General features: G+C 71.6%; 59 protein-coding genes and 1 rRNA gene (1 of these 60 running past the window's edge). 56 read left to right on the top strand and 4 right to left on the bottom strand.

Annotated elements, in window-relative coordinates:
* The 38 genes from aroC to VH914_05295 all read left to right on the top strand — a co-directional run.
* A protein-coding gene (gene aroC, locus VH914_05480; GenBank protein ID HEX4490642.1) for a chorismate synthase crosses the window boundary here: on the top strand, positions 1–884 show its 3' portion. 274 nt of this gene lie to the left of the window's left edge; the window shows 884 of its 1,158 coding nt (coding positions 275–1,158); the start codon falls outside the window, past its left edge; it ends in the stop codon at positions 882–884.
* 7 nt (positions 885–891) lie between these two features.
* The gene (locus tag VH914_05475; protein ID HEX4490641.1) at positions 892–1,431 is read left to right on the top strand and encodes a shikimate kinase; all 540 of its coding nucleotides are present in this window, start codon (positions 892–894) and stop codon (positions 1,429–1,431) included.
* Positions 1,428–2,504 (top strand): 3-dehydroquinate synthase, encoded by a 1,077-nt coding sequence (gene aroB, locus VH914_05470; protein HEX4490640.1) that lies wholly within the window; start codon positions 1,428–1,430, stop codon positions 2,502–2,504. The genes VH914_05475 and aroB overlap by 4 nt, the downstream gene beginning before the upstream one ends.
* Complete coding sequence (aroQ, locus tag VH914_05465) at positions 2,501–2,944, top strand: type II 3-dehydroquinate dehydratase (GenBank protein HEX4490639.1); 444 nt, start codon at positions 2,501–2,503, stop codon at positions 2,942–2,944. Before aroB ends, aroQ begins: the two co-directional genes overlap by 4 nt.
* 2 nt (positions 2,945–2,946) lie before the next feature.
* Positions 2,947–4,050: a Xaa-Pro peptidase family protein gene (locus VH914_05460; GenBank protein ID HEX4490638.1), complete on the top strand. Its 1,104-nt coding sequence runs from the start codon at positions 2,947–2,949 to the stop codon at positions 4,048–4,050.
* 29 nt (positions 4,051–4,079) lie between these two features.
* Positions 4,080–4,607 (top strand): elongation factor P, encoded by a 528-nt coding sequence (gene efp / locus VH914_05455; GenBank protein ID HEX4490637.1) that lies wholly within the window; start codon positions 4,080–4,082, stop codon positions 4,605–4,607.
* 7 nt (positions 4,608–4,614) lie between these two features.
* Positions 4,615–5,007, top strand: a complete 393-nt coding sequence (gene nusB / locus VH914_05450) for a transcription antitermination factor NusB (GenBank protein ID HEX4490636.1) — start codon at positions 4,615–4,617, stop codon at positions 5,005–5,007.
* A 7-nt stretch (positions 5,008–5,014) separates the two neighbouring features.
* Positions 5,015–5,314: an ATP-dependent Clp protease adapter ClpS gene (clpS, locus tag VH914_05445; GenBank protein HEX4490635.1), complete on the top strand. Its 300-nt coding sequence runs from the start codon at positions 5,015–5,017 to the stop codon at positions 5,312–5,314.
* A 6-nt stretch (positions 5,315–5,320) separates the two neighbouring features.
* Positions 5,321–5,830, top strand: a complete 510-nt coding sequence (locus tag VH914_05440) for a DUF2017 family protein (protein ID HEX4490634.1) — start codon at positions 5,321–5,323, stop codon at positions 5,828–5,830.
* A gap of 176 nt (positions 5,831–6,006) precedes the next feature.
* On the top strand, positions 6,007–7,074 hold the full coding sequence (locus tag VH914_05435) for a MoxR family ATPase (protein ID HEX4490633.1): 1,068 nt from the start codon (positions 6,007–6,009) through the stop codon (positions 7,072–7,074).
* Positions 7,071–8,057, top strand: coding sequence for a DUF58 domain-containing protein (locus VH914_05430; protein HEX4490632.1), 987 nt, complete (start codon positions 7,071–7,073; stop codon positions 8,055–8,057). Before VH914_05435 ends, VH914_05430 begins: the two co-directional genes overlap by 4 nt.
* Complete coding sequence (locus VH914_05425; protein ID HEX4490631.1) at positions 8,054–9,904, top strand: DUF3488 and transglutaminase-like domain-containing protein; 1,851 nt, start codon at positions 8,054–8,056, stop codon at positions 9,902–9,904. Before VH914_05430 ends, VH914_05425 begins: the two co-directional genes overlap by 4 nt.
* Before the next feature lie 54 nt (positions 9,905–9,958).
* On the top strand, positions 9,959–10,585 hold the full coding sequence (gene pyrR, locus VH914_05420; GenBank protein HEX4490630.1) for a bifunctional pyr operon transcriptional regulator/uracil phosphoribosyltransferase PyrR: 627 nt from the start codon (positions 9,959–9,961) through the stop codon (positions 10,583–10,585).
* A complete protein-coding gene (locus VH914_05415; protein ID HEX4490629.1) occupies positions 10,582–11,508 on the top strand; it encodes an aspartate carbamoyltransferase catalytic subunit in 927 nt (308 codons plus the stop codon). Before pyrR ends, VH914_05415 begins: the two co-directional genes overlap by 4 nt.
* A 198-nt stretch (positions 11,509–11,706) precedes the next feature.
* Positions 11,707–13,002, top strand: a complete 1,296-nt coding sequence (locus VH914_05410) for a dihydroorotase (GenBank protein ID HEX4490628.1) — start codon at positions 11,707–11,709, stop codon at positions 13,000–13,002.
* A 9-nt stretch (positions 13,003–13,011) separates the two neighbouring features.
* Positions 13,012–14,103, top strand: a complete 1,092-nt coding sequence (gene carA, locus VH914_05405; GenBank protein HEX4490627.1) for a glutamine-hydrolyzing carbamoyl-phosphate synthase small subunit — start codon at positions 13,012–13,014, stop codon at positions 14,101–14,103.
* The gene (gene carB / locus VH914_05400; GenBank protein ID HEX4490626.1) at positions 14,103–17,417 is read left to right on the top strand and encodes a carbamoyl-phosphate synthase large subunit; all 3,315 of its coding nucleotides are present in this window, start codon (positions 14,103–14,105) and stop codon (positions 17,415–17,417) included. Before carA ends, carB begins: the two co-directional genes overlap by 1 nt.
* A 100-nt stretch (positions 17,418–17,517) precedes the next feature.
* Positions 17,518–18,465, top strand: coding sequence for a dihydroorotate dehydrogenase (locus VH914_05395; protein ID HEX4490625.1), 948 nt, complete (start codon positions 17,518–17,520; stop codon positions 18,463–18,465).
* Between the two features lie 147 nt (positions 18,466–18,612).
* The gene (gene pyrF / locus VH914_05390; GenBank protein HEX4490624.1) at positions 18,613–19,314 is read left to right on the top strand and encodes an orotidine-5'-phosphate decarboxylase; all 702 of its coding nucleotides are present in this window, start codon (positions 18,613–18,615) and stop codon (positions 19,312–19,314) included.
* Positions 19,315–19,478: 164 nt separating this feature from the next.
* Complete coding sequence (mihF, locus tag VH914_05385) at positions 19,479–19,811, top strand: integration host factor, actinobacterial type (protein HEX4490623.1); 333 nt, start codon at positions 19,479–19,481, stop codon at positions 19,809–19,811.
* A gap of 54 nt (positions 19,812–19,865) precedes the next feature.
* Positions 19,866–20,420: a guanylate kinase gene (gmk, locus tag VH914_05380; GenBank protein HEX4490622.1), complete on the top strand. Its 555-nt coding sequence runs from the start codon at positions 19,866–19,868 to the stop codon at positions 20,418–20,420.
* A 68-nt stretch (positions 20,421–20,488) separates the two neighbouring features.
* Positions 20,489–20,824, top strand: coding sequence for a DNA-directed RNA polymerase subunit omega (rpoZ, locus tag VH914_05375; protein HEX4490621.1), 336 nt, complete (start codon positions 20,489–20,491; stop codon positions 20,822–20,824).
* Between the two features lie 40 nt (positions 20,825–20,864).
* The gene (gene coaBC / locus VH914_05370) at positions 20,865–22,136 is read left to right on the top strand and encodes a bifunctional phosphopantothenoylcysteine decarboxylase/phosphopantothenate--cysteine ligase CoaBC (protein ID HEX4490620.1); all 1,272 of its coding nucleotides are present in this window, start codon (positions 20,865–20,867) and stop codon (positions 22,134–22,136) included.
* Positions 22,133–23,338, top strand: coding sequence for a methionine adenosyltransferase (gene metK / locus VH914_05365; protein HEX4490619.1), 1,206 nt, complete (start codon positions 22,133–22,135; stop codon positions 23,336–23,338). The genes coaBC and metK overlap by 4 nt, the downstream gene beginning before the upstream one ends.
* A 112-nt stretch (positions 23,339–23,450) precedes the next feature.
* Complete coding sequence (locus VH914_05360; protein ID HEX4490618.1) at positions 23,451–25,289, top strand: hypothetical protein; 1,839 nt, start codon at positions 23,451–23,453, stop codon at positions 25,287–25,289.
* A gap of 18 nt (positions 25,290–25,307) precedes the next feature.
* The gene (locus VH914_05355) at positions 25,308–26,222 is read left to right on the top strand and encodes a CPBP family glutamic-type intramembrane protease (protein ID HEX4490617.1); all 915 of its coding nucleotides are present in this window, start codon (positions 25,308–25,310) and stop codon (positions 26,220–26,222) included.
* Positions 26,223–26,275: 53 nt separating this feature from the next.
* Positions 26,276–26,776 carry a SigE family RNA polymerase sigma factor gene (locus VH914_05350; GenBank protein ID HEX4490616.1) on the top strand — a complete coding sequence of 167 codons (501 nt, stop codon included), beginning with the start codon at positions 26,276–26,278 and terminating at the stop codon, positions 26,774–26,776.
* Entirely contained in the window at positions 26,773–27,390 is a 618-nt protein-coding gene (locus tag VH914_05345) for a hypothetical protein (GenBank protein HEX4490615.1), read from the top strand. Before VH914_05350 ends, VH914_05345 begins: the two co-directional genes overlap by 4 nt.
* A 59-nt stretch (positions 27,391–27,449) precedes the next feature.
* Positions 27,450–27,974 carry a peptide deformylase gene (gene def, locus VH914_05340; protein ID HEX4490614.1) on the top strand — a complete coding sequence of 175 codons (525 nt, stop codon included), beginning with the start codon at positions 27,450–27,452 and terminating at the stop codon, positions 27,972–27,974.
* Positions 27,975–28,083: 109 nt separating this feature from the next.
* Positions 28,084–28,986: a methionyl-tRNA formyltransferase gene (fmt, locus tag VH914_05335; protein ID HEX4490613.1), complete on the top strand. Its 903-nt coding sequence runs from the start codon at positions 28,084–28,086 to the stop codon at positions 28,984–28,986.
* Positions 28,983–30,284 carry a 16S rRNA (cytosine(967)-C(5))-methyltransferase RsmB gene (gene rsmB / locus VH914_05330; protein HEX4490612.1) on the top strand — a complete coding sequence of 434 codons (1,302 nt, stop codon included), beginning with the start codon at positions 28,983–28,985 and terminating at the stop codon, positions 30,282–30,284. Before fmt ends, rsmB begins: the two co-directional genes overlap by 4 nt.
* An 85-nt stretch (positions 30,285–30,369) precedes the next feature.
* On the top strand, positions 30,370–31,026 hold the full coding sequence (rpe, locus tag VH914_05325) for a ribulose-phosphate 3-epimerase (protein ID HEX4490611.1): 657 nt from the start codon (positions 30,370–30,372) through the stop codon (positions 31,024–31,026).
* Positions 31,027–31,036: 10 nt separating this feature from the next.
* Positions 31,037–31,522, top strand: a complete 486-nt coding sequence (locus VH914_05320; protein ID HEX4490610.1) for a MogA/MoaB family molybdenum cofactor biosynthesis protein — start codon at positions 31,037–31,039, stop codon at positions 31,520–31,522.
* The gene (gene ribD / locus VH914_05315) at positions 31,519–32,697 is read left to right on the top strand and encodes a bifunctional diaminohydroxyphosphoribosylaminopyrimidine deaminase/5-amino-6-(5-phosphoribosylamino)uracil reductase RibD (GenBank protein HEX4490609.1); all 1,179 of its coding nucleotides are present in this window, start codon (positions 31,519–31,521) and stop codon (positions 32,695–32,697) included. Before VH914_05320 ends, ribD begins: the two co-directional genes overlap by 4 nt.
* Before the next feature lie 46 nt (positions 32,698–32,743).
* Positions 32,744–33,409 carry a GTP cyclohydrolase II gene (gene ribA / locus VH914_05310; protein ID HEX4490608.1) on the top strand — a complete coding sequence of 222 codons (666 nt, stop codon included), beginning with the start codon at positions 32,744–32,746 and terminating at the stop codon, positions 33,407–33,409.
* Between the two features lie 93 nt (positions 33,410–33,502).
* Entirely contained in the window at positions 33,503–35,095 is a 1,593-nt protein-coding gene (locus tag VH914_05305) for an alpha/beta hydrolase (GenBank protein ID HEX4490607.1), read from the top strand.
* A 62-nt stretch (positions 35,096–35,157) separates the two neighbouring features.
* The gene (gene hisG, locus VH914_05300; GenBank protein HEX4490606.1) at positions 35,158–36,033 is read left to right on the top strand and encodes an ATP phosphoribosyltransferase; all 876 of its coding nucleotides are present in this window, start codon (positions 35,158–35,160) and stop codon (positions 36,031–36,033) included.
* The gene (locus VH914_05295) at positions 36,030–36,251 is read left to right on the top strand and encodes a cold shock domain-containing protein (GenBank protein HEX4490605.1); all 222 of its coding nucleotides are present in this window, start codon (positions 36,030–36,032) and stop codon (positions 36,249–36,251) included. The genes hisG and VH914_05295 overlap by 4 nt, the downstream gene beginning before the upstream one ends.
* 80 nt (positions 36,252–36,331) lie before the next feature.
* Here VH914_05295 and VH914_05290 read toward each other — a convergent pair whose 3' ends face one another.
* A complete protein-coding gene (locus VH914_05290) occupies positions 36,332–36,751 on the bottom strand; it encodes a hypothetical protein (protein HEX4490604.1) in 420 nt (139 codons plus the stop codon).
* 210 nt (positions 36,752–36,961) lie between these two features.
* Here VH914_05290 and infC point away from each other — a divergent pair, with 210 nt between their 5' ends.
* The 7 genes from infC to VH914_05255 all read left to right on the top strand — a co-directional run bounded on the left by infC (position 36,962) and on the right by VH914_05255 (position 42,910).
* Complete coding sequence (gene infC, locus VH914_05285) at positions 36,962–37,531, top strand: translation initiation factor IF-3 (protein HEX4490603.1); 570 nt, start codon at positions 36,962–36,964, stop codon at positions 37,529–37,531.
* Between the two features lie 61 nt (positions 37,532–37,592).
* A complete protein-coding gene (rpmI, locus tag VH914_05280; GenBank protein ID HEX4490602.1) occupies positions 37,593–37,787 on the top strand; it encodes a 50S ribosomal protein L35 in 195 nt (64 codons plus the stop codon).
* Between the two features lie 9 nt (positions 37,788–37,796).
* A complete protein-coding gene (gene rplT / locus VH914_05275) occupies positions 37,797–38,159 on the top strand; it encodes a 50S ribosomal protein L20 (GenBank protein HEX4490601.1) in 363 nt (120 codons plus the stop codon).
* Positions 38,156–38,944, top strand: coding sequence for an RNA methyltransferase (locus tag VH914_05270; GenBank protein ID HEX4490600.1), 789 nt, complete (start codon positions 38,156–38,158; stop codon positions 38,942–38,944). The genes rplT and VH914_05270 overlap by 4 nt, the downstream gene beginning before the upstream one ends.
* Positions 38,945–38,982: 38 nt before the next feature.
* Complete coding sequence (pheS, locus tag VH914_05265) at positions 38,983–39,993, top strand: phenylalanine--tRNA ligase subunit alpha (GenBank protein ID HEX4490599.1); 1,011 nt, start codon at positions 38,983–38,985, stop codon at positions 39,991–39,993.
* Positions 39,994–40,008: 15 nt separating this feature from the next.
* Positions 40,009–42,390: a phenylalanine--tRNA ligase subunit beta gene (gene pheT / locus VH914_05260; protein ID HEX4490598.1), complete on the top strand. Its 2,382-nt coding sequence runs from the start codon at positions 40,009–40,011 to the stop codon at positions 42,388–42,390.
* Between the two features lie 103 nt (positions 42,391–42,493).
* Complete coding sequence (locus tag VH914_05255) at positions 42,494–42,910, top strand: thioesterase family protein (protein HEX4490597.1); 417 nt, start codon at positions 42,494–42,496, stop codon at positions 42,908–42,910.
* Between the two features lie 52 nt (positions 42,911–42,962).
* Here the strand turns inward: VH914_05255 and VH914_05250 are convergent, their stop codons facing one another.
* Positions 42,963–43,310: a MaoC family dehydratase gene (locus VH914_05250; GenBank protein HEX4490596.1), complete on the bottom strand. Its 348-nt coding sequence runs from the start codon at positions 43,308–43,310 to the stop codon at positions 42,963–42,965.
* The gene (locus VH914_05245; GenBank protein ID HEX4490595.1) at positions 43,307–43,717 is read right to left on the bottom strand and encodes a hypothetical protein; all 411 of its coding nucleotides are present in this window, start codon (positions 43,715–43,717) and stop codon (positions 43,307–43,309) included. The genes VH914_05250 and VH914_05245 overlap by 4 nt, the downstream gene beginning before the upstream one ends.
* A gap of 66 nt (positions 43,718–43,783) precedes the next feature.
* On the opposite strand from VH914_05245, the gene argC reads away from it, so the two are divergent.
* From argC to VH914_05200, 9 genes are read left to right on the top strand one after another with little or no spacing between them, the layout of a single operon-like run.
* The gene (argC, locus tag VH914_05240) at positions 43,784–44,821 is read left to right on the top strand and encodes an N-acetyl-gamma-glutamyl-phosphate reductase (protein ID HEX4490594.1); all 1,038 of its coding nucleotides are present in this window, start codon (positions 43,784–43,786) and stop codon (positions 44,819–44,821) included.
* The gene (argJ, locus tag VH914_05235) at positions 44,818–45,999 is read left to right on the top strand and encodes a bifunctional glutamate N-acetyltransferase/amino-acid acetyltransferase ArgJ (GenBank protein ID HEX4490593.1); all 1,182 of its coding nucleotides are present in this window, start codon (positions 44,818–44,820) and stop codon (positions 45,997–45,999) included. The genes argC and argJ overlap by 4 nt, the downstream gene beginning before the upstream one ends.
* Positions 45,996–46,880 (top strand): acetylglutamate kinase, encoded by an 885-nt coding sequence (argB, locus tag VH914_05230; protein HEX4490592.1) that lies wholly within the window; start codon positions 45,996–45,998, stop codon positions 46,878–46,880. Before argJ ends, argB begins: the two co-directional genes overlap by 4 nt.
* On the top strand, positions 46,877–48,079 hold the full coding sequence (locus VH914_05225) for an aspartate aminotransferase family protein (protein HEX4490591.1): 1,203 nt from the start codon (positions 46,877–46,879) through the stop codon (positions 48,077–48,079). Before argB ends, VH914_05225 begins: the two co-directional genes overlap by 4 nt.
* Positions 48,076–48,984, top strand: a complete 909-nt coding sequence (argF, locus tag VH914_05220) for an ornithine carbamoyltransferase (protein ID HEX4490590.1) — start codon at positions 48,076–48,078, stop codon at positions 48,982–48,984. Before VH914_05225 ends, argF begins: the two co-directional genes overlap by 4 nt.
* A 2-nt stretch (positions 48,985–48,986) precedes the next feature.
* Complete coding sequence (argR, locus tag VH914_05215) at positions 48,987–49,460, top strand: arginine repressor (protein ID HEX4490589.1); 474 nt, start codon at positions 48,987–48,989, stop codon at positions 49,458–49,460.
* 12 nt (positions 49,461–49,472) lie between these two features.
* Positions 49,473–50,681: an argininosuccinate synthase gene (locus VH914_05210; protein HEX4490588.1), complete on the top strand. Its 1,209-nt coding sequence runs from the start codon at positions 49,473–49,475 to the stop codon at positions 50,679–50,681.
* Positions 50,681–52,087, top strand: a complete 1,407-nt coding sequence (gene argH / locus VH914_05205; GenBank protein HEX4490587.1) for an argininosuccinate lyase — start codon at positions 50,681–50,683, stop codon at positions 52,085–52,087. The genes VH914_05210 and argH overlap by 1 nt, the downstream gene beginning before the upstream one ends.
* Entirely contained in the window at positions 52,084–52,671 is a 588-nt protein-coding gene (locus tag VH914_05200; protein HEX4490586.1) for a DNA-3-methyladenine glycosylase, read from the top strand. Before argH ends, VH914_05200 begins: the two co-directional genes overlap by 4 nt.
* A 205-nt stretch (positions 52,672–52,876) precedes the next feature.
* On the opposite strand, the gene VH914_05195 is transcribed toward VH914_05200, so the two are convergent.
* A complete protein-coding gene (locus VH914_05195; GenBank protein ID HEX4490585.1) occupies positions 52,877–55,219 on the bottom strand; it encodes a PBP1A family penicillin-binding protein in 2,343 nt (780 codons plus the stop codon).
* A gap of 59 nt (positions 55,220–55,278) precedes the next feature.
* On the opposite strand from VH914_05195, the gene tyrS reads away from it, so the two are divergent.
* Together tyrS and VH914_05185 are read left to right on the top strand one after the other, a co-directional pair.
* Positions 55,279–56,493 carry a tyrosine--tRNA ligase gene (tyrS, locus tag VH914_05190; protein HEX4490584.1) on the top strand — a complete coding sequence of 405 codons (1,215 nt, stop codon included), beginning with the start codon at positions 55,279–55,281 and terminating at the stop codon, positions 56,491–56,493.
* A gap of 368 nt (positions 56,494–56,861) precedes the next feature.
* Positions 56,862–57,671, top strand: a 16S ribosomal RNA gene (locus VH914_05185); the annotation flags it as partial.

Raw genomic sequence — 57,671 nt, 5'->3', positions numbered from 1 at the left:
CGGCCGCGCCCGGCGCGACCGAGAAGCCGTTGACGCAGCCGCGCCCGGGCCACGCCGATCTCGCGGGCATGCAGAAGTACGGCTTCCGCGACGCGCGCGACGTGCTCGAGCGCGCCAGCGCGCGCGAGACCGCGGCGCGCGTCGCGGCGGGTGCGCTCGCGAAGCTTCTGCTCACGCAGATGGGCATCGACGTGCTGTCACACGTCGTCGAGCTCGGTGGTGTGCGTGTCGCGGCCGACGTGCGACCGAAGCCGGGCGATCTCGAACAGGTCGACGCGTCCGAGGTGCGGTGCTTCGATCCCGCGACCGAGGCCGCGATGATCGACGCGATCAAGGCCGCGGCGCGCGACGGCGACTCGCTCGGTGGTGTAGTCGAGGTCGTCGGCTACGGCGTCCCGCCGGGGCTCGGTTCGCACGTGCACTACGACCGCCGCATCGACGGCTTGCTCGCGGGCGCGCTGATGAGCATCCAGGCGATGAAGGCGGTCGAGATCGGCGACGGCTTCGAAGTCGCGCAACGTCGAGGCAGCGAAGCGCACGACGCGATCACGTGGAACGAGGCCGAGGGCTACCAGCGCGAGTCGCATCGCGCGGGCGGGGTCGAGGGCGGCATGACGACCGGCGCGCCGGTGATCGCGCGGGTCGCGATGAAGCCGCTCGCGACGTTGAACCGACCGACGCTGAAGACCGTGGATGTCGAGACGAAGGAAGCGACGGTCTCGTTCAAGGAGCGGACCGACGTCACCGCGGTGCCCGCCGCGGGCGTCGTCGCAGAGACGATGGTCGCGCTCGTGCTCGCGTCCGAGGCGCTGCGCAAGTTCGGTGGCGACTCGGTACCCGAGTTGCTCGCGAACCACGCGCACTACATCGCGAACCTGTCGTGAGTCGGTCGTGAGCGAGGAGCGAGCGCGGCACCTCGTGCTCGTCGGCATGATGGGCGCAGGGAAGTCGACGGTGGGAAAGCGGTGCGCGAACCAACTCGACCGCGCGTTCGTCGACACCGACGAGATCGTGGCCACGGTCGGCGGTGCGTCGGTGGCGCAGATCTTCTCGCGCGACGGCGAGGCCGCATTCCGTGCGTTGGAGCGCACCGCGGTGGCCGACGCGTGCGCATCGCCCGTGCCCGCGGTCATCGCGGTCGGCGGGGGCGCGGTGCTCGACGCCGACAATCGACACCGCTTGCGCGGCGCGGGATTCGTCGTGTGGTTGCACGCGCCCGTCGAGCAGCTCGTGCGCCACGTCGGCGACGGCCGGACCCGCCCGCTGCTCGCGGGAGACAAGCAGGGAACGCTGCGCCGGCTCGACGCGCTGCGCCGGCCCGCCTACGAAGCCGCCGCGCACGCGACCGTCGACACCGGCGGCCTCTCGCTCGCAGAATCAGCCGACGCGGTGCTCGCCGCGTTCGCGGCGACCGTGGAGCGCGCGTCGTGAGGCGCGTGCCGGTCGAGCTCGGCGCGCGCTCGTACGACGTCGTCGTCGGCGAGGGCGCGATCGCCGAGCTGAGCGCCGTGCTCGCAGGTCGCAAGCGCGCGGTGGTCGTCACGCAGGACGCGATCCGCGCCCACGCGGCACGCGTCGAAGCCGCGCTGGATGCGGCGGGCATCGTGCACACCGCGCTCACGATCGGCGACGGCGAGGAGCACAAGACGCTCGCGACGATCGCCGAGCTCGCGAGCGCGTGCGCGGCCTGGGGCCTGCTGCGCGGCGACGCGGTCGTGGCGGTCGGCGGCGGCATCGTCGGCGATGTCGCGGGCTTCCTCGCGGCGTCGTACGCGCGCGGGATCGCAGTCGTGCACGTGCCGACGTCGTTGCTCGCGATGGTCGACGCGTCGATCGGCGGCAAGACCGGCGTCAACCTGCCCGAGGGCAAGAACCTCGTCGGTGCGTTCCATCAGCCCCTCGCGGTGCTCGCGGATCCCACGGTTCTCGCGACGCTCCCCGAGCGTGAGTTCCGCTGCGGCCTCGCGGAGGTCGTCAAATACGCCCTGAGCGACGACGTCGAGCTGCTGTCGGTGCTCGACGGCAGCCGCGCCGAGATTCTGAAACGCGATCCCGATGTGCTCGGAGACGTCGTCGCGCAGTGCGCGACCGACAAGGCGCGCGTCGTCGCTCGCGACGAGCTGGAGCAGACGGGCGAGCGCGCCGTCCTCAACTATGGCCACACGCTCGGCCACGCGCTCGAGACTGCGGGCGGCCATGTGCTGCTGCACGGTGAGGCGGTCGCGATCGGCATGGTGTTCGCGGTGCGTCTCGCGTCGGTGCTCGAGCGGGTCGACGCGTCGAAGGTCGACCTGACCGTGGACCTGTTGCAGCACTATGGCCTGCCGACCGAGGCGCTCGGTCTCAACGTGTCCGTCGATGACGTGCTCACGCTCATGCGCCGGGACAAGAAGGCCGATGGAGGACTCACGTTCATGCTGCCCGGGCCGCACGGCATCGAACGCGTCGACGATCCCGACCCCACGGCCGTGGCCAAGGCCCTCGCGCAGGTGGGACTGACATGAGCACGATTCTCCTGTTGAGCGGTCCGAACCTGAACCTGCTCGGCGATCGCGAGCCCGAGGTGTACGGCACGACGACGCTCGCGGAGCTCGTCGAGGACGCGCGCATCGAGGCGAAGGCCTACGGCCACGACGTCGAGCACGCACAGTCGAACCACGAGGGCGAGCTCATCGACGCGATCCACGGCGCGCGCGGCCGCTGCGCGGCGATCGTGTTCAACCCCGGCGCGTTCACGCACTACGCGTACGCGCTCGCCGACGCGCTCGCGGCATACGAGGGCGTCGTCGTCGAGCTGCACCTGTCGAACCCGCACGCACGCGAGCCCTGGAGGCACACGAGCGTGATCGCCCCCGTCGCCACCGGCACGATCGCCGGCTTCGGCGGCGCGGGCTACCGCCTCGCGATCCGCGCGGTCGCCGAGAAACTGGAGGAGACGTCGTGACGATGACGACTGGCCTCGCGCCGTTGCAGACCGCGGGCCGAATCGACCGCCTGCGCGAGCACTTCGGCGAGCTGGAGGTCGACGCGCTCCTCGTGACGCGCCTGCCCAACATCCGCTATCTCACGGGCTTCACCGGCTCGGCCGCGCTGTTGCTCGTGCTGCCGTCGGGCGCGACGTTCGTGACCGACGGTCGCTACGGCGAGCAGTCGCGCACGCAGCTCGCCGCCGCGGGCGTCGACGCGCAGGTCGAGGTCCGCATCACCGCGTCCGAGCAGCGCGCGGCGCTCGCCCACGCCGCGAATGGCGTCCGGCGCCTCGGGCTCGAGGACAACGGAGTCACGTGGGCGCAGCAGCGCGAGCTCGCCGCCGCGTTCGCGCCGATCGACCTCGTTCCCGCGGGTGCGGTCGTCGAAGAGCTGCGGCGGGTGAAGGACGACGGCGAGGTCGATCGCATCGCGGCCGCGTGCGCGATCGCCGACGACGCGTTCGTGTCGCTGCTGCCGCGCCTCGCAGACCGGCCGACCGAGCGCGAGTTCGCGCTCGCGCTCGAGTTCGCGATGCGCGAGCGCGGCGCGACGCACATGAGCTTCGATCCGATCATCGCCGCGGGACCCAACGGCGCGATGCCGCACTCGCGGCCGTCGGACCGTCCGATCGAACGCGGTGAGCTGGTCGTGTGCGACTTCGGTTGCATCGTCGACGGCTACTGCTCCGACATGACGCGCACCGTGAGCGTCGGCGATCCCGGTGCCGACGCCCGCCGGCTCTACGACCTCGTGCTCGCGAGCCAGCAGGCAGGGCGCGACGCGGTCGCGTCCGGCGTGGGTTGCGTCGACGTCGACCGGGTGTGTCGCGACGTGATCTCCGACGCCGGATACGGCGAGGCGTTCTCGCACGGCACCGGCCACGGCGTGGGCCTGGAGATCCACGAAGCACCGCGTGTGGCCGCATCGGCAGCTGGTACCTTGCTCGTCGGCGACGTCGTGACCGTCGAGCCCGGTGTGTACCTGCCGGGCGTGGGCGGCGTCCGCATCGAGGACACCGTCGTCGTCACCGCGACGGGCTCGCGGCCCCTGACGCACACCCCGAAGGATCTCGTCCTGTGAGCATCTCCACGAACGACCTGAAGACGGGCATGGCGCTGAACCTGCCGGAAGGCCTCGTGACCGTCGTCGACTTCCAGCACGTGAAGCCGGGCAAGGGCGGCGCGTTCGTGCGCACGAAGCTCAAGAACGTGCGCACCGGCGCGGTGATCGACCGCACCTACCGCGCCGACGAGAAGCTCGGCCTCGCGACCATCGACAAGCGCGACATGCAGTTCCTCTACCGAGAGGCGGAGGAGTACGTCTTCATGGACAACGAGACGTACGACCAGATGCACGTCACGCCGGTCACGCTCGGCGACGCGGTGAACTACCTGAAGGAAGGCGACAGCGTCGTCCTGCCGATGTACAACGGCGAGATCGTCGGCGTGGATCTGCCGGCGGCGGTGGTCCTCGAGGTGAGTGAGACGGAGCCCGGCATCCAGGGCGACCGCGTGTCGGGCGCGCGCAAGCCCGCGACGCTCGAGACGGGCCTCGTCGTGCAGGTGCCACTCTTCGTCGAGACCGGCGAGAAGATCAAGGTCGACACCCGCACGGGTGACTATCTCGCCCGCGCCTGAGCGCACTGTGCCGACGCGACGCGAAGCGAGGGAGCGGGCGCTCGGCCTGGTGTACGAGGCCGAGATGCGCGGCATCGACGTGGGCGCCGTCATCGGCGAACAGCTCGTGTTGCCGGACGACTACGCGTGCTACCTCGTCGAAGGCGTTGCCGAGCACGGCGACGAGATCGACGCGTTGCTGCGCAAGTACTCCGAGCACTGGGCGCTCGAGCGCATGCCCGTCGTCGACCGCACGTTGCTGCGGCTGTCGACGTTCGAGCTCGGCTGGGTCCGCGAAGTGCCGGCCGCCGCGGTGATCGCGGAGGCGGTCGAGCTCGCCAAGCAGTACTCGACGCGCGACTCGGGACGGTTCGTGAACGGCTTGCTCGGACGGATTGCCGAGCAGCTGCGCGGCGTGTGACCACCTGATGGTGCGCGCGACGACGATTCCGCAACGCGTCGACGAGCCGATCATCGAGGAAGTCGTCGTTCCCGATGTGCCGTGGATCGCGCTCGTGTGGAACGACCCGGTGAATCTGATGTCGTACGTCGTGTACGTGTTCCAGAAGCTGTTCGGCTATTCGCGCGAGAAGGCGACGCGGCTCATGCTCCAGGTGCACCAGGAGGGCAAGGCGGTCGTGTCGAGCGGGACGCGCGAGAAGATCGAAGCCGACGTCGCGCGCCTCCACGGCCACGGTCTCTGGGCGACGATGCAGAAGGATTCGTAGGGCGGCGTGGCCCGCTACCACTGGGTGCACCGCGACCGCGGTGGGCGGATCGTCGTGCGGCTCGAGCCGATCGAGGCCGAGACGCTGGTCGCGATCGCGGCCGATCTCCGCACGGTGCTCGAAGAGGGGAACGCGGACGACCCGGTCGCGCAGCGCCTCTTCCCGCGGGCCTACCTCGATCCCACCGAGGAAACCGCCGAGACGCAGTGGGAGGCGCTCGTCCACCCGGACCTGCTGCGGTCGCGCCTCGACGCGCTCGCCGCGCTCACGGACTCGTTGCGGTCGGCCGAGCCGAATCGCAAGGGGCTGCTCGAGATCGAGCTCGACGAGGAGCGCCAGGGCCAGTGGCTCGGTGTGCTGAACGACGCCCGGCTCGCGCTCGGGACCGCCCTCGACATCAAAGAGGAGACGGAGCTCGAGCACTACGACGCCGACGACCCCCAGCGCGGGCCGTTCCTGCTGTACCACGCGCTCACCGCGCTGCAAGGCGAGCTCATCGACGCGTTGCTTTCTTGAGTCGGGCTCGCAAGCGTCGCCCTCCTCGACGCCTCAGGCGCCGGTCGAGGCCGCGCCGCTCGCTCCGCTCGCGCGCTCAGGCGGGAACCGTTGCCCGCGATTCCGCCAAGCCTGTGGAACCGCGCCCCGCGCTGCTGCTCGGAGGCGGTCGAATGGCCCGTAGCATGGCGGCAGCCATGCAGACCTCACCGAGCAGCCCGGCCGAACGCGGGGACCCGGCGGCCGCCGGCGACTCGGGCGCGGCCGACGCCGCGGCGCTCGGCGGCGCGGTGGTGCCGGTCGGCCTGCACCCGGTCGCCAACGGCGAGGGCGCGCGCGCCGCGCTTCGCGTCGCGTCGGCCCTGTTCACGACGGTCTCGGCCGCGGTGCGCGGCAAAGACGAAGCGGTGCGCCTCGCGCTCGTCGCACTCCTGTCGGGCAGCCACCTCCTCGTCGAGGACGTGCCCGGCACCGGAAAGACGCTGCTCGGCAAGAGCCTCGCGGCCGCGATCGGCGGCAAGTTCGGCCGCGTGCAGTGCACACCCGACCTCTTGCCGTCCGATCTCACCGGGACGTCCGTGTACTCGCCGGCGACCGGCAACTGGGACTTCCGGTCGGGCCCGGTGTTCGCGAACGTCGTGCTCGTCGACGAGATCAACCGCGCGTCGCCGCGCACGCAGGCCGCGCTGCTCGAGCCGATGGAAGAGCGCCAGGTGACCGTCGACGGCGCGACCCACGCGCTGCCCGATCCCTGCTTCATGATCGCGACGCAGAACCCGCTCGGCACGACCGGCACGTTCCCGCTGCCCGAGAGCCAGCTCGACCGCTTCGGTGTCGTGCTCACGATGGGGTTGCCCGGTCGCGACGCCGAGCGCGAGATCCTCACCGGCGCGGGCGGCGCGAGCGTGCTGCCGTCGATCGACGCGGTCACGACGCCGATGGAGTTGCGCGTCGTGATCGCGGGCGTGCGCGAGCTCTACTGCGCGCCACCGGTGCTCGAGTACGTGCTCGACGCCGCGGCCGCGGTGCGCGCGCACCCCGACGTCGTGCTCGGCGCGTCGCCGCGCGCGACGCTCGCGATGTTCCACGCCGCACAGGCGCACGCGACGATCTGCCGCCGTCACTACGTCGTGCCCGACGACGTGCAGGCGGTGGCCCCCGCGGTGCTCGCGCACCGGCTCGTGTTCGGCGCCGGCGTCGACGTCGCCGCGGGTACCGCGACCGTGCGCGAAGTCCTCGACGCGTTGCCCGTTCCGCGTCCGTGAGTCCGGCGCCCGCGCCGACACCGACACCGACATCTCCGCGCGCGCCGCGCGTCGTCGAGGAGCGCCGGCCACCGGGCGAGATGACCGCCGCCGGGCTCGGGATGCTGCTGCTCGGCGTCTACTCGCTCGCGCAGGGTGCGCAGGGCGAGCACGACGGGCTGGTCGCGGTCGGTGCGTTCGCGTTCGCGGTCGTCATCGTCGGCATCGTGTGGCCGATCTTCGCGTTGCGGCGCGTCGACGTGTCGGTGACGGGCCCGCGCGACGCGACCGTCGGCGATCGCATCACGTTGCCGATCACCTTGGCGGGGCGCGTCTCCCGGCTCGAGGTGCGCCTGCTCGACCCGCCGGGGGAGTGGCGACGCACGGTCGCACCGGGTCGCGGCGAGCTCGTGCACATCGCCGCGCGCCGCGGTGTGTTCAGAGTCGTGCGCGTCGAGATACGCGGCGGTGGTCCGCTCGGCATCTTCCTGCGCCGGCGCACGCTCTGGTCGCGGCTGCCGGTGCCGGTCACCGTCGGCCCCCGTCCGCTGCCGATGCGCTACGAGCCGCAGGCGTTGCCGACCGGCTCCGCACTCTCGGTCGCGGCCGCGCCGGGCGCGCCGGGCGGCGACGCCGTGCGCGCGGTGCGGCCGTACGCGCCCGGTGACGCGGCGCGTCTCGTCCACTGGCCCACGAGCGCGCGCCTCGGCACGCTCGCGATCCGCGAGCTCGAGCCGCCCGCGATCATCGGCGTCGCGATCGTGGTCGATGGTCGCGGCACCGAGCTCGAACCCGAGATGGCCGCGAGCCGCGCCGCGGGTTTGGGCCGCGCCGCGCTCCGCGGCGGCGCGCACGTGCTGTTGCTGACCTGCGAGCAGGGCGGTCCGGTGGTCGCGCCGGTGACGAGCCCGCTCGAGCTCGGGCGCCGGCTCGCGCGCGTGGTGCCCGGCGAGCCGCCCGAGCCGCCGATCGGGTGGCCGGCCGTCCGGATCGACGGCCGATGAGCGGCCGGGTCGTGTCGCCGCGCTCCACGTGGGGCTGGGTCGCCGGCGCGTGCGCGGCGTCGCTCGGAACCGCGGGCGCGCTCGCGGCCAGCGGCACCGGGCACAACGCGTACGCGGGCGCGGCGCTCGGCATCGTCGCCGCGCTGCTCGCCGTCCTCGCGCTTCCTTCGTTGCCGACCCGCTCGACGGCCGCGGTGATCCTCGCGCTCGGCGGTGTCGTCGTCGTCCGTCACGTCCGTCGCCCCGGCGCCGGGCTGTTGCTCGTCGGCGTGTGGGCGTTTGCGACGCTCGTCGCGCTCGTGCTCATCGATCGCGCCGATCTCGACGACCGCCCGCGCCTCAGTGGCGGCTCGCCGGTCCCGATGCTCGGACGCGACGTGCTCGCCGCGACGTCGATCCTCGCGATCGTCGTGCTCATCGTCGGGGCGCTGCTCGCCCCCGCGCTCGGTCGCCGGCCTGCGCCGCGCATCGGCGGCGGCGACCTGCCCCGGTACGTGAGCAACGGCGACGGCGGCACCGTGCTCGAACCGAGTGGCTCGCTCGACACGACGCAACGACCGCACCTCGGCGACGACGTCGTGATGACCGTCACCGCGTCGCGGCCCGAGTTCTGGCGGGGCCAGACGTTCGACCACTGGAACGGCAGCGCGTGGACGCAGACCACCGCGGGTCTCGATCCCGGGCCGCTGCAGAGCTTCGGCAACGTCGCGACCGTCCTGCGTCCGGACGGCGTGCCGCCGACGACGAGTGGCCGCCTATTGTCGCAGACCTTCCACATCGAGGCCACGTACGACCGCGTGCTGTTCGCGGCCGCGGAGCCGGTGCAGGTCGAGGTGCCGCGCGTGCCGATCGAGCGCGCCGATCAGACGCTGTTCACGGCCGACCCGTTGGGCCAGGGCTCGAGCTACCGCGTCGTGAGCCGCGTGCCAGACGCGACCGCGGCGACGCTGCGCGCGTCGGACGCGCAATCCGTCCCGAGCTCGATCGCCGACCTCTACGCGCAGTCGCCGATCGCGACGCACCGCGTACGTCTCCTCGCGGAGCGGATCACGCGCGACGCGCCGACGACCTTCGACAAGGTGCGCGCGCTCGAGTCGTGGATGGGCGCGCATCTCCAGTACTCGCTGAACGCGCCGGTCGCGAAGCCGAACGTCGACGTCGTCGACGACTTCCTCTTCAAGGTGCGGAAGGGTTGGTGCGAGCAGATCTCGAGCAGCCTCGTCGTGATGCTGCGCGTGCTCGGCATCCCGGCGCGCGAGGCGACCGGGTTCGTGCCCGGCGAGGCGAGCCGCCTCACCAACGAGTGGGTCGTGCGCGCGAAGGACGCGCACGCGTGGGCCGAGGTCTACTTCCCGGGAGTCGGGTGGCAGGCCTTCGACCCGACGGCACACGTCGCGCTCGCCGGCGACGCGAAGGCGAGCGAGTCGCTCTGGGGTTGGATCGGTCACCACCTCGTCGACTTCGGGTTCCTCGTCCTCCTCGCCGGTCTCGTGCTCGGCGCGGTGGAGGCGCTGCGCCGGCTCGCCTCGACCGGGCGCGCGCGCCGCAACCGCTCGTGGGCCGCGCGCCTGCTCGAGCAGCTCGACCGGTTGGGTGCAGGCGCCGGTCGCGCCCGCCTCGGGAGTGAGACTGCGACCGCGTACGCGCGCGTCGTCGCGTATCTACTGCGCGACGCGACGGTCGCCGGTGTCGGCGCCGCGATCGACGCCGACGCGTATTCGCAGGCCGGCATCGGCGCCGCGGCGCGCGCGGAAGCGGAGTCGGCATTGGCCGGTGCGACCGCACGGGCCCGCCCGCAGAAGCGTCCGCACCTCCCGCGATCCGCGCCCCGGGCGGCAGGCGTGTAGTACCGTCGTCGCTACCGTCACCGGGATCCCGAGAGGTCCCTACGGAAGGAAACCATGGCGCGAGACGCGGCCCCGCAGGGGCTCAGGATCGAAGACGACGCGGCCCCGAGCGAGGGTCGCGTTCTTGCGTTCCGGGCCGGTGTGTTCGACGCCGAGGCGCTGCGGCGGGCGCTCACGCGCATCGCGCACGAGATCGTGGAGCGCAACCAGGGCGCGCGCGACGTCGTCCTCGTCGGCATGTGGACGCGCGGCGTGATGCTCGCCCGTCGCCTCGCGCAGGTGATCGAACGTCTCGAGGGCGTCGAGGTCCCCGTCGGGACGCTGGACCCGTCGTTCTTCCGGGACGACATCGGCCTGCGCGCGGTGCAGCCGCTCGGTCCGACCGAGGTGCCCGACGTGCGGGGCAAGGTCGTCGTGCTCGTCGACGACGTCCTCTATACGGGCCGCACCGTCCGCGCCGCGCTCGACGCGCTCATCGACCTCGGCCGGCCCGGGAGCATCCAGCTCGCGGTCCTCGTCGACCGGGGCCACCGCGAGCTGCCGATCCGCGCCGACTTCGTCGGCAAGAACCTGCCGACCAAGTCGCTCGAGGACGTTCGGGTCGCGCTCGAGGAGATCGACGGCGGCGCCGACGCGGTCGAGATCTGGGGTCCGACGGACGACGGAGGAGGGGCGGCGTGAAGCACCTGCTGGCAGTCGACGACCTCGGGGGCCGTGCCGGGATCGAGGAGGTCCTCGATCTCTCGGAGTCGTTCCTCGAAGTGACGCAGCGCGAGATCCCGAAGGTGCCCGCGCTGCGCGGCAAGACCGTCGTCACGCTCTTCTACGAGGACTCGACGCGCACCCGCATCTCGTTCGAGACCGCGGCGCGCCGGCTCTCGGCCGACACGATGAACTTCAGCGTGTCGACGTCGTCGGTGCGTAAAGGCGAGAGCCTGCTCGACACCGTGCACACGATCGAGTCGATGGGGGTCGACGCGATCGTCGTGCGCCACGGCAGCGCGGGCGCGCCGCAGTGCCTCGCGCGGTCGGTCGACGCGTCGGTCATCAACGCGGGCGACGGTCGCCATGAGCACCCGACCCAGGCGCTGCTCGACGCGTTCACGTTGCGTCGCCATCGCGGTCCGTCGCTCGACGGGTGCCGGGTCGCGATCGTCGGCGACATCCGCGACTCGCGGGTCGCGCGGTCGGGGGCGCGCGTGTGGGCGGAGCTCGGCTGTGAGGTCACGCTCGTCGGGCCCCCGACCCTGTTGCCCGAGTCGCTCGCGGGTTGGCCGGCGGTCGCGACGAGCGATCTCGACTCGGTGCTCGAGCAGACCGACGTCGTCTATCTCCTGCGCATCCAGCACGAGCGGCTCGTCGCGGGTGCGTGCCCGTCGACGCGCGAGTACCGCAGCCGCTGGGGCCTCACCGACGCGCGCGCGGCGCGCCTCAAGCCCGACACGCTCGTGATGCACCCGGGCCCGATGAACCGCGGCGTCGAGATCGCCGACGAGGTTGCGGACTCGGCGCGCTCGCTCGTCACCGAGCAGGTCGCCAACGGAGTGGCAGTCCGCATGGCCGTGCTCTATTCCATCCTCGGCTCGGGAGGCCCTGTTGTCTGAGTTTCCGGGTCGGGCTCGCAAGCTCGCCCTCCTCGACGCCTCAGCTACCGAGTCGGGCGGCCCGCTCTGCGACCCGCCCGTTCTGGCGGGACCGAGCGGTGCTTGTGGTCGGGCTCGCAAGCTCGCCCTCCTCGACGCCTCAGCTACCGACCGAGGCCGCGCCGCTCGCTTCGCATGCGCGCTCTTGCGGGAGCGATCGTGAGCGCGGTGATCATCCGCGGCGGGCGGGTGATCGACGAGCGCGGCGAGCGCGCGGCCGACGTGCTCGTGCGCGACGGCATGATCGCCGAGGTCGGCCCGAAGCTCGATGCGCCCGCCGGCGCGACCATGCTCGACGCCGACGGCGCGGTCGTCGCGCCCGGCCTCGTCGACATCCAGGTGCACTTCCGTGAACCCGGCCGCGAGGACAGCGAGACGGTCGACACCGGCGCGCGCGGTGCTGCGCTCGGCGGGTTCACCGCGGTCGTCTGCATGCCGAACACGAACCCGCCGCTCGACGACGCCGCGGTCGTCCAGGCCGTGCTCGAGCGCGGTCGGCTCGCGCCGTGCGACGTGCACGTCGCGGGCTGCATCACGCGCGGCCGTCAAGGCAAGGAGCTTGCGCCGCTCGGCGAGATGCACGACCTCGGCGTGCGCGTGTTCACCGACGACGGCGACTGTGTCGCGGACGCGGCGGTCATGCGGCGGGCGCTGGAGTACAGCACCGCGCTGCCCGGCGCGGTGATCGCGCAACACGCCGAAGATCCCGCGCTCGTTGCCGGCGGCCACATGCACGAGGGGGAGTGGTCGAGCCGGCTCGGCATCCCCGGTCGTCCGGCGGAGGCCGAGATCACCATCGTGGCCCGCGACCTCGTGCTCGCCGAGCGCGCCGGCGCGCGATACCACGTGCTGCACATGTCGACCGCGGGCGCAGCCGCGCTCGTGCGCGACGCCAAGGCGCGCGGTGTGCGCGTCACCGCCGAGGTGTCGCCGCAGCACCTCACCCTCACCGACGCGGCGTGCGCGGGGTTCGACCCGGTCTTCAAGATGAACCCGCCGCTGCGCGCGCAATCCGACGTCGACGCGCTCACCGCCGCAGTGGTCGACGGCACGATCGACGCGATCGCGACCGACCACGCGCCGCACGCGCCGGAGACGAAGGCGGTGCCGTTCGAAGAGGCGCCGCCCGGGATGCTCGGCACGGAGACCGCGCTCGCGGTCGCGATCACACAACTGGTCGAGACCGGCAAGCTGCCGCTCGCGTCGGTGCTCGCGCTGTTGTCGTGGCAGCCCGCGCGCGTCGCGGGCCTCGCCGAGCACGGCGGCCCGATCGTCGCCGGGCGCCCCGCGCACCTCTGCGTGATCGATCCGTCGGCGACCTGGATCGTCGACGCGCAGAGCCTCGCGAGCCGCTCGCGGAACTCGCCGTTCGACGGCTGGAAGCTCACCGGCCGGGTACGCCACACGATCTGCCGTGGCGAACCGGTCGTCATCGACGGAACGATGGAGAGGTAGACCCGAGAGATGGCTCGAGAAGCGGCGCAGCTGGTGCTGGCCGACGGCGAGGTGTTCGAAGGTTGGGCCGTGGGCGCGCGCCCGCCGGACGGTGTCGTCGCGGGCGAGGTCGTGTTCAACACCGCGATGGCCGGCTACCAGGAGATCATCACCGACCCGTCGTACGCGGGCCAGATCGTCACGTTCACGTATCCGCACATCGGCAACTACGGCGTGAACGCCGACGACGACGAGCACGACGCGCCCTTCCTGCGCGGGATCATCGTGCGCGACCTCGCGCGCCGGCCGTCGAATTGGCGCGCGACCGATTCGCTCGACGCGTACCTCGCGCGCCACGGTGTCAGCGCGATCGCGGGCATCGACACTCGCCGGCTCACACGTCACATCCGCGATGCCGGTGCGATCCCGGGCGCGTTCGGCACCGCCGACGAAGAGGCGTTGCTCAGCGCCGCACGCGCCGACGGTGGCACCGACGGCCGCGACCTCGCGAACGAGGTGACGACGCGCCAGCCGTACGTGGTCGGTCCGACCGACGCGCGGTTCTCCGTCGTCGCGTACGACTTCGGGATCAAGGCGTCGATCCTGCGCCGGCTCGTGCTCACCGGGTGCCAGGTCGAGGTCGTCCCCGCGTCCACGACCGCGGAAGCGGTTCTCGGGCGCGAGCCCGACGGCGTGTTCCTCTCGAACGGTCCCGGCGATCCCGCGGCCGTGAAGGGCGCGATCGATCAGGTCGGAGCACTGCTCGGCGAGGTGCCGGTGTTCGGCATCTGCCTCGGACACCAGATCATGTCGCTCGCGCTCGGCGCGCGGACGTTCAAGCTGCCGTTCGGGCATCACGGCGCGAACCATCCGGTGCGACGCGTCGCCGACGACCAGGTCGAGATCACGAGCCAGAACCACAACTACGCGGTCGACGGCGCGTCGCTCCCGGAAGGCACGGTCGTCACGCACCTCAATCTCAACGACGGCGACATCGAAGGCGTCGCCACGCCCGACCGGCGCTGCTTCTCCGTGCAGTACCACCCCGAAGCCGGACCCGGTCCGCACGACGCGCGCTACCTCTTCGGCGAGTTCCTCGACCTCATGGAGCGGGCCGGCTGATGCCCCGTCGCGACGACCTGCACACGATCCTGCTCATCGGCAGCGGCCCGATCGTCATCGGCCAGGCCTGCGAGTTCGACTACTCCGGCACCCAGGCCTGCCGCGTGCTGCGCGACGAAGGCTTCCGCGTCGTGCTCGTGAACTCGAACCCCGCGACGATCATGACCGACCCCGAGTTCGCCGATGCGACGTACGTCGAGCCGCTCGACGTCGAGACCTTGCGCCGGATCATCGAGATCGAACGGCCCGACGCGCTGCTCCCGACGCTCGGCGGTCAGACCGCGCTGAACCTCACGGTCGCGCTGCACGACGCGGGTGTGCTCGAGGAGTTCGGTGTCGAGCTCATCGGCGCGCGCATCGACGCGATCGAGACCGCCGAGGACCGCAGCCAGTTCAAGACCGCGATGATCGAGATCGGGCTGTCGGTGCCCGAGTCGGGGATCGCGTACACGCTCGACGAAGCGCTCGAGGTCGCCGAGCGCGTCGGCTTCCCGCTCATCGTGCGCCCGTCGTTCATCCTCGGCGGGGGCGGCACCGGCATCGCGCACGACGCCGAGGAGTTCGAGGCGATCGCGAAGCACGGCCTCGCCACGAGCCCGGTGTCCGAGATCCTCATCGAGCAGTCGGTGGAGGGTTGGAAGGAGTACGAGCTCGAGGTCATGCGCGACCACGCCGACAACGTGGTCGTCGTCTGCTCGATCGAGAACGTCGATGCAATGGGCGTGCACACCGGTGACTCGATCACGGTCGCGCCCGCGCAGACGCTCACCGACGTCGAGTACCAGACGATGCGTGACGCCGCGTTCGCGTGCATCCGCCGCATCGGCGTCGACACCGGCGGCTCCAACATCCAGTTCGCGGTGAATCCGGCGAACGGCGACATGATCGTCATCGAGATGAACCCGCGTGTCTCGCGCAGCTCCGCGCTCGCGAGCAAGGCGACCGGGTTCCCGATCGCGAAGATCGCGGCGAAGCTCGCCGTCGGGTACACGCTCGACGAGGTCCGCAACGACATCACGCGCGAGACGCCCGCGAGCTTCGAGCCCGCGATCGACTACGTGGTCACGAAGGTGCCGCGCTGGGCGTTCGAGAAGCTGCCGGGCGCGTCGCCGGTGCTCGGCACGATGATGCAGTCGGTCGGCGAGGTGATGGCGATCGGCCGCACGTTTCCCGAGTCGCTGCAGAAGGCGCTGCGCTCGCTCGAGACCGGTCGGTTCGGGCTCAACTGCGATCCCGCGGAGGTCGCGCTCGAGTCGATGGAGCTCGAGGAGCTCGTGCGCGCCGCGGCCGCGCCGACACCGGAGCGGCTGTTCCAGGTCGGCACCGCGCTCCGCCGCGGCACGACGATCGAGCGGCTGCACGAGGTCACCGGCATCGACCCGTGGTTTCTCGAGCAGATGCTGCAGCTCATCGAGGCGCGCGCGTCGTTCGCGCGCATCGGTCTCGACGGCATGACCCCGCGCGCGTGGCGCGAGGCGAAGCAGCTCGGCTTCTCCGACGGTCAGCTCGCGTACATGTGGGGGGTCGACGAGAGCGCCGTGCGCGACGCGCGCCGGGAGGCCGGCGTGCGGGTCACGTACAAGACGGTCGACACCTGCGCGGCCGAGTTCGCGGCGCGCACGCCGTACCACTACGGCACCTACGAGGACGAGGACGAGGTCGCGCCGCTCGACCGGCCCGCGGTCGTGATCCTCGGGAGCGGTCCGAACCGCATCGGTCAAGGCGTCGAGTTCGACTACTGCTGCGTGCACGCGGCGTTCGCGCTGTCCGATGCCGGCTACGAGACCGTGATGTTGAACTGCAACCCCGAGACCGTGTCGACCGACTACGACACGAGCGACCGGCTCTTCTTCGAGCCCCTCACCGCCGAGGACGTGATCGCGGTGTGCGACTCGCTCACGACCGCGGCGACGGCGAACGGCCGCGTGGAGGGCGTGATCGTGAGCCTCGGCGGCCAGACCCCGCTGAAGCTCTCGGGTCTGCTCGAAGCCGCAGGTCATCGCGTGCTCGGCACCAGCCCCGCGTCGATCGACCTCGCCGAGGACCGCGACCGCTTCAACAAGCTCTGCGAGCGGCTCGATATCCCGCAGCCGCCCGGCGGCGTCGCGTTCACGCCCGACGAGGCGGTCGCGATCGCCGACGGCATCGGCTACCCGGTGCTGGTGCGGCCGTCGTACGTGCTCGGTGGCCGCGCGATGGAGATCGTCTACGACGACACGGAGCTCCGGCGCGCGATGGGCGCGCTCGCGGCGACGGGCAGTCTCGGTCGCGAGGGCGGGCTGTCGGCGGAACGCCCCGCGCTCGTGGACCGCTTCCTCGAAGACGCGATCGAGGTCGACGTCGACGCGCTGCGCGACCGCGCCGGCGCCGTGCTCATCGGCGGGATCATGGAGCACATCGAGGAAGCGGGTGTGCACTCGGGCGACTCCGCGTGCGCGATCCCGCCGCCGACGCTCGCCGCCGACGTGCTCGCGACGATCGAGGCGCACACGCGCGCGCTCGCCGACGCGCTCGACGTGGTCGGCCTGCTCAACGTGCAGTACGCGGTGCGCGACGGGCACGTGTGGATCATCGAGGCGAACCCGCGCGCGAGCCGTACCGTGCCGTTCGTCAGCAAGGCCACCGGCGTGCCGCTCGCGAAGATCGCGGCGCGGGTCATGGTCGGCGCGTCGCTCGCGGAGCTGCGGGAATCGGGCGCGCTGCCCGAGCCCGCGGCGGGTGGGCACGTCGCGGTGAAGGAAGCGGTGCTGCCCTTCGGACGCTTCCCGCAGGTCGACGCGGTGCTCGGTCCGGAGATGCGCTCGACCGGCGAGGTGATGGGCATCGACCGCTCGTTCGGGCTCGCGTTCGCGAAGAGTCAGGCCGCGGCGGGCAACCGGCTGCCCGAGGGCGGCACGCTGTTCCTGTCGGTCGCCGATCGCGACAAACGGCAGGGACTGCTCGCGGCGCGCCGCTTCGCGGAGCTCGGTTTCTCGATCGCCGCGACCGCCGGCACCGCGGAGATGCTCGAGCAGAACGGCGTGCCCGTGTCGACGGTCGTCGCGAAGGTGGGGGAGGCGGTGGGTGTCGACGCGGTCGATCTCATCGCGTCGGGCAAGGTCGATCTCGTGATCAACACGCCGCGCGGCCGGGGTCCCCGCGCCGATGGCGCGCACATCCGCCGCGCGTCGCTCGAGCACGGGGTCGCGTGTGTGACGACGGTCGCCGCCGGGCTCGCGGCCGCGCAGGGGATCGCGGCGGGCGTCGCGCGCCGGCCCGAGGCGCGCTCGTTGCAGGAGTACCACCGCGACGGGCAACTCGGCCTCGGTCTATGAGGTCGGGCTCGCAAGCTTCGCCGTCCTCGACGCCTCAGCCTCCCGGTCGGACGGGTCGCGAAGCGACCCGTCCGTTCTGGCGGGATCGAGGTGTGAGCACGTGAGGGTCCGCGTCACCCCCGATCTCTCGACCAAGGTCGGGCCGCTCGCGTTGGCGAACCCGATCGTCGCGGCCTCGGGCACGTTCGGCCACGGTGCCGAGCTCGCGGCGCTGTGCGATCCGAGTGAGCTCGGCGCGGTGACGGTGAAGTCGATCGCCGCCTTCCCCTGGCCCGGGAACAACGGCCTGCGTGTCACCGAGGCGCCCGGCGGCGGCATGCTGAACTCCGTCGGCCTCGCCGGGCCCGGCATCGACGCGTGGCTCGCGCAGGATCTGCCGCCGCTGCTCGCGCGGGGTGCCCGTGTGATCGTGTCGATCTGGGGCCGCACGGTCGAGGAGTACGCCGCGGCCGCGGCCCCGTTGCGCGCGCTCGCCGGCGACGCACGCGTCCAAGCGGTCGAGGTGAACCTGAGCTGTCCGAACCTCGAGGACCGGCGCCGCATCTTCGCCCACGCGCCCGAGACGACGACCGCCGCGCTCACCGCGGTGCGGGAGGCGCTCGCGGGTGCGTTCCCGATCTTCGCGAAGCTCTCGCCGAACGTCACCGACGTGCGCGAGATCGCGGGTGCCGCGCTCGACGCGGGTGCCGACGGCCTGACGCTCGTGAACACGGTTCTCGGCCTCGTCGTCGACGCCGACACGCGGCGGGCGCGCCTCGGCGCCGGTGGTGGGGGGCTGTCGGGTCCGCCGATCCACCCGATCGCGCTGCGCGCGGTTCACGACGTCAGCCGCGCGTACCCCGGCGTCGCGATCATCGGCACCGGCGGTGTGACGCGCGGGGTCGAGGCGGTCGAGATGCTGCTCGCGGGGGCGAGCGCGGTCGGTGTGGGCACCGCGACCTTCGCCGACCCGCGCGCGCCGCGCCGCATCGTCGAGGAGCTGACGCGCTGGTGCGCGAAGCGCGGCGTCGAGCGGGTCACGGATCTGATCGGCAAGCTGGAGGAGTGATCGCAACCGAGCGGACGAGTGCGCGGCGCAACGGCGAAGCGCATGCGAGCACGACCAAGATGGAAGCGGAGTGATCGCAACCGGCCGGACGAGTGCGCGGCGCAACGGCGAAGCGCATGCGAGCACGACCAAGATGGAGGATGTGTGATGGCAGACGAGGTACGCCGACGGTTGGCGCTCGCGCTCGACGTCGATGATCTCGACCACGCCCGCCGGGTCGCGGGCGAGCTCGCGCCGTGGATCGGCGTCGCCAAGATCGGGCTCGAGCTGTACGGCGCCGCGGGTCCCGACGCGGTGCGCGCGCTGCGCGCCGACGGCTTCGAGGTGTTCCTCGACGCGAAGCTGCACGACATCCCGACGACGGTGGGTCGCGCCGCGCGCGTGCTCGGGCGGCTCGGGCTCGCGTACCTGAACCTGCACGCCGCCGGTGGTGTCGAGATGCTCAGCGCGGGCGTGCAGGGCATGGTCGAAGGCGCCGCGGAAGCGGGCGTCGAAGCACCGACGCCGATCGCGGTCACGGTGTTGACGAGTGATCCGGACGTGTCGGCGTTCGACGCGCGTCTGGAGGCCGCGCTCGACGCGCAGTGTCGCGGTGTCGTGTGCTCGGTGCAGGAGCTCGCGCGTGTGCGCGCGAGCGCGCCTCAGCTCGTCACGATCGTCCCCGGCGTGCGCATGGCCGGCTCCGACGTCGACGACCAGGCGCGCGTCGGCACGCCCGGCGCGGTCGCGGCCGCGGGCGCCGACGTGCTCGTCGTCGGCCGGACCGTCACCGCGGCCACCGACCCGCGCGCCGCCGCACAACGGCTGCACGACGAGGTCGCGGCCGCGCTCGCGTCGTCCGGAAGCTGAGAAACGTTGAGGAATCGCGTGTAGCGCAAACGCCCGTCCTCTGCAAGGGGCGCTCTCGTTGTGGCGTCGAGCGAGGCTTGTATGCTCAGCCGATCGTGGCCCGGAGACCGCGAAACCGGGTGCCACAAACGACTTCCCTGCCCGCAACACGAAGGACGCCGCCGATGCCGAACCCGCCCACGCTCACACCGGAGCAACGTCAGCAGGCGCTCGAGAAGGCGGCCATCGCGCGGCGCCAGCGCGCGGAGGTGAAGGAGAAGCTCAAGATGGGCGGCCTGAACCTCACGGAGCTCTTCGAGCAACTCGACAAGCCCGATCCGGAGAGCGAGATGCTCGCCAAGCTCAAGGTCGTGAGTGTGCTGGAGTCGTTGCCGGGTGTCGGCAAGGTGCGCGCGCGCAAGCTGATGGAAGAGCTCGAGATCTCCGAGAGTCGTCGCCTGCGCGGGCTCGGTGCGAACCAGCGACGCGCGTTGCTCGAGAAGTTCGGTCAGGTCTAGCGACGCGTCGGCGCGCGCCGCACGCGTATGCGTATGCGACGCGGAACATTGCTGGTGCTCGCCGGACCGTCCGGCGTCGGCAAGGGCAGCATCGTTGCGCGACTCAAGGCGACGGTGCCGTCGTTGCGATGGTCGGTGTCGTGGACGACGCGCGCGGCGCGGCCCGGTGAGGTCGACGGCGTCGACTACCACTTCACGACGCGCGACGCGTTCGAGAAGCTGCGCGACGACGGCGGCTTCCTCGAATGGTTCGACGTGTACGGAGATCTGAAGGGGACACCCGACGGACCGGTGCGCGACCACCTCGCCAACGGCGAGGACGTGCTGCTCGAGATCGACGTGCAGGGCGCGCTCGCGGTGCGGGAGCGCTATCCCGACGCGCTGCTCGTGTTCGTGCGGCCGCCGTCTCGGGAGGTCCAGCGGGAGCGGCTGCTGAAACGGGGCCAGGACACCCCCGAGCAGATCGAGCGCCGGCTGGCGGCCGCCGCGGCCGAGGAGCAGCAGGCCGGGCGGTTCGACGCCGTCGTCGTCAACGACGACGTGGGTCGGGCTGCGGCGGAGGTCACTGCTATCCTCGACGGGCGCCGAGCGGCCGCCGCGGACACCTGATCCGCAGGTCAGCGGCTCTTTCTGCGTCCGGGTCCGTCCCGGAAGCCCCTGCGAACCCGGAGACCCACATGGCCGAGCGCCGAGCGTCACTGATGCAACCCCGAGTCGAGGACCTCATGGACCAGGTCGACTCGAAGTTCACCCTCGTGACGCTGTCGGCAATGCGGGCCCGGGAGATCAACGACTACTACAACCAGCTCGGTGAGGGTCTCGGCCGCATCGTCCCGCCCCAGGTGACGTCGGTGTCGCGCAAGCCGCTGTCGATCGCGCTCGAGGAGATCGACGCCCACAAGATCCGCTACGAGCGGATCGAGTCCGAGGAAGACGCCGCCGCCGCCGCCGAGGGCGAGGCCGCCGAGGCGAGTGACGAGCCCGCCGACGGCGGGTCCGACGCCACGGCCTGACGTTCACGTCCGGGCCGGAGCCGTCGCGAGGAAGCTCGCCGTGACCGCGCCAGACGGTGGCGCGCCGCGTGTCGTGCTCGGCGTGTGCGGTGGCATCGCCGCGTACAAGGCCGTCGAGGTCTGCCGGCGGCTCGTCGACGCGGGTGTGTTCGTCAGCCCGGTGATGACGCAGTCCGCGACGCGCTTCGTCGGGCCGCTCACGTTCTCCGCGCTCGCGTCGGAACCCGTGCGCACGGAGCTGCTCGAGGGTCCCGATCCGATCCCGCACACGCGGCTCGGTCAGCACGCCGACCTCGTGCTCGTCGCGCCCGCGACCGCGCGACTGATCGCCGCGTACGCGATGGGACTCTCGAACGACCTGCTCACCGCAACACTGCTCGCGACGCGCGCGCCGGTGGTGATCGCGCCGGCGATGCACACCGAGATGTGGGAGCACCCTGCGGTGCAGGAGAACCTCGCGACATTGCGCCGACGCGGCGTGCACGTCGTGGCGCCCGAAGCCGGGCGGCTCGCGGGTGGCGACGTCGGCGCGGGACGGCTCGCCGACCCCGACGTCATCGTCGCGGCCGCGCTCGATCTGCTCGGGCGTGCGCGCGACCTCGAGGGCCGGCGAGTGGTCGTGACCGCGGGCGGCACGCGCGAGCCGATCGATCCGGTGCGTTTCGTCGGCAACCGCTCGTCGGGGAAGATGGGTCACGCGATCGCGGGCGCCGCGGCCGCGCGCGGTGCCGCGGTGATGCTCGTCACCACCGCGAGCGTCGGAATCCCGAGCGGCGTCGACGTCGTGCGCGTCGAGACCGCACAGCAGATGGCCGACGCGATCGAGGCCGTCGCCGGGCGCGCCGACGCGATCGTGATGGCCGCGGCGGTCGCCGACTTCCGGCCCCGCGCGGTCGCGCCGTCCAAGCTCAAGAAGGCCGACGGCGTGCCCGAGATCGAGCTCGAGCGCACCCCCGACATCCTCGCGGCGCTCGGCGCCGCCAAGCCCGCCGGCCAGGTGCTCGTCGGCTTCGCTGCGGAGACCGACGACGTCTGCGCCAACGCCGCCGCGAAGCTCGGCGCCAAGCGGGTCGACCTCATCGTCGCCAACGACGTCACCCAGCCCGACGCCGGCTTCGAGGTCGACACGAACCGTGCGGTCCTGCTTGACTCCGCGGGCCGGATCGACGAGCTGCCGCTCATGAGCAAGTCCGCGCTGGCCGGCGTCATCCTCGATCGCATCGTCTCCGCGCTCGTTCCGCTCGACTCGCTCGACTCCCAGGACGCGGCGCCGCGCGCCAACGGTTCGGTAACACCCAAGGAGCATTCGTGAGCAACCGTCACACCTTCACCTCGGAGTCGGTCACCGAGGGTCACCCGGACAAGATGGCCGACCAGATCAGTGACTCGGTGCTCGACGCCGTGCTCGCCGACGACCCGTACGGGCGCGTCGCCTGCGAGACGATGGTCACGACCGGCCTCTGCGTGGTCGCGGGGGAGATCAGCACGAAGGCGTACGTCGACATCGCGCGTCTCGCCCGCGAGACGATCAGCGGCATCGGCTACACGGACGCCGACTACGGCATCGACGGCAAGACCTGCGGCGTGATCGTGTCGCTCGACGAGCAGTCGCCCGACATCGCGCAGGGTGTCGACAAGGCGATCGAGCAGCGCGCCGGCAACACCGACTACTACGACGAGGTCGGCGCCGGCGACCAGGGAATGATGTTCGGGTACGCGTGTGACGACACGCCCGACCTCATGCCGATGCCGATCTGGCTCGCGCACCGGCTCGCCGAGCGCCTCGCGCAGGCGCGCCGCGAGCGCATCGTCGACTTCCTGCGCCCCGACGGCAAGACCCAGGTGAGCATCGAGTACGAGGACGGCGTGCCCCGCAAGCTCATCAACGTCGTCATCTCCACGCAGCACGATCCCGGCGTCAGCATCGAGGGCGACATCCGCCCCGCGCTCATCGAGCACGTGATCAAGCCGGCGCTGCCCGAGCAGTTCGCGGGCGACGACTTCGAGATCTTCGTGAACCCGACCGGCGCGTTCGAGCTCGGCGGTCCGCACGCCGACTGCGGTCTCACGGGTCGCAAGATCATCGTCGACACCTACGGTGGAATGGCTCGCCACGGCGGCGGCGCGTTCTCGGGCAAGGACCCGACAAAGGTCGACCGTTCCGCCGCGTACGCGGTGCGGCAGCTCGCGAAGGCGGTCGTGAGCGCGGGCATCGCGAAGCGTTGCGAGGCGCAGGTCGCGTACGCGATCGGTGTCGCGCACCCGATGTCGGTCATGGTCGACACGTTCGGCACGAGCGAGATCGCGCCCGAGAAGCTCGAGACGATCGTGCGCGACGTGTTCGACATGCGGCCCGCGGCGATCATCGAGCGCCTCGACCTGCGCCGCCCGATCTTCAAGCGGACCGCGGCGTACGGTCACTTCGGCCGGACCGACGGCGGTGACGGGTTCACGTGGGAGAACACCGAGCCCTACGCCGGCCAGCTGAAGGCCGCCGCGGAGAGCGTCGCGTAGTCCCGCTCACGAAGTCAGTGTGCGTTCCCGCCTGAGCGCGTGAGCGGAGCGAGCAGCGCGGCCTCGGCCGGCGGCCGAGGCGTCGAGGAGGGCGAAGCTTGCGAGCCCGACCATGAATACGTGTCGCGTCGTTCCGGATGTCGTCGCGGTGACGCGCGCGTTCGACTACTCGGTGCCGGAAGCGATGGTCGGCGCCGTACGCGTCGGCACGATCGTGCGCGTCGGCCTGCACGGCCGGCGCGTGCGCGGCTGGGTGATCGACGACGACGTCGAGAGCGAGGTCGAACACGACGCGCTGCGGCCGCTCCTCGGGGTCGTGTCGGCCGGTCCACCAGAATCGGTCGTCGCGCTGAGCGAGTGGGCTGCGCACCGCTGGTGTGGCTCGCGGGTCGCGATGCTGCGGAGCGCGTCGCCACCGAACAACGTGCGCGCGGTCGACGGTGCGCGTCACGGACCGGTCGTGCCGGACGCGTGGCCCGAGGGCGAACGGGACGCGCTCGCGCTCGCTTCGGAGGTGCGCGATCTCGACCGTGCGGCGGTGCGCTGGCCGCCGTTGCTCGACCGGCGCACGCTCGTCGGCGCGCTCCTTGCGTCCGACGGCTCGAGCATCGTCGTGGTGGCGGACGCCGCGCGCGGCCACGGGTTGGTGCAGTGGCTGACGCGTGCCGGCGTGCGCGCGGTCCTCGCGCACTCGGATCTTCCCGCGGCCGAGCGGACGCGCGCGTGGGCCGCGGCCGCCGATGGACGGATCGTCGTCGTCGGTGGCCGGGTCGCCGCGCTCAGCCCGGTTCCCGATCTGCGGTGCGCGATCGTCGTCGACGACGCCGACGAGGCGCTGCAGGAGGAGCGTTCTCCGACCTGGCACGCGCGCGACCTGCTCGCAGAGCGCGCGGCGCGAGCCGGCGCGCGTTTCGCCGTCGTCTCGGCCGCGCCGACCGTCGAGGCCGAGGTGCTCGGGGGTGCGGTGCACGCGCCGGCGCGCACGGTCGAGGCGTCGGGGTGGCCGCGCGTCGACGTCGTCGACCGGCGCGAGGAACCGCCGGGCGCGGGCTTGTTGTCGGAGCGGCTGGCGGCCGGACTGCGCGAGACGCGCGCCGCGGGTGGCGCGGCGGTCTGTGTGCTGAACCGGCGGGGGCGAGTCCGCCTGCTTGCCTGCGACACGTGCCATCGGCTCGTGCGCTGGGATCGCGACGGCGCTCCGGTGTGGGACGACGAGATCGCAGCCCCGGCAGGCGCGACGCCGGCCCCGCGTCCCGACGTCTGCCCGCACTGCGGCGGGACGCGCCTGCGCGTGCTGCGCGCGGGAGTCACGCGTGTCGGTCAGGAGCTCGCGGCGCTGATTCCGGGTGCGCGCGTCGTCGAGATCGACGCGGCCACGGAGTTGTCGGACGACGACGCGGCGAGCGCCGACATCTTCATCGGGACCGAAGCCGTGCTGCATCGCGTCGAGGTGCGGCGCCGGCGACCGACGTTCGTCGCCTTCCTCGACTTCGATCAGGAGCTGCTCGCGACGCGTGCTCGCGCCGCTGAACAGGCGCTGTGGCTGATCGTGCGCGCGGCGCGGCTCGTCGCCGCGCACGACCGTTCGCGCACGAGGCTCTTGATCCAGACGCGCCTTCCGGAGCACGACGTCGTGCGCGCGGCAGGGGCCGGCGATCCCGCGAGCGTCGCCGACGCCGAACGTGCGCGCCGGCGGGCGCTGCGCTTCCCACCGTTCGGTGGGCTCGCCGAGCTGTCGGGTGCGACGGACGCGGTCGACGCGGTCGCCGACGCACTGCGCGCGAGTGCACCCGCGGTCGACGTCCTCGGCCCCGACCACCGCGCCGCAACCGCGCGGGCTCTGGTGCGCGCGTCCGATCCCGACACGCTCGCCGACGCGCTCGCCACCGCGGTCCCGGCCGGGCGCGCCGCCGGTCGGCTCCACGTCGAGGTCGACCCCACGCGGATCTGAGCCTGCGAAGCTCGCGCCGTGAGCGCGACGCCGAGCGGGTGGTACCCGGATCCTTGGAACGTCGCGCCGACGAGATGGTGGGACGGCGCGCAATGGACGGCGCACGTGTCGGCACCCGCGCCCGGGTGGCACCCCGACCCGTCGGGTACCGCGCCGCGTCGCTGGTGGGACGGGGCGCAGTGGACGCCCTACACGGACGCCGTGAAACCATCGGTTCCCGAGCTCGCGACCGAGCCGTATCCGACGCTGCCCTTCGCGGTCGCGTGGTGGACGATCGCCGGCATCCTCGTGAGCGTCGTCGGGTCGGAGCTCCTCTCGGAGTACCTCGTCGACCACGCGCATGTGTCCGCGGCGGTCGCCATCGCACTGTTCTACGTTCCGGCGTACGGCGGGATCTTCGCAACCTGCGTCGCGGTCAGCCGACGCTTCGGCACCGGCAGCCTCGTCGAGGACTTCGGGTGGAGGATGCGGCCGACCGACGTCTTTCGAGGGCTGCTCGTCGCGTTCTTCGCGCTGATCGCATCGGTGGTGGCGAACTCGCCATGGGCGAAGGACGACCGGATCACCCACACCGACCGCGCACTCCGGAACGCCTACGCGCACCTTCCCGTCGTCGCGCTCATCGAAGTCGGTGTCGCCCTTGCCGTGCTCGCGCCACTCATCGAGGAGCTCGCGTTCCGCGGCGCACTGCTCCGTTCGCTGAGCGCGCGGATGACGGTCGGGTGGGCCGTTGTCGTGCAGGCGGCGCTCTTCGGCATCTACCACTACACACCGGGACTCGGCCGGGCGAACGAGCCGGGTGTCGTCGTCCGTGCCGCGGCCGGGCTCGTGCTCGGCTTCGCCGCGTACCGCTGGCGACGCTTGGGTCCGGGGACCTGGGCGCACTGCGCCGTGAACACGCTGGTCGCCGTCCTGTTCATCGTGTCGCACTGATCGCGGACAACCATTTCGTGCGCTGACCTCGTCTGGGGAGGTGGAGGTCGCAGATGCGCGGGTCGCGGGATCGGGAGTTCGTCGAGTTCGTCGAGGTCAGCTCGCCGCGCCTGCTGCGGACGGGGGAGCTCTTGCTCGGTGACCGGCAGCAGGCCGAGGATCTCGTACAGACCGCGTTGCTGAAGCTCTACGCGGTGTGGGGTCGGGAGCGGCGTGCCGATCCGCTGGCCTACGTCCGCCGGATCATGCTGAACACGCGAACCGACTGGTGGCGCAAGCGCTCGACCCACGAGCACCCGGTCGCGGAGCCGCCCGATGTCGGCGTCGACGACCGCGTCGACGCGCTCACGCGCGCCGACGTCGTGGCGCGCGCGCTCGCAACGCTCACCGTTGTCGAGCGCGCGACGGTCGTGCTCCGCTACTACGACGACCTCACCGAGACGCAGACCGCGGTCGCGCTCGGGGTCGCAGTCGGGACCGTGAAGAGCAACTCCGCGCGGGCGCTGGCGAAGCTGCGGGTCGCGTGCGAGCGCGACGAACAGGAGTGCCGATGACCACGACGATCGAAGACGAGCTGCGCGAGCTGTTCGCGATGCCGTCGGATTACGTGCCGATCGACGCGCGGGGGCTCGTGGACCGCGGCCGGCGTGAGCGCGGCGCGCGCCGGCGGCACCGAGTCGCGGCGGCGGCGACGATCGCGCTTGCCGCCGCGGTCTTCGTCGTGCACCCGTGGTCCACTCCCGCCCGTGGCGACGCGCTGACCCTGGCCCCGGCGTCGTCGCCGGCCGTGATCGCGACCTCGCGCACGCGCGTGAGATTCTCCGACGGCCTGGAAGTGTGGCGGTCGGGTTCGGAGCTCTTCATCGGGCACCGCGATGTCGCTCGCGGCGGGTACGCGAGCCTCGACGTCCACCATGCGCACGGGGCCGGCGGCCGCGACGGCCTCGCGATCTTCGTCGACGACGGGATCGTGACGTCGATCGTCCACGCCGTGCCCCGCGCGGTCACCGTGACGCTGTCGGGCGACCGCCGCAACGCGGAGATCGCCTGTTTCGACCAGACGCCGGGTTGGTGCGTGTGGGCCGCGTCGTTCGGTCGTCCGCTCACGGGCGCCGAGACGCGCTCGCTCTCGTCCGATCCGCCCGCGCACATCGCCGTCACGGATTGAGGCGGAAATCGCCGGGCCGGGCGCAGGAAGGGGCCGGCCCGGCCGATACCATCCGAACGATGGCGACGTACCCGATCCGGCTGTTCGGCGACCCGGTGCTGAAGCGCCCCGCGGCCGACGTGGCCGAGTTCGACGGCGCGCTCGCCAAGCTCGTCGAGGCGATGTACGAGACGATGTACGCGGCGCCCGGCGTCGGGCTCGCGGCCCCGCAGGTGGGAGTGCAGCGGCGCTTCTTCGTGTACGACGTCGGCGAGGGCCCGCAGCTGATCGCCAACCCGCGGATCGCCGAGACCGAGGGCGAGTGGGAGTACGAAGAGGGGTGCCTGTCGCTTCCGGGCCTCGCGTTCGACATCGTGCGGCCGAAGGTCGTGACGATCACGGGCGTGGATCTCGCCGGCGACGAGGTCACGGTCGTCGGTGACGAGCTCCTCGGCCGCGTGTTCCAGCACGAGATCGACCATCTCGACGGCGTCCTCATGCTCGAGCGCCTCGACGCCGACAACCGCAAGCTCGCGTTGCGCACGCTGCGCGAGCAGGTGATGAACGGCGGTCCGGTCGGTCGTGACCGCCGCCACGCGCTGTGATCTCTGGTCGCGCCCGCTCCGCTCCCCGCTCCGTGACGCGGGATGGAAGTGAGCTCGGCCGCCCTGCTCGCTTGGCTCGCGGGCTGAGCCGGTCACGCGTCGCGCCTCGTTGAAGATCGTCTATCTCGGGAGTCCGGCCGACTCGGTGCCGCCGCTGCGCGCGCTGGTCGACGCGGGGCACGAAGTCGCGCTCGTCGTCACGCGCCCCGACGCGCGCCGGGGACGCGGCACTGCGGCGAGCGGTAGCCCGGTGAAGGTCGCGGCACTCGAGCTCGGGTTGCCGGTCGTCACGCCGGCGCGGTCGTCCGACGCGATCGCCGATCTCGAGGCGAGCGGCGCGACCCTCGGCGTCGTCGTTGCGTACGGCCAGATCCTGCGGCCCGCGTTCCTCGCCGCGCTGCCCGACGGGTTCGTGAACCTCCACTTCTCGTTGCTCCCGCGCTGGCGCGGCGCCGCACCGGTCGAGCGGGCGATCCTCGCGGGCGACGCCGAGACGGGCGTCTGTCTCATGGACGTCGAAGCAGGGCTCGACACCGGTGGTGTCTACGCGTCGGTGCGCGTGCCGATCGGCGACGACGAGACCGCCGGTGAGCTCCACGCGCGCCTCGTCGCTGCGGGCACGCAGCTGCTCGTCGACCACCTCGACTCGGTGCCGGGACGCGCGCCGGAACCGCAGGCCGGTGAGACGACCTACGCGGAGAAGCTCTCGGTCGACGAGTTCGCGCTCGATCCGGCGCGTCCGGCCGCCGAGCTCGCGCGCCTCGTGCGCGCGGGCAACCCGCGTCCGGGTGCGTGGTGCATGGTCGCAGGTCGGCGGCTGAAGGTGTGGCGCGCGCACTCGGCGAACGCGGGCGACCAAGCGGTCGGAACCCTCACGAAGTCGGGCGCGCTCGCAACCGCCGACGGCGTGCTCGTGCTCGACGACGTGCAGCCCGAGGGCAAGCGTGCGATGACCGGAGCCGCTTTCGTCGCCGGCGTCGCGCGCGACGCGCGCCGGCTCGACTCCCGATGACGGACGCGCGCTCGATCGCGCTGCACGCGCTCCAACGCGTCGAGCACGGCGCCTACGCCAACCTCGCGCTGCCCGAGTTGTTGCGCGACTCCGGCCTCGACGCGCGCGACCGCGCCTTCGCGACCGACCTCGTGTACGGCACCGTTCGCAAGCGGCGTGCGCTCGACCATCTGCTCGCGCCGCGCTCGTCGCAACCGTTGCTCAAGCTCGAGTCGCGCGTGCTCGCGGCGCTGCGGATCGGCGCGTACCAGCTCGTCGAAGGCGTGCCCGCGCACGCGGCGGTGAGCGAGACCGTCGCGGCCGTGCAGCCGCGCGCCCGCGGCTATGTGAACGGTGTGCTGCGCGCGGTCGCGCGCGCGGGGCCGCCGTGGCCGTGGCCCGCGGGCGACGGCGTCGAAGCGCTCGGTGTCCGCTATTCGCAGCCGGATTGGATCGTCGAGCTCCTGGTGTCCCAGTTCGGTTCCGAGACCGCCGTCGCCGTGTTGGAGACGTCCGACACCCCGCCGGCCGTGACCCTGCGGGTGAACCCGATGCGCGCGACGCCCGCCGACGTCGCGCGGCCGCTGCGCGACGCCGGTGCTCGCGTCGAGGCGGGACGCCTGCTGCCCGACGCGCTCGTCGTCACCGGCGTCGGCGATGTCGGCGCGCTCGACGCGGTTCGCAACGGTCGAGCCACACCGCAGGACGAGGCCAGTCAGGCCGTCGCGCAACTCGTCGCCCGTGAACTGCGCGACGGCGCGCGCGTGCTCGACGTCGCGGCCGCGCCGGGCGGCAAGTCGACTGCGATCGCGGAGTGGACGCGCGACCACGTGCTCGTCGTCGCCGCCGACCTGCACCGGGCGCGTGTCGGCAGGATCAAGGAGGCGGCGCAGCGCCTGCGGCTCGGTTCCGTCGCGCCGCTCGCAGCCGACGGTCGGGCGCTGCCGGTACCCGCCGAGGCGTTCGACGCGGTACTCGTCGATGCCCCCTGCAGCGGACTCGGCGCGCTGCGCCGGCGTCCCGACGCGCGCTGGCGCATCCAACCCGCCGACGTCGAGACGCTCGCGGCGATCCAGCGCGATCTCCTCGCGTCCGCGATCGCGGCCGTCGCGCCCGGCGGTCGGCTCGTGTACGCGGTGTGCACCTACGCCGCGGCCGAGACGCTCGGCGTCGACGAATGGCTCGCCGCGACCCATCCGGAGCTCGCGCCGCTCCCGCCGCCGGGCTCGCCGTGGCGCGCGCACGGTCGCGGCGCGCTGCTGCTCCCGTCCGACGCCGGCACCGACGGCATGTTCGTGCTGCACCTCCGCCGTTCTTAGTGGTACTGCGTTACCGGCGTATCGCCGGGTAACGCAGTACCACTGGCGCCCGGTTGGTCGCGGCCCGCCCATTAGCCTCGGCCGGGTGAAGATCGCGCCGTCCATCCTCGCCGCCGACTTCGCGGAGCTGGCCGCCGAGGTCGAGCGCGTCGCCGCGGAATCGGACCTGCTCCACGTTGACTGCATGGACGGTCACTACGTGCCGAACCTCACCATCGGCCCGCCGGTCGTGAAGTCGCTCCGCAAGCGCACCGACCTCTACCTCGACTGCCATCTCATGGTGTCGAACCCCGGCGACCTGCTCGACGCGTTCGCCGACGCGGGCGCCGACGGCTGCACCGTGCACGTCGAGCTCGGCGATCCGCGTCCGCTGTTCGAGCGCATCCGAGCGCTCGGCATGCGCGTCGGGCTCACGCTCGAGCCGGAAACGGCGTTCGCCGCGGTCGAGCCGTATCTCGACGAGATCGACGTGCTGCTCGTGATGAGCGTGCACACCGGTTTCGGTGGCCAGCCGTTCATCCCGTCGGTGCTCGACAAGGTGCGCGCCGCGCGCCGGCAGATCGACGAGCGCGCGCTTCCGGTCGAGATCGAGATCGACGGCGGCGTCAGCCTCGACACCGCGCCGAGCGCGGCCGAGGCGGGTGTCGACATCCTCGTCGCAGGCACCGCGGTGTTCGGCAACCCCGACCCGGCCGCGGCCGCGCGTGCGCTCCGCGACGCGGTCGCCGGCGCGCGCCGATGACCGGGTGCCGATGACGGCGCGCGAAGCGAAGGTTCTCACCGTCTCCGACGGCGTGATCGAGGGCACGCGCGAGGACCGATCGGGCGACGTGCTCGTCGAGGTGCTCCAGGACGCGGGATTCGTCGTCGTCGACCGGCGCGCGGTCGCCGACGGTGTCGACTCGGTGGCGGCCGCGTTGCGCGAGCTCAGCGCCGGTTTCGCCGGGCTCGTCGTGACGACGGGCGGCACCGGGTTCGGTCCGCGCGACCTCACGCCCGAGGGTACGGCGGCGGTGATCGAACGGCCCGCGCCCGGATTCGCCGAGGCGATCCGCATCGCGAGCAACGACGGCGGCCGCGGGTTCGGGATGCTCTCGCGCGCGACCGCGGGCTGCATCGGTGCGACGCTCATCGTGAACTGTCCCGGGAGCACCGGCGGCGCGCGGGAGGCGATGGAAGTCGTGCTGCCCGTCGTCGACCACGCGCTCGAACTGCTGGCCGGTGGCCGACCTCATTGACTGAAGCGACGAGCGGCGAGCGGAGCGAGCACTCGACCCGGCTCACTCCCGTCACGCGTCACGGAGCGGCGAGCGAAGCGAGCACGACCACGTTCATGGCGCGCGCGCTCGAGCTCGCGCGCGGCGTGCGGCGGCTCACCGCGCCGAACCCGTGGGTCGGATGCGTGATCGTGAAGGACGGTGTCGTGGTGGGGGAGGGCGCGACGCGCCCGCCGGGTGGCGCGCACGCGGAGGTGATCGCGCTCGAGCAGGCGGGTGAGCGCGCGCGCGGCGCCGAGGTCTTCACGACGCTCGAGCCTTGCGTGCACGTCGGCCGCACCGGTCCGTGCACGAACGCGCTCGCCGCCGCGGGCGTCGCGCGCGTCGTCAGCGCGCTCGAAGATCCCGATCCGCACGTCGCGGGACGCGGCTTCGCCGCGCTGCGTGCCTCGGGGATCGTCGTCGACGTCGGCGACGGCGCGCGCGATGCCGCCGCGCAGCTCGCGCCGTACATCGTCCACCGCCGCGAGGGTCGGAGCTTTGTGGTGCTCAAGAGCGCGACGAGCCTCGACGGGCGCGTCGCCGCGGCCGACGGCGAGTCACGCTGGATCACCGGAGCGGCCGCGCGCGCCGACGCGCACGCGCTCCGGGCCGACGGGCAAGCGGTGATCGTCGGCTCCGGCACCGCGCTCGCCGACCTCCCTGCGCTCTCGATACGCGAGGTGACCGGACCGTTGGGGCCGCCACCGCTCCGTGTGCTGCTCGACGCCCGGGGACGGGTTCCCGCGTCCGGTCCGCTCTTCGATCCGTCGCTGGCACCCACGCTCGTGTTCACCACCGAGCGGTCCTCGGGCGCGGCGCGCGCGGCTTGGGAGGCGGCGGGCGCGGCGGTCGAGCTCCTCGGCCCGGGCCCCGGCGGCTCCGGAGTCGATCTCGTCGATCTGCTCGTCCGCCTCGGCGCGAGGGGTGTGCTGCAGGCGTTGGTCGAGGGTGGCCCGACGGTCCACGCCGCGTTGCTCGCGACCGGGCCGGTCGACCGCATCGTCGCCTACGTCGCGCCGATGCTCCTCGGCGCCGGTGGTCGGGCCGGGTACGGCCTCGATCCGGGGCCCGCGCTCGCCGCCGCGCCCCGCTACCGACTCGTGCGGGCGAGACCGCTCGGCGACGACGTCTGCCTCGAGTACGAGCCGCCGTGAGCGCCTCGTGTTCGCGTCCCCCCGCACGAGCGGTCAGAATCCTCACGTGACGCGCGTCAATCCCATCGAGATCCGGTTCGGGGGTCCGGCCGCGCAGCTCGTGCGCCGAGTCGCCGCCGCGCACATCCCGACCGCGCACGGCGAGTTCACCGCGCACGTCTACGAGTCGCTGCCCGACGGCACCGAGCACGTCGCGTTCGTTCGCGGTGAGCCCGCGGGCGCGGAGCAGGTGCTCGTGCGCGTGCACTCCGAATGTCTCACCGGCGACGTGTTCGGCTCGTTGCGTTGCGACTGCGGACCGCAGCTCGACCTCGCGCTCGCGCGCGTCGCCGCCGCAGAGCTCGGCGTCGTCGTGTACCTGCGCGGTCACGAGGGTCGCGGCATCGGTCTCGGTCAGAAGTTGCGCGCGTACGCGCTGCAGGAACAAGGCCGCGACACGGTCGAGGCGAACCTGGAGCTCGGTCTTCCGGCCGACAGTCGCGAGTACGGCATCGGCGCGCTGATCCTGCTCGACCTCGGCGTCGAGTCGGTGCGACTGATGACGAACAACCCGCGCAAGTGCGAGGTCATCGAGGGCTACGGCATCGAAGTCGCGGAGCGGGTCCCGCTCGTGAGCACGCCGACGCGCGACAACATCGAGTACCTGCGGGCGAAGGAGCGGAAGCTCGGCCACCTGCTCGGATTGCTCGAAGACCCGCCGCCGTCTCCCTGAACAAAGGCCGCATTCCGTCCGACCCTTGACGGACCGCGCGCGCCGTCGGCACACTCGGCGCCCAGCGGTACGTGGCGAAAGGGAGGACGTCTCGTGCGACGTGGTGTGGTGCTCGGCGCGGTCATTGCGATGCTGCTGGCGACGGTGGGGTTGGTGCCCGAGGCGGTGAGCGCCGGCGCGACGACCGCAGCGCCCGCGCCGCACGCGGCGACCTCGGCGGCCTCGGCGATCACGTGGGGTCCGTGCTCGGACCCGAACCTCCAGCAGGCCCACGCGCAGTGCGGCTTCGTGTCCGCGCCGCTGAGCTACAGCCACCCCGGCTCGGGCACGGTCAAGCTCGCGGTGTCGCGCGTGAAGCACACGGTCCCCGCATCGCAGTACCAGGGCGTGATGCTCCTGAACCCCGGCGGGCCCGGCGCGTCCGGGCTCATCTACTCGATCCTCGGGCAGTTCGTGCCGAAGCACGCGGGCGACGCGTACGACTGGATCGGCTTCGACCCGCGGGGTGTCGGCTCGAGCAAGCCGTCGCTGTCGTGCCTCCCGAACTACAACCAGGGTCCGCGGCCGTCGTACCGGCCGACGAGCCCGAAGATCCTCGACGAGTGGCTGACGCGTTCGAAGCAGTACGCGAACGCGTGCGGCAAGGACCAGGCCGCGCTGCTCCAGAACACGAAGTCGACCGACTGGGCGCGCGACATGGACACGATCCGAGTCGCGCTCGGTGCCAAGCAGATCAACTACTACGGCTTCTCGTACGGCACCTACCTCGGGCAGGTGTACAGCACGCTCTTCCCGACGCACGTGCGCCGGATCGTGCTCGACAGCAACGTCGACCCGCGCAACGTCTGGTACGACGCGAACCTCAACCAGGACGTCGCCTTCGAGCGCAACATGGGCATCTGGTTCGCGTGGGTCGCGAAGTACGACAACGTGTACCACCTCGGCAAGACCGAGGACGCGGTGCGCCAGACCTTCTTGGAGGAAGAGCAGGCGCTCGCGAAGTCACCGGCCGGTGGCGTCGTCGGCTCCGACGAGTGGGACGACATCTTCCTCGGCGCGGGCTACTACGAGCAGACCTGGCTCGACCTGGGCTCGCTCTTCTCGAACTGGGTGCGCACGCACAAGATCGGGCCACTCGTCGCGGAGTACAAGGGCACCGAGTCGATCGGTGACGACAACGAGTACGCGATGTACAACGCGGTGCAGTGCTCCGACGTGCAGTGGCCGCAGAAGTGGAGCACGTGGTCGCGCGACAACTGGCGCACCGACCGCATCGCGCCCTTCGAGACGTGGGCCAACGCGTGGTTCAACGCGCCGTGCCTGCACTGGCCGGCGAAGGCGGGCACGCCGGTGACCGTGAAGGGCGGCAACATCCGCGCGCTGCTCGTCGACGAGACGCTCGACGCCGCGACGCCGTTCGAGGGCAGCCTCGAGGTGCGGAAGCGCTTCCCGAAGTCGAGCCTGCTCGCGGAGCCGGGCGGCACGACGCACGCCGACACGCTGTTCGGTGACGCCTGCGTCGACAACACGATCGCCCGCTACCTCGCCGACGGCACCTTGCCGACCCGCAAGTCCGGCAACGGGCCCGACGCGACGTGCAAGCCGCTCCCCGTACCGGTGCCGCACGGCACCAACGGCTCGAACGGCTCGGCGCTCCGCATCCTCCTGCTGCCCAAGGTGCGGTAGCGGCGACCCACGAGCTGAATCGATCCATGGTCGGGCGGACGCCCGGTTAGCCTCATCTGCCGATGTTGCGACTCGTACTGCCGAAGGGCTCCCTCGAGAAGGCCACGCTCCAACTCTTCGAGGACGCCGACCTCCCGGTCGTGCGCTCGTCCGACGTCGACTACCGCGCCACCATCGACGACCCGCGCGTCGTCGACGTCCGCATCCTGCGCCCGCAGGAGATCCCGCGCTACGTGGCGAACGGGCTCTTCGACGTCGGCATCACCGGCCGGGACTGGATCGAGGAGACCGGCGCCGAGGTCACGACGCTCACCGAGCTCCACTACTCGAAGGCGACGGCCCGCCCGATCAAGATGGTCCTCGCGGTCGCGGGCGACTCGCCGTGGACGCGGGTCGAGTCGCTGCCGGTGGGTGTGCGCGTGCACACCGAGTATCCCGAGCTGACCCGCCGCTTCCTCGAGAAGCACGGCGTGCAGGCGGAGGTCTCGCTGTCGTACGGCGCGACGGAGGCGAAGATCCCCGAGATCGCCGACGCGGTCGTGGAGATCACCGAGACCGGCCGCGCGCTGCGCGCCGCGGGTCTCACGATCCTCGACACGATCCTCGTCTCGTACACCGAGCTCATCGCCAACCCCCTCGCGTACGCCGACGTCGAGAAGCGCCGCGCGATGGAGCAACTCCAGACGCTGCTCGCGGGTGCGCTCGAAGCGCGCGGCCGGGTGCTCGTGAAGCTCAATGTCGACGAGGCGAACCTCGACGCGGTGATCGAGATCCTGCCGTCGATGAAGTCGCCGACGGTGTCGAAGCTGTTCGGCGCCGACGCCTACGCGGTCGAGACCGTCGTGCCGAAGGCGGAGATCAACATCCTCATCCCCGCGCTCAAGGACGCCGGCGCGACCGGGATCATCGAGCTGCCGATCTCCAAGATCGTCGCGTGAACGCGGCAGTCACCGAACACGACCGCGCCGGCGCGGTCGAGGCGTTCGACGCAGACCGCGGTATCGGCGTGGTCGTCGACGAGGGCGGCGAGCACTTCGCGTTCCACTGCACCGCGATCGCCGACGGCACGCGCGACATCGCCGTCGGCACGCGCGTGAAGTTCGCGGTCACCCCCGGCCTCGGCCGGTGGGAAGCATCGGCGGTCACGCCGGCCTGACGCAGCCGCGAGCGCGCGTGAGTGGAGCGAGCGGCGCGACCTCGCTCGTTCCCATCCCGCGCCGCGGAGCGGTGCGACCATCAAGACTGATCGGCGATCTCGACCCACAGCATCTGGAGCTGACTCAGCGCGTCCCGCAGCGTCTGCTCGTGCTCCGCGAGCCGGGCGCCGAGGCCGTCGACGATCGCGGCCATCGTGTCGATGACGACCGACGCCTGCACGAGGTCGGCGAACGGCTCCTCGCCACCGGTGGACGCGCCGCCCGCGCCGAGGTAGACGAGCGCGAGCTGGAAGAGCTGCACCACGTGGTTGGCCACCACGTCGATGGCCGGTGTCGCCCGCAGCTGCTCGTGCACGCGTCGCAGCGCGTCGAGCTCCTCGTCGCTGATCTCGGGTCCCTCCGCGAGCGCGGGATCCGACGAGATGTCGCCGCCGGCGGGCGGTCCGTCGTCCTCCCCGTGGGGCTCGTACTCACCGGAGGGGGTCCAGATGCTGCTCACGCTGGTATCCTTCCAGGGAAATTGAATGGGAAGCGGGAACCGGAAGCGTCATCTCCGGATCCCCACCCGGCCGGATCGATGTCACCTGCTGGTGACCTCGCCTGTGTCCGGGTCCGGTTCCGATGCCGCGCCGGTGCGCGGTCCCGGCGGCGGGCTTCCTCGAGCCCGTCGCCGTTCGCGTCGGGTCGAACGACAAGAGGAGATGCCACTCTGGCCGCAGACGACGCCCGCATCAACGACCGTATCCGTGCCCGCCAGGTCCGCCTCATCGGGGCCACCGGCGAGCAGTACGGCGTGAAACCCCTGCCCGAAGCGCTCTCGATGGCTCGAGAGCAGGGCTTCGATCTCGTCGAGGTTGCCGCCAACGCCGATCCTCCGGTGTGCCGGCTCATGGACTTCGGCAAGTTCAAGTACGAGCAGGACCAGCGGCGCAAGGAATCGCGCAAGCGGGCGACGAACGTCGTCATCAAGGAGATGAAGTTCCGGCCGAAGATCGACGGCCACGACTTCGAGACCAAGATGAAGCACGTCGAGCGCTTTCTCGGCGAGGGTTCGAAGGTCAAGCTCACGATCATGTTCCGGGGCCGCGAGATGGCGCACCCGGAGATCGGGCGCAAGATCCTCGAGCGGGTCGCGGAGATGGTGACCGAGTTCGCGACGATCGAGTCGGCGCCCCGACAGGACGGCCGCAACATGACGATGGTGCTCAACCCGCTGCGCAAGCCCGCCAAGCCCACCAAGGCGAAGGCGGAACCCGCGGCGGCCGCCGAGAGCGCCTGACCCACCCCGATCCGGTGACCCCGGCGACCGCTCGACGGCGCCGAACGCGAGAGAGACGACCATGCCCAAGATGAAGACGCACCGCGGCGCCGCCAAGCGCTTCACGGTGACCGGCACCGGCAAGATCCGGCGTCGCAAGGCGTTCCGTGACCACCTGCTCGAGCACAAGCCGACGAAGCGGACCCGCAGGCTCGGCCGTCTGGCCGAGGTGACCGGCGGCGACGCGCGGCACGTCAAGAAGATGCTGGGACGGTAGGAGACAGTCATGGCCCGCGTGAAGCGTTCCGTCAACGGCAAGAAGAGTCGCCGCAAGACTCTCGAGGCGGCGAAGGGCTACACCGGCGCCCGTAGCCGTCACCTGCGCACCGCGAACGAGCAGGTGATGCACTCGCTGCGGTACGCGTACCGCGACCGGCGGGCGCGCAAGGGCGAGTTCCGCCGGCTCTGGATCGTGCGGATCAACGCCGCGTGCCGCGAGAACGACATCTCGTACTCGCGCTTCATCGCCGGTCTGAAGGCCGCCGACGTCGACGTCGACCGCAAGGTGCTCGCCGACCTCGCCGTGCGCGAGCCCGTGACCTTCGGCGCCCTCGTCTCGACCGCACGCGAGGCGCTCGACGCGGCTTGAGCCCGCTCGGCGCGAGCCATGCCGAGGTTCGAGCACTGCGGAAGCTCCTGCGTTCGCGCCACGAACGTGAGGTGTGCCGCGAGTTCGTGATCGAAGGTCCGCGCGTCCTCGCGGCCGCGCTCGATCACGACGTCGCGCTCACGACGGTGTACGCGTCGGCGGCGGCGCGCGGTCACGAGGTCGTCGTGCGCGCGGAGGCGCGCGGCATCACGGTGCGCGAGCTCGCAGTCGGCGTCGAGGATCGCATCGGCGACACCGTGACCCCGCAGGGTGTGTTCGCGCTCGCGCCGCTGCGGCGCGCGCCGGTCGACGCGCTCGACCGCGCGACCTTCGTGCTCGTCGCCGATCGCGTGTCGGATCCGGGCAACGCGGGGACGCTCGTGCGCAGCGCCGCGGCATCGGGTGCGGGCGCGATCACCCTCGGTGTGGGATCGGTCGACGCCTACAATCCGAAGGTGGTGCGAGCAACGGCGGGTGCCCTCTTCGTGGTCCCCGTCGTCGAAGGCCGCTCGACGCCCGAGGTTCTCGATCGCCTCGGCGGGCGCGGGCTGCGCCGCATCGCGGCGAACGCGCACGGCGGCACCCCGCTCGATGCGATGGATCTCACCGGACCCGTGGCGATCGTGGTCGGGCACGAGGTCGAGGGGCTCGGGAGCCTGCCGGTCGACGACACCGTCACGATCCCGATGGCACCCGGTACCGAATCGCTGAACCTGGCGATGGCGGCGACCGTCCTCTGTTTCGAGGCGCAGCGCCAGCGCGGTCTCGACGAGGCGCAGGCGTGACGGCGGTGGAATCGGGATCGCTCTCCGAGCGCGCCACGGTGATCGGACGCGACGGTGTGGCCGCCGCGAACGACACCGTCGATCTCGCGCAGCTCGACGAGATCGAGCGCCTGTACCTCGGCAAGCGCGCCGCGCTGCTCGACGTGCGCGAGGCGATCAAGACCGCGCCGGTCGACGAGCGCAAGGTCATCGGCCGCGCGGTGAACGACGCGCAGCAGGCGATCAAGGCCGCGATCGCGGCGCGACGCGAGGCGCTCGCCGCAGGAGGCGCGGGCGCGCCGAGCGGTCCCGCGATCGACCTCACGCTCGGAGGCCGCGGCTACCGCCGCGGACACCTCCACCTGGTCACCCAGGTCTGGCGCGAGCTCGAAGACATCTTCGTCGGCCTCGGCTACCACGTGTTCAGCGGACCCGAGGTCGAGGACGACTGGCACAACTTCGAGGCGCTGAACTTCCCGCCCGGCCATCCCGCGCGCGCGATGCAGGACACGTTGTACGTGAAGCTCGGCGAAGCCGAGCAGGTGATGCTGCGCACGCACACGTCGCCGATGCAGATCCGGCTGATGGAGACGCAGCCGCTGCCGATCTACTCGGTCATCCTCGGTCGTACCTACCGCCGCGACACCGCCGACGCGCGCCATTCGCCGGTCTTCCACCAGATCGAGGCGCTCGTCGTCGACCGCGGCATCACGATGGGCGACCTCATGGGCACGATCGAGACGTTCATCCGCGCGCTGTTCGGCGACGATGTGCGCACGCGATTCCTGCCGTCGTTCTTCCCGTTCACGGAGCCGTCGGCCGAGCTGTCGTTCTCGTGCCCGTTCTGCACGACCGGTTGCCGCGTGTGCTCGCACACCGGATGGATCGAGCTCGGCGGCTGCGGTGTCGTCGACCCCAACGTGCTCGTGAACGTCGGTGTCGATCCCGAGGAGTACTCGGGCTTCGCGTTCGGCTTCGGCATCGACCGCATCGCGATGATGCGGCACGAGATCGACAACATCCAGACGCTGCTCTGGGAGAACGACGTCCGCTTCCTGACGCAGTTCTGAGGTGAGCTGAGCCCGATGCGCGCACCCCTGTCCTGGATCCGCGAGTTCACGCCGGTCGCCGAGCCGGCGAGCGTCATCGCGGAAGCGCTCGACAACCTCGGGCTCGAAGTCGAGGAGATGGACGCGCCCGGCGCCGAGATCGGCGGCGTGATCGTGGCGCGCATCGTCGAGGTGCTCGACCACCCGAACGCCGACAAGCTTCGCCTCGCCGACGTCGACACCGGCGACGGCGTCGTGCGCGTCGTGTGTGGCGCGCCGAACATCGAAGCGGGCATGACCGTGCCGCTCGCGACCGTCGGCGGCACGCTGCCGGGCGGCATCGAGCTCACGCGGCGCAAGATCCGCGGCGAGGTGTCGGAAGGGATGCTCTGCTCGGCGCGCGAGCTCGGCCTCGGCGACGACCACGCGGGCATCCTCGCGATCGACGCTGACGCGCCGCTCGGCACCGACGTGCGCGAAGCACTCGGCCTCGACGACGTCGTGTTCGACCTCAAGATCACGCCGAACCGCCCCGACGCGATGGGCATCGTCGGCATCGCCCGCGACCTCGCCGCGCATTTCGGGCTGCCGTTCACCGCGCCCGCGTTCGCCGACGTCGACGCGGTCGAGTCGCTCGACGGAGCGACCGCGGTCGTCGAAGCCGCCGATCGCTGCCCGCGCCTCGTCGTGCGGCGCGCGACGGTGACGATGGGGGAATCGCCGGCGTGGATGCAGCGACGTTTGCGGCTCGCAGGGATGCGGCCGATCAGCACCGTCGTCGACGTCACGAACTACGTGATGCTCGAGCGCTGCCGGCCGCTGCACGCGTTCGATCTCGGTCGCCTCGCGGGCGGGGGTCTGCTCGTTCGCCTCGCGAAGGCGGGGGAGCGGATGACGACGCTCGATGGCGTCGAGCGCACGCTCCATCCCGACGATCTCTTGATCTGCGATGCCGAGCGCGCGCCACAGGCGATCGCCGGGATCATGGGCGGTCGCGACTCCGAGGTCGACGACTCGACGCGCGAGATCCTCATCGAGTCCGCCTACTTCGCGCCGTCCGGAATCTCCGCGAGCGCGAAGCGGCTCGGTCTGCGATCGGAGGCGAGCGCGCGATTCGAGCGGGGCATCGATCCCAACGGCTGCGCGTCGGGCGCGGCGCGTGCGATCGAGCTCCTGGAGGAGGTCGCGAGCGCGCACGCCGTCGTGGGCGTCATCGATCGCTACCCGACGCCGATCGAGCGGCCGCGGATCACGGTTCGCGCCGCGCGTGTCAACGCGATCCTCGGCACCGACCTCGCGCCCACGGTCATGCACGATCTGTTGCGGCCGCTCGCCATCGACATCGAGCCGGCGGACGACACGTTCGTCGCGGTCGCGCCGACCGATCGCCCCGACCTCGAGCGCGAGATCGACATCATCGAGGAGGTCGGTCGCCGCTTCGGGCTCAACAACATCGTGCGCACAGTGCCGACGAGCCCCACGGTGGGCCGGCTCACCCGCGCGCAGCACGAGCGGCGCCTCGTCGCCGACGTGCTCGTCGGCGCGGGTCTGTGCGAGGCCTTCACGCTGCCGCTCGTCGCGCCCGCCGACTTGCAGGGCGCGGGATTCTCCGCCACCGAGCTGGTCGAGCTGGAGAACCCGCTGCGCGCCGAGGAGTCGGTGCTGCGGCCCGCGCTGCTGCCCGGCCTGCTCGCGGCGCTGGGTACGAACGTCGCGCGCTCCAACGCCGACGCCGCGCTGTTCGAGCTCGGTGTCGTGTTCGGCGCGCCCGGCGACGGCGCGCTCCTTCCGGACGAACGCGACCGGCTCGGTGTCGCCGCGACCGGCAGGGTGCGCGAGCGCCCCTTCGCACCCGACCGGGACCTCGAGCCCGCCGACGCGGTGGCGTGGCTCGAAGCGGTCGCCGACGCGTTGCGGATCGCCGACCTCCGGCTCGTCGCCGGCGGCGGCGCCGGTTTCGATCGGGCGCGGAGCGCGCGCGTCGTGGTCGACGGTGTCGAGGCCGGGAGTGTCGGTGCGGTCGCTGCTGACGCGGCCGCGTACTTCGGCGTGCCCGCCGCGATCGGGATCGAGCTCGACCTCGCGTCGCTGCTCGGCGCGCGCCGGCGCGAGCCGATCGCCCGTCCGGTGTCGCGCTTCCAGAGCGCGGGGGTCGACCTCGCGTTCGTCCTCCCCGAGTCGGTACCCGCGGCGGAGGTGCTCGCGACGTTGCGCGCGGCCGGCGGTGAGCTGCTCGAGAGCGTTTCGGTGTTCGACGCGTTCCGTTCCGACGCGATCGGCGCGGGCCGCGTGAGCCTCGCGTTCGCACTGCGGTTCCGCTCGCCCGACCGCACGCTCACCGACGCCGAGGTCGCGACCGCGCGCCAGGCCGCGATCGACGCGGTCGTCGGCGCGCACGGCGCCGAGCTGCGCGGGTGAGCTCGCGATCGTGCTGCTCGTGCAGCTCGTACCGCGGCGGTGACGTCGGCCGAGCGAGCGGGGCCCGAGCGGCTCGGCGCCGGAGGCGCCGAGAGCGGGAAACGTGAGCGCCGCGATCGAAGCGTTCGTCCACCGCATCCGCGTCCGCTACGCCGAGGTCGACGGTCAGGGCGTCGTCTTCAATGCGCACTGGCTCACGTACTTCGACGACTCGTGCACTCGCTTCATGTCGGGCCTCGGGTTCGGCCCGAACTTCTGGATCAAGGAGTTCGACGTCATGCTCGTGAAGGCCGTCGTCGAATGGCTCGGGCCCGCGGGCTTCGACGACTGGATCGACGTCGAGGTCGTGCCGGCGCGGCTCGGTACGAAGTCGTTCGACGTCTCGTACCGCGCGTCGGTCGACGGTCGCGACGTCTGCCGCGCCACGATCACCTACTGCGCGGTGCGGCCGGGCCTCAACGAGCCGTTCCCGATCCCCGACCCCGTGCGCGCCGCCCTCGAAGCGCGGATGCCCGCCTAACGCGCGTCAGTGGTACTGCGTTGCCCGGCGATATGCCGGCAACGCAGTACCACTAAGAACGGCGAGCGTCCCCGGCGACGGCGGGAGCGGCGCGGGTGGCGTTGCGGACCTCGATCGTCGCGGCGTCGCCGTCGGTGGTCACGACCGCGGTGACGGTGTCGTCGGCGAGCGTGACGCCGACGAACTTCACGTCGAGCGAGCCGTGCGCGAGGAAGTCCTCGCCCCACTCGTCGAGCAGCAGACCGTACGCGGGACCCGTCACCTGCGTGCCCTGCGCGACGAGCCCCGGGAGCCCGAGCTCGGCCGCGGTGCCCGCCTCGCTGTGGTAGTTGCCGCGGCGCGAGTAGCGGCGGATCAGCTCCTCGGTGATGACGAGCGTGCGCCGCGCGACACGACTCACAGCGTGGCCGCCGGCGTGAACACGACGCTCGACGTCCACAGCGGTTCGCCGTCGTCGAGCGCGACGGTGGCGTCCACGACGACGTAGTCGCGGCCTCGGCGTTCGTAGCGCTCCGCGATCACGCCGGTGGTGTGCAAGGTCGCAGGCGCGTCGGCGCGGCGGTGGCACACGAGCCGCTGGCGCGCCTGGATGACGGGATCGGCACAGAGCCCGCCGAACGCGAGCACGGTGAGGTTCGCCGCGATCAGCGGGTAGAGCGCGCCCGCGGTCCGCAGTGGATGCTCGACGCCGGCACCGTCCCAGTAGCGGTCGTTGGCGGCCGCCGAGACGGCGAGCGCCAACGTCGGCAACGGCATCCCGGCCGCGAGCTCGGCGAACGCGCGATGCGGCGGGCTCGAATCGTTCATCGCACCAACCCTCGCACCCGGCGGCACTGATGGCGCTCCTATGCGCTCGACTGTATGATATGCAGCATGGCGTATAGAGCGGGGGTCGTCGGGGCCTCGGGCTACACCGGGGTCGAGTTGCTGCGGCTGCTCGTCGGCCACCCCGAGATCGACGCGGTGCACGTCACGGCCGACTCGAACGCCGGTCGTTCCGTCACCGAGCTGTTCCCGTCGCTGGCCGCGGCCTACGGCGGCCTGGAGCTCGCGCCGTTCGCGCCCGTCGACCTCGCGGGCCTCGACGTCGTGTTCCTCGCGCTGCCGCACGGTGAGTCGCAGCGGGTCGCGGCCGCGGTGCTGGCGCAGGTGCCGCACGTCGTCGACCTCGGCGCCGACTTCCGCGTGCCGGCCGCGGTCTACGAGCAGTGGCACGGCTCACCGCACACCGCACCCGAGCTGCTCGACGAGTTCGCGTACGGCCTCGTCGAGCTGAACCGGCCGGAGATCACGACCCGCGCGCACGCGGCGAATCCCGGTTGCTACGCGACCGCGGTGAGCCTCGCGCTCGCGCCGCTGCTCGCGAGCGGGTTGGTGGAGCCGCACGGCATCGTCGCCGACGCGGCATCGGGTGTGTCCGGCGCGGGCCGCAAGCTGAAGGCGACGAACCTCTTCAGCGAGGTCGACGAGGACTTCACCGCGTACGGACTCCTCACCCACTTCCACACCGCGGAGATGCAGGAGACGCTGACGCGCGCGCACGGTGCGCCGGTCTCGCTGCTGTTCACTCCGCACCTCGTCCCGATGACGCGCGGCATTCTCGCAACCTGTTACGCGCGCCCGGCGCAGGGCGGCCTCTCGACGCCGCGGCTGCTCGACCATTACCGCGATGCCTACGCGTCGGAGCCGTTCGTGCAAGTGGTCGACGAGTCGCCGCACACGAAGGCGACGACCGGCTCGAACTCGGTGCACGTCACCGTGCGGTTCGACGAGCGCACGGGCACGGTCGTCGCCATCGCGGCGGAGGACAACCTCGTGAAGGGCGCGTCGGGCCAGGCGATCCAGAACGCCAACCTGCTGCTCGGCCTGCCGGAGACGCTCGGCCTCCCGACCGTCGGACTGTTCCCGTGAGCATCACCGCGGCCGAGGGCTTCGTCGCCGGTGGTGGCGCGATCGGCATCAAGGAGAGCGGCGCGCCCGACGTCGCGATCGTCGCGACGGCCGATCACGAGCCGGTTGCCGCGGCGGCCGTGTTCACCACGAACCTCGCGTGCGCGGCGCCGGTACAGGTCTCGCGTGAGCACCTGAGCGACGGCCGTGCGGCCGCAATCATCCTCTCGAGCGGCAACGCGAACGCCGCCACGGGTGAGGCCGGCCGCGCCAACGCGCGCCGCATGTGCGAGCTCACCGGCGAGGCGCTCGGGATCGCGACGGGCGACGTGCTCGTGTGCTCGACCGGTCTCATCGGGATCCCGATGCCGATGGACGTCGTCGAGATCGGCGTTCCGAAGGTCGCGGGCGCGCTGCGCGCCGGCGCGGAGGGCGCCGCGCAGGCCGCGACCGCGATGCTCACGACCGACACCGTGCGCAAGGAAGCGGTCGCCGCGTTCGCGCGCGGCACCGTCGGCGGTATGGCCAAGGGCGCGGCGATGCTGTCGCCGGCGATGGCGACGATGCTCGCGGTGCTGACGACCGACGCACCGGTCGAGCCGCCGGTGTTGCGGCGCGCGCTCGCCGATGCGGTCGCGCTGAGCTTCGACCGGCTCTGCGTCGACGGCTGCCGGAGCACGAACGACACGGTCGCGGTGCTCGCGTCGGGACGGGCCGGCGGCGCGCCCCTCGAAAGTCGCGACGACGTGCGCGCGCTCACCGACGCGATGGCCGAGGTCTGCTCGTCGCTCGCGGAGCAGATGGCGCGCGACGCCGAGGGCGCGAACAAGTTCGTCCGCATCGTCGTGACCGGCGCGCGATCGGACGCCGACGCGCTGATCGCGGCGCGCGCGATTGCCGCGTCGCAGCTCGTCCAGTGCTCACTGCACGGAAACGATCCGTACTGGGGTCGCGTGCTGTCGGAGATCGGAGCCAGCGGCGCGCACTGCGATCCCGAGCGCGTCGACATCTCGTACGGCGAGGTCACCGTCTGCCGCGACGGCATCGCGTGCGAGCACGACGTCGCGAAGCTCGCAGGAGCGATGGAAGCGCACGACGTCACCGTCCACTCCGAGCTGCACCTCGGGCACGGCGAGGCCACGATCCTCACCACCGACCTGTCGCCGGCGTACATCGCCGAGAACATGAGGACGTCGTGAGCGCGACGCGAAGCGTTGCCCAGGAACGACTTGCCGACGCCGGGGCCAAGGCCGCGATCCTCGCCGACGCGCTGCCGTACATCCGCGAGTTCGCCGGGCGGATCATCGTCGTCAAGTACGGCGGGCACGCCATGGAGAACCCGGAGCTCGCGGCGCTGTTCGCGGCCGACGTCGTGCTCATGCGACTCATCGGCATGCAGCCCGTCGTGGTCCACGGTGGCGGTCCGCAGATCACCGACCTCATGCGCCGGCTCGGCAAGGAGCCGGAGTTCGTCGACGGCCGCAGGGTGACCGACGCGGAGACCGTCGACATCGTGCGGATGGCCCTCGTCGGCAAGGTCAACCGCGAGATCGTCGCCGCGATGAACCGGCACGGCCCGTACGCGGTCGGCCTCTCCGGTGAGGACGCCGGACTGCTGCGCGTGATCCCTCGCGATCCCGCACTCGGCTTCGTCGGCGAGGTCGACGTGGTCGACCCGTCGATCGTCGTGCGGCTCCTGAAGGAGGAGCTCATCCCGGTGATCGCGACGGTCGGCGTCGACGACGCGGGTCAGGCGTACAACGTGAACGCCGACACGGTTGCGGCCGCGATCGCCGCTGCGCTCGGTGCGGAGAAGCTCGTGTACCTCACCGACGTTGCGGGGCTCTACGCGCGCTGGCCGGACGAGGACTCGTTGGTGTCCCGTGTCGACCTCGCGGGGCTCGAGGCGTTGCTCGCGAGCGGCGCGGTGTCGAGTGGGATGATCCCGAAGATCGAGTCGTGCATCGCCGCGTTGCGCGATGGTGTCGCACGGGCCCACGTGCTCGACGGGCGGCTGCCCCACGCGCTGCTGCTGGAGCTCTTCACGCGTGAAGGAGTGGGAACGATGGTGACGCCGTGACCGTGACGATGGACCTCATCGCGCTCGACGCGGAGCACGTGATGGGCACGTACGGCCGGTTCCCGGTCGAGTTCGTGCGGGGCTCGGGCACCGAGCTGTTCGACGCCGAGGGTCGCCGCTACCTCGACTTCCTGTCCGGTCTCGCGGTCACGTCGCTCGGGCACGCGCATCCTGCGGTCGCGGCTGCGATCGCGGAGCAGGCGGCGACGTTGCTCCACACCTCGAACCTCTTCCACACCGAGCACCAGGCGCCGGTCGCGGCGACGCTCGACCGGCTCCTCGGCGGCGGTGGCCGCGTCTTCTTCGCGAACAGCGGAGCCGAGGCCAACGAGTGCGCGATCAAGCTCGCGCGCCGCTACGGCCAACAGCACGGTGGACGGGATCGCTACCACGTCGTCTCCGCGTACGGATCGTTCCACGGACGCACGCTCACGACGCTCGCGGCGACCGGGCAGCCGCAGAAGCAGGAGACGTTCCAGCCCCTGCCCGACGGCTTCCGCCAGGTGCTCTTCGACGACCTCGACGCGCTCGCGGGTGCGCTCGACGGCCGCGTCTGCGCGGTGCTGCTCGAAGCAGTGCAGGGCGAAGGCGGGGTTCAGCCCGCGTCGCCCGAGTACCTGCGCGCGGTGCGCCGGCTGTGCGACGAGCGCGAGGCGTTGCTGATCGTCGACGAGGTGCAGACCGGTCTCGGTCGCACCGGCCGTTGGTTCGGGTTCGAGCACGCCGACATCGCGCCCGACATCGTCACCATGGCGAAGGCGCTTGGGAACGGCGTACCGATCGGCGCGTGCTGGGCTCGCGCCGAGGTCGCGTCCGCGTTCGCACCCGGGGATCACGCGACGACCTTCGGTGGCCAGCCGCTCGCGACGAGCGCGGCGCGAGCGGTGCTCGATGAGATGCTCGCGATCGACGCGCCCGCGCTGGCGGCGCGCGCGGGAGAGCGGTTGATGCGCGCGCTCGACGCGCTGCCGCAGGTGCGCGCGGTGCGCGGGCTCGGGCTGTTGATCGCCGCGGAGCTCGTCGACGGCTTGGACGCGGCCGCGATCACGCGTGCGTGTCTCGACTCGGGCCTCGTCGTCAACGCGGTGACGCCGACGGCGTTGCGATTCGCACCGCCGCTCACCGTCTCCGACGCCGAGATCGATGAAGCGGTCACGCTCCTGGCGGGCGTCCTCGCGGCGAGCGGAGCGGCCTCGTGACCCGCAGCCTGCTCGAGATCGACGACCTCGACCCGGCGCGGCTCACGCGCATCCTCGACGAAGCCGAGCGCGGTCGGAAGGACCCGGCCTCGATCCCCAAGCCCCTCACCGGGCGCGGTGTCGCGGCCGTGTTCGAGAAGCCGTCTGCCCGCACCCGAACGTCGTTCGAGATGGCCGTCGTCGCGCTCGGCGGCCACGCGGTCGTGCTCCAGGGCGTCGAGGTCGGCATGGGTACGCGTGAGAGCGTCGCCGATGTCGCGCGCACGCTCGCCGGCTTCACGTGCGTGATCGCGGCGCGCGTGTTCGATCACCTGTCGCTCGTCGAGATGACGGATGCAGTCGACGTACCGATCGTGAACCTGCTGTCCGATCGCGCGCATCCGCTCCAGGCGCTCGCCGACCTGCTCACGTTGCGCGACCGGTTCGGCTCGGTCGAGGGCCGGCGCCTCGCGTACATCGGCGACGGCAACAACGTCGCCGCGTCGCTCGCCTACGCGGCCGCGCTGAGCGGGCTCGAGCTCGTCATCGCGTCGCCGAGTGGCTTCGAGTTGCCCGACCCGATCATCGAGGGCGCGCGCAACCTCGGCGGAAGCGTCGAGCAGGTCAGCGACCCGTACGACGCCGCGCGCGGTGCCGACGCGCTCTACACCGACGTGTGGACGTCGATGGGGCAGGAGGACGAGCGCGCCGCGCGCCTCGCGAGCTTTGCGGGCTACACGATCGACGACGCGATGCTCGCGGTCGCCGATCCCGGCGCGTGCTTCCTGCACTGCCTGCCCGCGCACCGCGGCGAAGAGGTCGCCGCGAGCGTGATCGACGGACCCGCGTCGCTGGTGTGGGAGCAGGCGGCGAACCGGTTGCACGTGGCGCGCGCCGCGCTCGTCGACCTGCTCGAGGAGGGGTGAGCGTGGCGACACTCGGCAAACCACAGCGACAGCACCGGATCCTGCGGGTCCTCGAGGAGCAGCCGGTGTCGAGCCAGGCGCAGCTCGTCGCGCTGCTCGAATCCGACGGCGTCGTCGCGACACAGGCCACGGTGAGCCGCGACCTCGAAGAGCTCGGCGCAGTGAAGGTCCGCATCCCCGGCGGCGCGATGGCGTACGCGATTCCCGAGTACACCAAGGAGCGCCTCAGCGGCTCCGACGACCATCTGCGCCGGCTGATGGGGGAGTTCGTCGTCGAGGTCGCGCACAGCCAGAACCTCGTCGTGCTGCGAACGCCACCGGGCAGCGCGCACGTCGTCGGCTCCGCGATCGACCGCGGCGGGGTCGCGGGTGTGCTCGGCACCGTGGCCGGCGACGACACCGTCCTGCTCGTGTGCGCGGAGACCGTCAGCGGCGCGAGCGTGGCCGCCAAGCTCGCCGGCCTCGCCGGCCTCTAGGAAGGAACGTTCGTGGCGAAGCGAGTCGTGTTGGCGTACTCGGGTGGGCTCGACACCTCGGTCGCGGTGCGCTGGCTGCGTGAGGAGTGGGGCGTCGAGGTCGTCGCGTGCGCGGTCGACGTCGGCCAGCTCGTCGCAGGCGAGGAAGCGGTGATCCGTGAGCGCGCCGAGGCCGCGGGCGCGGTCGAGGTCGAGGTCATCGACGCACGCGCCGACTTCGCCGACCACTTCCTCATGCCCGCGTTGCGCGCCAACGCGCTGTACGAGGGCAAGTACCCGCTCGTGTCCGCGCTGTCGCGGCCGGTGATCGTCGAGCACCTCGTCGCCTCCGCGCGTCGCCACGGCGCCGACGCGGTCGGGCACGGCTGCACGGGCAAGGGCAACGACCAGGTGCGCTTCGAGGTCTCGACGCGCGCGCTCGCGCCCGACCTCGACGTGCTCGCGCCCGCCCGCGTGTGGGGCCTGACGCGCGCCGAATGCATCGACCTCGCCGAGAAGTGGGACATCCCGATCTCGGCCACGAAGGAGAAGCTCTACTCGATCGACGAGAACATGTGGGGACGCGCGATCGAGTGCGGTGTGATCGAGAACCCTTGGTCGAACGCGCCCGAAGAGCCGTACACGATGACCGCGCACGTGCGCGACGCGCCGTCGACGCCCGCGGAGGTCGTGCTGCAGTTCGAAAGAGGCGTGCCCGTCGCGATCGACGGCGATCGCGTCGACTTCGTCGAGCTGATCGGCCGCCTCGGTCCGAGGGTCGGCGCGTACGGCTTCGGTCGCATCGACATGGTCGAGAACCGGCGGGTCGGCATCAAGAGCCGCGAGGTGTACGAATGTCCGGCCGCGATCGCGCTGATCGCCGCGCACCGCGACCTCGAGGGCATCACGCTCGAGCGCGACGTCGCGCGCGAGAAGCAACGGCTCGAGATTCGTGTCGCGGAGCTGATCTACGACGGCCTGTGGCACTCGCCGCTCATGCGTGCGCTCGACGCGTTCATGGTCTCGACACAGGAGCACGTGACCGGCGAGGTGCGGCTGCGACTGGAGGCCGGGCGCTGCGACGCGGTCGGCCGGCGCGCACCGCGCAGTCTCTACGACCACGATCTCGCGACGTACGACGCGGAGGACTCCTTCCGCCACGAGGACTCGGCCGGGTTCGTGCGGCTCTGGGGGCTGTCGGTCGAGACGTGGTCGCGTCGCCAGGGACCTGGGGCGTCGTGATGGGTCCCACCGAAGCCGCCGACGGACGCACGCTCTGGCACGGACGGTTCGCAGAGGCGCCCAGCGACGAGCTCCTCGCGTTCACCGTCAGTCTCCCGTTCGACATCCGCCTCGCGTCCGACGACCTGCGGGGTTCGCGCGCGCACGTCGCGATGCTCCACCGTGTCGGCCTGCTCGACGCCGAAGAGCACGACGCGATCCAACGCGCGCTCGACGCGGTCGCGTCCGAGCTCGCCTCGGGTGCATTTGCGTTCGCGCCGACCGACGAGGACATTCACACCGCGATCGAGCGCCGCGTCACCGAGATGGCGGGCTCGGCGGGCGCGAAGCTCCACACCGGTCGCAGCCGCAACGACCAGGTCGCCCTCGACCTCCGCCTCTTCCTGCGCCGCGTGGGTCGCGAGCAGGTCGAGCGGATCGTGGCGCTCCAGGACGTCCTGCTCCGCCGGGCCGAGGAAGCGGGCGACACGTACCTGCCGGGTTACACGCACATGCAGCGCGCGCAGCCGGTCATGCTCTCGCACCATCTGCTCGCGCACTTCTGGGCGCTGGCGCGCGACGTCGACCGCTGGCGCGATGCGCTCGAACGCGCGTCGGTATCGCCGCTCGGTGCGGGCGCGCTCGCGGGCTCGAGCCTCCCGCTCGCGCCGGCCGACGTCGCGGCGGACCTCGGGTTCGCGCGGCCGTTCGAGAACTCGCTCGACGCCGTGTCGGATCGCGACTTCGTCGCCGAGGCGCTGTTCGTGATTGCGCTCACGCAGACTCACTTGTCGCGCATGGGTGAGGAGATCGTGCTGTGGGCGACCGACGAGTTCGGCTTCATCCGCCTGCCCGACGCGTACTCGACGGGCTCGTCGATGCTCCCGCAGAAGAAGAACCCCGACATCGCGGAGCTCGCACGCGGCAAGGCCGGGCGGGTCATCGGTGACCTCGTCGGGTTCCTCACGACGCTGAAGGGTCTGCCGCTCGCGTACAACCGCGATCTGCAGGAGGACAAGGAGCCGTTGTTCGACGCGCTCGACACCTGCGCGCTGTCGTTGCTCGCGCTCAGCGGTCTCTACGACGCGGTCGTGTTCGTCGACGAGCGCATGGCCGAGGCCGCCGACAGCTCGATGACCGCGGCGACCGATCTCGCCGAGCACCTCGTGAGCGGGGGCATGCCGTTCCGCGAGGCGCACGCGGCGGTCGGCACGCTCGTGCGCCAGTCGATCGAGCGGGGGGTTCCGTTCGAGGAGCTCGTCGCCACCGATCCCCGGCTCGGTCCGGAGGCGCTCACGCTCCTCGCACCGGGCGCGGGGGTGCAGCGCCGGCTCACTCCCGGTGGCGCGGGTCCGAAGGCCGTCGTCGCGCAGGTCGCGCTCGCGCAGCAATGCCTCGTCGAGGAGCGGGCCTGGCTCGCGTCGTGACGCGCGCGCTCCCGCGAGCGTTCTACGACCGGGACGCGCGCACGGTCGCACCCGAGCTGCTCAACAAGCTGCTCGTCACCGGTCGCGGTGCGGCCCGGGTCGCGGCGCGCATCGTCGAGGTCGAGGCGTACTGCGGCTCGGACGATCCCGGCAGTCACGCGTACCGCGGCCCGACCGCGCGCAACGCGACGATGTTCGGTCCGCCCGGTCACCTGTACGTCTATTTCACGTACGGCATGCACTGGTGCGCGAACGCGGTGTGCGGTCCGGGCCGCGTGCCGCACGCGGTCTTGCTGCGCGCCGGCGTGCCCATCGCGGGGCTCGACCTGATGCGCGCGCGCCGTCCCGCGGCGCGGCGCGACCGCGATCTCTGCTCGGGTCCCGCGCGCCTCGCGCAGTCGTTCGGCCTCGACCGCACGTTCGACGGTGACGACCTCGTCCGCGGTCCGCTCCGCATCGTCGACGACGGGCTCGAACCACCGGCGCGCCCCGGAGTCTCGACGCGCATCGGCCTCTCCGTCGGCAAGGGCGAGCAGTTCCCCTGGCGTTACTTCGTCACCGGCGACCCGAACGTGTCGCGTTGAGTTGCGGAGTGCATCGTTCCCGCAGGAACGGACGGGTCGGTTTCGCGGCCCGTCCGAGCCGTCAGGTGAGGCGCCGAGGAGGGCGACGCCTGCGAGCCCGACAGAGGCACCGAGCGAAGCGAGCCGGCCGGCCCGGGCTCGCTCCCGTCCCGCGTCCCGGAGCGGCGAGCGAAGCGAGCGCGACCATGACCATGACAAACCGTGACTACGACGGGTTGACCCAGATGGTCACGGTGCCGTAGGCGTCGACCTCGGAATTGCCGACGGGCGACTGCTTCCAGACCCGCCCCGCGAGCGACGCGGGGTTCGGCGGGGGCGCGGCCTGCACGATGATCCGCGCGTGCAGGAGATGCGCGCCGATCGTCGCGCTCGCTTGGTCGCCGAGCAGTCCGAGCACGGTCGGCACCGTGACCGTCTGCGGTGGTCCGTTCGCGACCTTGAGCGTCACGAGCGCGCCTCGCGTCGACGCGGTGTGACCGACGGGGTCCTGCGCGACGACGACGCCCGGCGGGTACTGCCGGCTCGCGACGTCGACCCGGGCGACGCGGTAGCCGGTGTCGGTGAGCACCTGCTGCGCCTGGTTGAACGGCATGCCGACGACATCGGCGACCGGCGGGCTCGGGGGCTCGGTCGTGACGGTGCCGACATCGGGAGTCGGGAACTGCGCGATCGGAACCTCTGCGAGCGCGGCGCCTTCGTAGAGCCCCCAGATCTGCGCGGGCCACGTACCGCCGGTGACCTTCTCGCGGGTGCGGGGCGGCACCATCGACAGTTCCTTCTGCGGGTACCCGACCCACACCGCGGTCGTCAGCTGTGGGGTCGAGCCGACGAACCACGCGTCCTTCCAGTTCTCGCCGGTACCGGTCTTGCCCGCGACCGGACGTCCGATGCGCGCGTTGATGCCGGTGCCGCGCGTCACGACCTGTTGCATCACGCCGTTGACCTCGCGCGCGATCGACGTCGGCAGCACGCGCTGCGAGTCCGTTTGCGAGCGGTAGAGCACGTTTCCGTTCGGCGCGACCACGCTCGTGACGAACACCGGGTCGTTGTGGATCCCGTCGGCCGCGAAGCTCGTGTACGCCGACGCCATGTCGAGCACCGTTACCGCGTTCGATCCGATCGCCGTCGAGAGGTAGGGCGTGAGCGGCGAGCGGATGCCGACGTGCGACGCGAGGTCGACGACGCGCTGCGGTCCGATGTCCTCGATGAGCTGCGCGTAGACGGTGTTGACCGAGTGCACGGTCGCGTCGACGAGGTTCATGTGGCCGCCGCCGGTGCCGTCGTAGTTGTGCAGCACCCACGGCTCCTGCCCCGGCGAGGTGATCGTGAGCGTCTTCGGCGCCGCGTAGGTGCGCGTGAGCGGGACGTCGTCCTCGAGCGCGGCCGCGAGCACGAACGGCTTGAACGCGGAGCCGGCCTGGCGCTGACCCTGACCCGCGAGGTCGAACTGCGCGTACGGCTCGGAGCCGTAGAAGTCCCGGCCGCCGACGTACGCCTCGACGTGGCCGTTGCGCGGGTCGATCGAAACGAGCGCGCCCGACGGGTCCTGCGCGGGATCGACGAGCACGTGGTTCAGCGCGCTCTCGGCTTCCTGTTGGCGCGCGGGATCGAGCGTCGTTCGGATCACGAGCCCGCCCGTGTAGAGGAGGTGACGGCGCGCGTCGATCGTCGCGCCGAACTGCTTGTGGCTCAGCACGAACTGCTCGACCTCGGCCACGAAGTACGGCGCGCGCATCTCGTCGTCGGCGGGCTGCGGGTGCAGCCCGAGGGGCTCGGTCTTCGCCTTGGCGACGACGGCCTTCGTCGCGTATCCGTACTCGGCCATCTTGTCGAGCACGACGTTGCGGCGCGTGAGTGCGGCCTGCGGCACGACGAACGGGTTGTAGCCCTCCGGTGCCTGGATCAGACCGGCGATGAGCGCGCCCTGGGTCAGCGTGAGGTTGCTCGCGGGCACTCCGAAGTAGCGCTCCGCCGCGCTCTGCACGCCGTAGGAGCCGCTGCCGAAGTAGACGAGGTTGAGGTAGTGCTCGAGGATCTGGTGCTTCGTGAACTTCCGCTCGAGCTGCACCGCGAGCGTGACCTCGCGCAGCTTGCGGTGCACGGTCTTCTGATCGTTCAGCATCACGTTGCGGACGTACTGCTGCGTGATGGTCGAGCCGCCCTGCGCGATCTCGCCCTTGTCGATGTCGGTGCGGAGCGCGCGCAGCATCGCGTGGACGTCGACGCCGGGGTGCTCGTAGAAGCGGTGGTCCTCGATCGCGATGACCGCGTGCTGCAGGTTCGGCGACACCTTGCTCAAGGGAACGTCGGTGCGGTGGATCCCGGCGTCGAGCCGCGCGAGCACGCTGCCGTCGGCGGCGAGGACGACCGACGACTGGTCGGGGACCGCCGAGGTCAGCTTCGAGAGGTCGGCGGTGTAGCTGCAGGCCGCGGTCGCGACGAGCAGCGCGATCGCGAGCCCGATCGGGAGCGCGCGCCGACGACCCCGACCCCGAGACCGGGACCGGTTCGCCACTCCCGCGCTGCCGTCGACAGTCACACCAGTCACATCGGCACCATTGTCGCTCAGGAGCAACATCAGTGCGAGGCCAGGGCTAGCCTGCGCCCATGCCGGGCGACCAGGAGCGGATCGCCGCGCTCACCCAGGGCGCGATCGACGTCATCTCGCCCGGGGAGCTGACCGCCAAGCTCGCCTCGGGGAAGCGCCTGCGGGTCAAGCTGGGGCTCGACCCGACCGCCTCCGACCTCCACATCGGTCACGCCGTCGTCCTCCGCACGCTCCGGCGCTTCCAGGACGCCGGCCACCTCGCCGTCCTCATCCTGGGCGACTTCACGGCTCGCGTCGGTGATCCCTCGGGCCGGTCGGCCACCCGTCCGCGTCTGTCGCGCGAGCAGATCGACGCGGCCGCCGACACGTACCTCGCGCAGCTCACGCGCATCCTCGATCCCGACCCCGCCCGGCTCGAGGTCCGCCGCAACTCCGAGTGGCTCGACCGCATGGAGGTCGAGGACATCCTGCGGCTGACGGCCCGCACGACCGTCGCCCGCATGCTCGAGCGCGACGACTTCGCCAAGCGCTACTCCTCGGGCGAGGCCATCTCGCTGACCGAGTTCCTCTATCCGCTGTTCCAGGGCTGGGACTCGGTGATGGTCGACGCCGACGTCGAGCTAGGCGGCACCGACCAGCTGTTCAACCTCCTCGTCGGCCGCCAGCTCCAGCAGCAGGAGGGCCGGGAGCCGCAGGTCGTCATCACGACGCCGTTGCTCGAAGGGCTCTCGGGCGGCCCGAAGATGTCGAAGTCGCTGGGCAACTTCGTCGGGCTCACCGAACCCCCGGCCGAGCAGTTCGGGAAGCTCATGTCGATCCCGGACGCGCTCATCCCCACGTACCTGGAGTACGCGACGGCGTGGCCCCAGGCCCGCATCGACGAGACGATCGCCGAGCTCGCGTCGGGCGCGCGCTCGCCGCGCGACGCCAAGCGCCTGCTCGGCCGCACCGTCGCCGACCTGTACCACGGGCCCGGCACGGGGGAGCAGGCGCAGGCCGACTTCGACCGTGTGTTCATCGAGGGCAAGGCGCCCACCGAGATCGCCGGGTACGAGCTCGCCGACGACGGCGAGGTCCGGCTGAGCCGCGTGCTCCACGAGTCCGGCCTGGTTGGTTCCAAGCGGGAAGCAGCCCGTATGATCCGTGATGGCGCGGTCCGGGTCGACGCCGGCGCCGTTGCCGAGGACGTAGTGAAACCGGCGTCGGCGTGGTGGGGGACGCAGATCCAGGTCGGCAAGCGCAAGTGGATCCGGATCATGGCGCCCACGGTTTGACAGCCCCTCCGGGGGTCCATAGGATGATCAGTCGCCTCTCCGGCGGCCTGCAGAGGCCGCGGGCGGGGGGTTTTGACACCACCAGCTCGGGACTTGCGTGCGCGAGCACGTTCCAGCAGTAACGGTTCCGAGCTGCGTGTCGCCGATGTGCTCGTACTCAGTGCGCGCCTGTCGGGAACCGCACCTTGACAACAGAGCAGTGAAGCCAAAAGCCAGTGCTGGTGATGAGCGATCATCACCACCTCGTGTTGCCATCTCGACCTCAGGTCGAGATGGAAAGTCACCCGAAGGGTTCAGTTCCCGGAGGGTGACTCTGAACAGATCGAAGGTGCCGTCCTCGGTTCGCCGAGCGCCGGCGCTTCTAGATCTTGACGGAGAGTTTGATCCTGGCTCAGGACGAACGCTGGCGGCGCGCTTAATACATGCAAGTCGAACGTGAAGCCGGGGCTTGCCCCGGTGGAAAGTGGCGAACGGGTGCGTAACACGTGAGCAACCTGCCCCGAAGACTGGGATAACACCGGGAAACCGGTGCTAATACCGGATGCCCTCTTCTGATCGCATGGTCGGATGAGGAAATGGATTCCGCTTCGGGATGGGCTCGCGGCCTATCAGCTTGTTGGTGGGGTAACGGCCCACCAAGGCGACGACGGGTAGCTGGTCTGAGAGGACGACCAGCCACACTGGGACTGAGACACGGCCCAGACTCCTACGGGAGGCAGCAGTAGGGAATCTTGCTCAATGGGCGAAAGCCTGAAGCAGCGACGCCGCGTGCGGGATGAAGGCCTTCGGGTTGTAAACCGCTTTCAGCAGGGACGAAACTGACGGTACCTGCAGAAGAAGCGCCGGCTAACTACGTGCCAGCAGCCGCGGTAATACGTAGGGCGCAAGCGTTGTCCGGAATTATTGGGCGTAAAGAGCTCGTAGGCGGTGTGTCACGTCGATCGTGAAAACGTACAGCTTAACTGTGCGCGTGCGGTCGATACGGGCATCACTGGAGTTCGGCAGGGGAGACTGGAATTCCTGGTGTAGCGGTGAAATGCGCAGATATCAGGAGGAACACCGGTGGCGAAGGCGGGTCTCTGGGCCGATACTGACGCTGAGGAGCGAAAGCGTGGGGAGCGAACAGGATTAGATACCCTGGTAGTCCACGCTGTAAACGTTGGGCGCTAGGTGTGGGG

The sequence above is a fragment of the Acidimicrobiia bacterium genome (assembly GCA_036271555.1).
Lineage (GTDB): Bacteria > Actinomycetota > Acidimicrobiia > IMCC26256 > PALSA-610 > DATBAK01.
This window is presented reverse-complemented; position numbering and strand designations above follow the sequence as displayed.

What these genes read in the sequence shown, in the direction of transcription:
- aroQ (HEX4490639.1), top strand. Translation starts at nt 2,501, where the DNA reads ATGAGCACGATTCTCCTGTTGAGCGGTCCGAACCTGAACCTGCTCGGC.
- VH914_05460 (HEX4490638.1), top strand. Translation starts at nt 2,947, where the DNA reads ATGACGACTGGCCTCGCGCCGTTGCAGACCGCGGGCCGAATCGACCGC.
- efp (HEX4490637.1), top strand. Translation starts at nt 4,080, where the DNA reads ATGGCGCTGAACCTGCCGGAAGGCCTCGTGACCGTCGTCGACTTCCAG.
- clpS (HEX4490635.1), top strand. Translation starts at nt 5,015, where the DNA reads ATGGTGCGCGCGACGACGATTCCGCAACGCGTCGACGAGCCGATCATC.
- VH914_05435 (HEX4490633.1), top strand. Translation starts at nt 6,007, where the DNA reads ATGCAGACCTCACCGAGCAGCCCGGCCGAACGCGGGGACCCGGCGGCC.
- VH914_05425 (HEX4490631.1), top strand. Translation starts at nt 8,054, where the DNA reads ATGAGCGGCCGGGTCGTGTCGCCGCGCTCCACGTGGGGCTGGGTCGCC.
- pyrR (HEX4490630.1), top strand. Translation starts at nt 9,959, where the DNA reads ATGGCGCGAGACGCGGCCCCGCAGGGGCTCAGGATCGAAGACGACGCG.
- carA (HEX4490627.1), top strand. Translation starts at nt 13,012, where the DNA reads ATGGCTCGAGAAGCGGCGCAGCTGGTGCTGGCCGACGGCGAGGTGTTC.
- carB (HEX4490626.1), top strand. Translation starts at nt 14,103, where the DNA reads ATGCCCCGTCGCGACGACCTGCACACGATCCTGCTCATCGGCAGCGGC.
- pyrF (HEX4490624.1), top strand. Translation starts at nt 18,613, where the DNA reads ATGGCAGACGAGGTACGCCGACGGTTGGCGCTCGCGCTCGACGTCGAT.
- mihF (HEX4490623.1), top strand. Translation starts at nt 19,479, where the DNA reads ATGCCGAACCCGCCCACGCTCACACCGGAGCAACGTCAGCAGGCGCTC.
- rpoZ (HEX4490621.1), top strand. Translation starts at nt 20,489, where the DNA reads ATGGCCGAGCGCCGAGCGTCACTGATGCAACCCCGAGTCGAGGACCTC.
- VH914_05360 (HEX4490618.1), top strand. Translation starts at nt 23,451, where the DNA reads ATGAATACGTGTCGCGTCGTTCCGGATGTCGTCGCGGTGACGCGCGCG.
- VH914_05350 (HEX4490616.1), top strand. Translation starts at nt 26,276, where the DNA reads ATGCGCGGGTCGCGGGATCGGGAGTTCGTCGAGTTCGTCGAGGTCAGC.
- VH914_05345 (HEX4490615.1), top strand. Translation starts at nt 26,773, where the DNA reads ATGACCACGACGATCGAAGACGAGCTGCGCGAGCTGTTCGCGATGCCG.
- def (HEX4490614.1), top strand. Translation starts at nt 27,450, where the DNA reads ATGGCGACGTACCCGATCCGGCTGTTCGGCGACCCGGTGCTGAAGCGC.
- rsmB (HEX4490612.1), top strand. Translation starts at nt 28,983, where the DNA reads ATGACGGACGCGCGCTCGATCGCGCTGCACGCGCTCCAACGCGTCGAG.
- VH914_05320 (HEX4490610.1), top strand. Translation starts at nt 31,037, where the DNA reads ATGACGGCGCGCGAAGCGAAGGTTCTCACCGTCTCCGACGGCGTGATC.
- hisG (HEX4490606.1), top strand. Translation starts at nt 35,158, where the DNA reads ATGTTGCGACTCGTACTGCCGAAGGGCTCCCTCGAGAAGGCCACGCTC.
- rpmI (HEX4490602.1), top strand. Translation starts at nt 37,593, where the DNA reads ATGCCCAAGATGAAGACGCACCGCGGCGCCGCCAAGCGCTTCACGGTG.
- rplT (HEX4490601.1), top strand. Translation starts at nt 37,797, where the DNA reads ATGGCCCGCGTGAAGCGTTCCGTCAACGGCAAGAAGAGTCGCCGCAAG.
- pheT (HEX4490598.1), top strand. Translation starts at nt 40,009, where the DNA reads ATGCGCGCACCCCTGTCCTGGATCCGCGAGTTCACGCCGGTCGCCGAG.
- VH914_05245 (HEX4490595.1), bottom strand. Translation starts at nt 43,717, where the DNA reads ATGAACGATTCGAGCCCGCCGCATCGCGCGTTCGCCGAGCTCGCGGCC.
- argC (HEX4490594.1), top strand. Translation starts at nt 43,784, where the DNA reads ATGGCGTATAGAGCGGGGGTCGTCGGGGCCTCGGGCTACACCGGGGTC.
- argH (HEX4490587.1), top strand. Translation starts at nt 50,681, where the DNA reads ATGGGTCCCACCGAAGCCGCCGACGGACGCACGCTCTGGCACGGACGG.
- tyrS (HEX4490584.1), top strand. Translation starts at nt 55,279, where the DNA reads ATGCCGGGCGACCAGGAGCGGATCGCCGCGCTCACCCAGGGCGCGATC.